This is a genomic window from Micromonospora sp. R311, assembly GCF_056780015.1.
Genome location: NZ_JBSWCE010000015.1, coordinates 1 through 57,671 on the forward strand (window position 1 = coordinate 1; position 57,671 = coordinate 57,671).

Below are 57,671 nucleotides of genomic sequence, written 5' to 3' on the forward strand. Positions count from 1 at the left end.
CGACCGACGCACCTACCAAGCAACCATCACCATCAACCTCTTGACCACACCGATCAGCCCATAACTTCACGGCGTTGTGCTAAGGGCCCCGGCTGGGCGTGGCCGTCCGACCACTTGGACGTGGGCGTGGCGCGCCCGGCCGGTGCCCACGCGTCCCGATCGAAGATCACGCAGTTAGCCGGGAAGCGCGACCACGGTCCTACTCGTGCCGCCACGCCCGGCCCGCCCCACCGCTCGGGGTCACCGCCGGCATCGGGCGGCCAGCCTCACCGCCGCGCCATCCACGAGGCACGCCAGCGCGGCCGTCAGCGCCGCCGTGGCGGTGAGCTCCGCTTGGTCGGCGGATCGCCGTACGGTCCGTGGCCTTCTCCGCCACCCGGCTTGCGGAGGTCTTGGCTCTGGCCCGTGATCGTCTGCTGCTGGACAGGGCGGAGAGGCTTACCGTCGCCTACTGAGCATCAGACGATCTTGGTGAGCGCTCACCCGCCTGCCTCGATCTCCGGCGCCGTGGACGGTGGCGGGCCGGCGGGGGTTCCCGGCCACCGGCCCGGCGGCGGCTGGCCGAGCCCAACCGGGCGGAGGGCCTGGCCGGGGGCGAATGGCGTCCGCGCGACCGGTCGCATACGGTGCCGGACGTGGACGGACGACGGAGTTCTGCCGAAGATCAGGAGCCCCGCTGGTATCCCGGTGAACGCGAGCGCGGCTACGGCGAAGCGGACTGGCGTGGGGCGGCCGAGCCCCGGTACCGGGACGACGAGTTCCGACCGCCGGAGCAGCGCGGCACCGACCCCACCCGCTACGCCGAGTCCGCCGCCCGCCTCGGCGACCCCGGCCGCTTCGGCGCCGACCCCGAAACCGGTCGCTTCGCTGCGGAGCCGGACTCCGGTCGCTTCGCTGTGGAGCCGGACTCCGGTCGCTTCGCCGCGGTCGACCACGGTCGGGGGCGCTTCGGCGCGGGCGACACCGACGGCGGCCGGTTCGGTGCGGGCGTGGTGGATGAGTCGGGGCGGTTCGCCGCGGTCGACCCGATCGAGGACGCACGGGCCGAGACCGACGGATACCGGCCGGCGCGCTCACGCCGGGCGGAACCGGACCCGGTGGAGACCTCTGGTGAGCTGCCCGGCGACCGTGCGGGGCGACGGGCCGCCCGGGAGCCGCGGGACGTCGCGAGGCCCGCCGCCGAGGCGCTGACCGGCGCCCCCGCCGATCCGACGCGGCCCGCGCCGCTGGCCGGGTACCCGATCCTGGAGCCCGCCCGGACGGAGCCGGCGCGCCCGGTGGAGGCACCCGGACGGACGGCCGAGCCGGCGCCCCCGGTGCAGACGGCCACCCCGGCCGCGGAACCGCCGCACCCGCTGGAGATGCCGACCGGCCCGATGCCGCCGGTCGGTCCGCGCGGCGAGCCGCCGGTGTACCCGCCGGTGCCCGGTCCGGGCGTGCCGGTCGGCGACGGCGTCTACCGGACCCGGCGGCCCGCGCTGGCCGCGCTCTTCGCGGTGCTGGTGGCGGTCTTCGAGATCCCCGCCCTGCGGGTGCTGCTCACCGGCGTGACGGGCGACCCGGTGTCGGCCGCCGACGTGGTCGTCGGCACCTTCCTGGTCTGCGGCCTGCCGATCTTCGCCGTCGGCCTGTACGGGCTGCGGACCGGCGGCTTGTCGCTGGCGGACGGGGGCCGGGGCTGGCTGCGCCCGCCGACGGCCTACCTGACCGTCGGCCTGGTGCTCTTCGTCGCCGCCGCGCTCGCCGCCAACTGACAGCAGGCCTCACCGTCAACCGACAGCCGCCCTCGCCGCCAACTCACAGCCGGCTGCCAGCGGCGCTCACGACCGGCTGACCGGAGCCCGGGCCGCCGGGCGGCACCGGTCGCGCCGGCGCCGCTCGCCCCGGGCGGCACCCGCCGCGCCGGGCGTCCGGCCTCGCGGCGGAGATCGACACCGTGGGCGACGGCGGTGCCGCGCGCACCCGGGGGTCGACGGACGGGGGAGGGGCGTACACTGGTCGACTGGCGACCGCCTCGCGCGGTCGACCTCGCGCGCCCTCTCCACGAGCCGTCGTGGGGCGACGGCCTCCCTGGTCCCGATCTTGGTCGGGCCCGCCATGGCCGGCGACCGGGCGCCAGGACGCCCGGCCGCCGGCCGGGCGGGACAACCAGGGACCAAGGAGTACCCCACCATGGCCGTCGTGACCATGCGTCAGCTGCTGGAGAGCGGTGTCCACTTCGGGCACCAGACCCGGCGCTGGAACCCGAAGATGAAGCGCTTCATCTTCACCGAGCGCAACGGTATCTACATCATCGACCTGCGCCAGACGCTCGACTACATCGAGAAGGCGTACGACTTCGTGCGCGGCACCGTCGCCGAGGGCGGCAGCATCCTCTTCGTCGGCACCAAGAAGCAGGCCCAGGAGGCGATCGCCGAGCAGGCGACCCGGGTCGGCCAGCCGTACGTCAACCACCGCTGGCTCGGTGGCATGCTGACCAACTTCCAGACCGTGTACAAGCGGCTGCAGCGGATGAAGGAGCTGGAGGCCCTGGGTGACCTGAGCGGCACCGCCGCCGGTTACACCAAGAAGGAGACCCTGCAGCTCTCCCGCGAGAAGGAGAAGCTGACCCGCACCCTCGGTGGTCTGCGGGACATGCAGAAGCTCCCGGCCGCGATCTGGGTGGTCGACACCAAGAAGGAGCACATCGCCGTCGACGAGGCCCGCAAGCTGGGCATCCCGGTGATCGCCGTGCTCGACACCAACTGCGACCCGGACGAGGTCGACTTCCCGATCCCGGGCAACGACGACGCGATCCGCTCGGCCGAGCTGCTGACCAAGGTCGTCGCCGCCGCCGTCGCCGACGGCCTGATCGCCCGTTCCGGCCGCCGCCGGGGCACCGACGAGAAGCCGGAGCCGGGCGTGGCCTCCGACGAGCCGCTGGCCGAGTGGGAGCGCGAGCTGCTCGAGGAGCCGAAGAAGGCCGAGGAGCAGCCGGAGCAGCCCGCCGGGGAGCCGGCCACCGCTGCCGCGGAGTGAGGCGCACCGTCGCTGCCCCGCCGTCCGTTTCGACGTATGGCGGGGCAGCGGCGGGCCCGCCGGGCACATCCGGCCCGGATCCGGGTAACCGGCACCTCTGACCATCCACACGCCGTCTCAACACCGAAGAGAGAGCCATGTCCCAATTCACCGCCGCGGACGTCAAGAAGCTCCGCGACCTCACCGGCGCCGGCATGATGGACAGCAAGAAGGCGCTGACCGAGGCCGAGGGCGACTTCGACAAGGCCATCGAGATCCTGCGCGTCAAGGGCGCCAAGGACGTCGGCAAGCGGGCCGGTCGCACGGCCGCCAACGGTCTGATCGCGCACTCCGGCAAGGCGCTGCTCGAGCTCAACTGCGAGACCGACTTCGTCGCCAAGACCGACGCCTTCATCGCGCTGGCCCAGCAGCTGGTCGAGCACGGTGAGCGCACCGGCGTCAGCAACGCCGAGGAGCTGCTGGCGAGCGAGCTGGACGGCAAGAGCGTCGCCGACCTGATCCAGGAGCAGTCCGCCAAGATCGGCGAGAAGCTGGTGCTCAACCGGTTCGCCAAGGTCGAGGGCACCACCGCCGTCTACCTGCACCGCAAGAGCCAGGACCTGCCGCCGGCCGTCGGCGTGCTGGTCGAGTACACCACCGCCGCGGCGAGCGCCGGCCGGTCGACCCCGGACGACGAGGCGTCGGACTCGGACGCCCGCGCGGTCGCCATGCAGATCGCGGCGATGCGGCCGAAGTACCTCACCCGCGACGAGGTGCCGGCCGAGGTCGTCGAGTCCGAGCGGCGCATCGCCGAGCAGACCGCCCGCGAGGAGAACAAGCCCGAGGCGGCGCTGCCGAAGATCGTCGAGGGCCGGGTGAACGCCTTCTTCAAGGACTACGTCCTGATCGAGCAGGCGTCGGTCGCCGACAACAAGAAGACGGTGAAGCAGATGCTGGCCGAGGCCGGTATCGAGGTCACCCGCTTCGTGCGGTTCGAGGTCGGCCAGGCCTGAGCCGCCTGATCGGGCGCGACGCGCGCCCGTGGGCAGGAACGTCGACGAGGAGGCCGCCGGTGTACGTGACAGGCACCGCGGCCTCCTCGTCACATAGGGTCGGCAGCGGCAGTTTCGCGGTATGCGGCGCACGGGGCGCGCGCGTGGGAAAGGGCGGGGCGGATGACGCAGATTGTGAGTGACCGGACGCTGGCGGCGGACGACCCGACGGCGCCGCCCCCCGGCCGTGCCCGGCGGGTGGTGCTGAAGCTGTCCGGCGAGGTGTTCGGCGGCGGCGCCGTCGGTGTGGACCCGGACGTCGTGCAGGCCGTCGCCCGGCAGATCGCCACCGTGGCCCGCCGCGGTGTGCAGGTCGCCGTGGTGGTCGGCGGCGGCAACTTCTTCCGCGGCGCCGAGTTGCAGAAGCGCGGCATGGACCGGGCCCGGGCCGACTACATGGGCATGCTCGGCACGGTGATGAACTGTCTCGCGCTGCAGGACTTCCTGGAGAAGGAGGGCATCGAGACCCGCGTGCAGAGCGCGATCACGATGGCCCAGGTCGCCGAGCCGTACATCCCGCTGCGCGCCATCCGGCACCTGGAGAAGGGCCGCGTGGTGATCTTCGGCGCGGGCGCCGGGATGCCCTACTTCTCCACCGACACGGTGGCCGCGCAGCGCGCGCTGGAGATCCGTGCCGACGTGGTGCTGATGAGCAAGAACGGCGTGGACGGGGTCTACACCGCCGACCCGCGGATCGACCCGACCGCCAGCAAGTTCGACTCGATCACCTTCTCCGAGGTGCTGCAGCGCAACCTCCGGGTCGCCGACGCCGCCGCGTTCAGCCTCTGCATGGAGAACGGCCTGCCGATGTTGGTCTTCGGCGCGCAGGGCGACGACACCATCATCCGTGCCGTGGCGGGCGAGAAGATCGGCACCCTGATCACCGCCTGAGCGGGCTCCGCGGCCCACCGACGGTCCTCCGACACACAGCACAGCCCACGACGAGCACAGAAGGAGGCGAGGAGACCGGTGATCGACGACACCCTCCTCGAGGCCGAGGAGAAGATGGAGCGTGCGGTCGAGCACGCCAAGGAGGAGTTCGGGGCCATCCGCACGGGCCGCGCCACTCCGGCCATGTTCTCCAAGGTCATCATCGACTACTACGGAACGCCGACGCCGCTGACCCAGATGGCGTCCGTGGCCATCCCCGAGCCGCGGATGGCCATCATCAAGCCGTACGACAACTCGCAGATCAACGCCATGGAGAAGGCGATCCGCGACTCCGACCTCGGGGTGAACCCGAACAACGAGGGCAACCAGCTGCGCATCCTGCTCCCCCAGATGACCGAGGAGCGCCGCCGCGACATGATCAAGGTGGCCCGGCACAAGGGTGAGGAGGCCAAGGTGGCGATCCGCAACATCCGCCGCCGCGGCAAGGAGGAACTCGACCGGCTCGTCAAGGACGGCGAGGTCGGCGAGGACGAGGGTCGCCGGGCCGAGAAGGAGCTGGACGACCTGACCCAGCGCTACGTGGCGGGAGTCGACGAGCTGGTCAAGCACAAGGAGACCGAGCTGCTCGAGGTCTGAGCCGTACGTCGTCACGCGAGGCCCGCCCCCGGCCCGGGGAGCGGGCCTCGTGCCGATCCGACCGCCGGCGCGGACGGGTGTGAACGCGCCCGCTCCCGGGCCGGACCGCAGGCGGGTCATCGTCCGCCGTGCCGGGGTGACCGGTGCAGTAGGCTCGGCAGGATTCCCGGCCACCTCGCGGTGAACGACGGGGATCGACCGGTCGTCGGGCCGGTCAACCGGAGGAACAGTCGCGCCTGTAGGGGATGGTTGTGCTCTTGCGTCATGTGGTGGATCTCGAGCCGGCTCCGCTCGGTGCGTGATGTCCCACCTCGACCCCTACGGAAGTGAGCCGCGCGGCTGGGACCGGCCGGACCGGCCGACCGCCCTGCCCTGGCCGGAGCCGGACATCGAACCCGGCCCCTGGGCCCGCCGCCCCGCCCCGGACCGGTACGCCGAGCCGCGCGGGCTGAACCGCCCGCCCGCCGACCCGTACCGCGGCGTCGACGGGTACCCCGGCCAGCCGTACGACGAGCGGCCGGCGGGGACGAACGGTCACCGCGACCACGACGACTACCCGACCGCCCAGCTGGAGCCGGTCCGCGCGGACCGCGACCCGGCACCCGGACCCGAGCCGGCGGCGGAGCCGCCGCGGGGCCGGCGGCAGCCGGGACGGCGCCGGGCCAGCGCCAGCCGACCGCCGTCCCAGCCGAGCCGGGCCGGGCGCAACCTGCCGGCCGCCATCGCGGTCGGCCTCGGCCTCGGCGTCGGCGCCATCGTGCTGCCGCTCTTCCTCTTCCGGCCCGCCTTCCTGGTGGTGGTCGCGGCCGCGGTCGGCATCGGCGTGTGGGAGATGGCCCGGGCGGTACGCCGCAGCGGGGCCCGCCCGCCGCTGGTGCCGCTGATCGCCGGCGGGGTGCTCACCGTCGGGCTGGCCTGGTTCGCCGGCCCCGACGCGCTCAGCCTCGGCCTGCTGGTCACCGTGCTCGGCACGATGGTCTGGCGGTTGGGCGACGGTCCCGGCGGCTACCAGCGTGACCTCACCGCGGCCACCCTGATCGCGGTCTACGTGCCGTTTCTCGGCGGGTTCGCCGCGCTGCTGGCGGCGGTGCCGGACGACGGGCACCTGCGGGTGCTGGCCACCCTGGTCGCGGTGGTGCTCTCCGACACCGGCGGGTACGCGGCCGGGGTCGCCTTCGGCAAGCACCCGATGGCGCCCACGATCAGCCCGAAGAAGTCCTGGGAGGGCTTCGCCGGATCGGTCAGCGCGGCGGCTCTCGGCAGCGCCCTGCTGCTCTGGCTGCTCTTCGAGGTCGCCCCGTGGTGGGGCGCGCTCTTCGGCCTGGCGGTCTCGGTCGCGGCGGTTCTCGGCGACCTCGCCGAATCCATGATCAAGCGGGATCTGGGCATCAAGGACATGAGCAACCTGCTGCCCGGCCACGGTGGGTTGATGGACCGGCTCGACTCGATCCTGTTCGCCCTGCCGACCGCGTACCTGCTGCTGGCGGTCTTCGCGCCGATGGTGGGCTGAGGCATGGATCACGTCCGGGTGCCGGGGTCCTCCGCGAGGCCAGGGTCGATTCGGCACCTCCGGACAGGTGCGTCCGCCTTTCGGCGTGACAGACTGGACGCGCCATGACGAGCCTGCCCCTGATCCCCGTGGACCCCGACGCACCCGGCGCGCGCCGGGCGGCCATGCCACCCCGCCACCTCGCCGACCTCGACCTCGCCGGCCGCCGCGCGCTGGTCACCGAGCTGGGGGAGCCGGCGTTCCGCGCCAAGCAGGTCTCCACCCACTACTTCGGCCGGCTGGTCCGCGACCCGGCGCAGATGACCGACCTGCCGGCCGCCACCCGGGACCGGCTGGCCGACCGGCTGCTGCCCCGGCTGCTCACCCCGGTCCGCGAGCTGGCCTGCGACGACGGCGCGACCCGCAAGGCGCTCTGGCGGCTGCACGACGGCTCGCTGGTGGAGAGCGTGCTGATGGGCTACCCGGACCGGGTCACCGTCTGCATCTCCAGCCAGGCCGGCTGCGGCATGGCCTGCCCGTTCTGCGCCACCGGCCAGGCCGGGCTGACCCGCAACCTCTCCACGGCCGAGATCGTCGACCAGGCGGTCTACCTGGCCGGGGTGGCCGCCTCCGGGGCGGTGGCCGGGTCGCCGCCGCGGCTGTCGCACGTGGTCTTCATGGGCATGGGCGAGCCGCTGGCCAACTACAACCGGGTGGTCGCGGCGATCCGCCGGCTGATCGCCCCGGCGCCCGAGGGGCTCGGGCTGTCCCAGCGGCACATCACCGTTTCCACGGTCGGGCTGGTTCCGGCCATCCGCCGACTGGCCAGCGAAGACCTCTCAGTGACCCTTGCGCTGTCGTTGCACGCCCCCGATGATGATCTGCGCGACGAACTCGTGCCGGTAAACCAGCGCTGGAAGGTAGCCGAGGTGCTGGACGCAGCGTGGGACTACGCCGCCCGAACGGGGCGTCGCGTGTCGATCGAGTACGCGATGATCAAGAACGTGAACGACCAGCCGTGGCGAGCGGACCTGCTCGGCCGGCTGCTGGCCGGCAAGCTGGCCCACGTGAACCTGATCCCGCTCAACCCGACTCCGGGCAGCCGCTGGGACGCCAGCCCGAAGCCGGTCGAGCGGGAGTTCGTCCGGCGGTTGCGCGACGCCGGGGTGTCCACCACGGTGCGGGACACCCGGGGGCGCGAGATCGACGGAGCGTGTGGGCAGCTGGCCGCCGCCGAGGACAGGGACACCGACCGGACCACGGAGACGACGGCGTGACCGGCCGTAGCGAACGAGACCAGGAGACATAGTGGCGAGTCAGGGTCAGCGTTTCCGGCGCAAGGCGCTCCGCCGGGGATACAAGGTCGACGAGGTGGACGCCTTCCTCGACCGGGTCGAGGCGACACTCGACGGTCAGCCGGTCGGCGCCCCGGTGGCCTCCCAGGAGGTCCACGACGTCGTCTTCCGGGTCCGGTTCAACGGCTATGACGAGTGGCAGGTCGACCTGCACCTGGACCGGGTGGAGCGGCAGCTCGCCGAGCTGGAGGAGCGCGCTGGCGCGGGTCGCGGTGGCGACCCCCGGATGGGCGACCGGCTCGGCCCGCCCGACCGGATGAGCCCGCCGATGCGTGACGACCGCGGCCTGTCCCCGGTCCCGCAGCCGCTGCCGCCCCGGCCGATGCCGGCGCAGGCCGGTCCGCCGCCGACCGACCGCTACGGCCGCTACGACGAGCCGACCGGCGCCTTCACCGGTGGCTACGACGCCCCGCGCGGGGGCTACGACGCACCGCGCGGCCCCGCCGGTCCCGGCCCGAACCCACCGATGGGCCCGGGCCCGATGGGGCACGGTGGCCCGCCGCCGCGCGGGCTGCCCGCCGGCCCCGGCGGTGGCTACGGCCCGGACGAGCAGCGCTTCGACGGCTTCGAGGCCGGCCGGCGGGGGCGGACCGACATGACCGCCGAGATCCGGATGCCGGAGCGGGAGCGGGACATGCGGGGCCGCGGCCCGGCCGGTCCGCCGCCGATGCCGCAGCAGCAGGGCTTCGGTGGCCCGCCGATGGCCGGCCCGCCGGCCGGTGGCCCGCCGATGGGTGGTCCGCCGATGGCCGGTCCGCCCGGCAGCGACCTCTACCGGGTCGACCAGATCCGCCGCAGCTTCCAGGTGCGCCGGTTCGGCAGCGGCTACGACCCGGACCAGGTCGACCGGTTCTTCGAGAGCCTGCTCGGCGGGATGGCCGGGCGCAACCCGATGCCGGTGAACCCGAAGGACCTCGACACGCTGCGCTTCGGCCTGGTGCAGGGCGGCTACTTCGAGGCCGAGGTGGACGCCGCGCTCAAGGACGTGCAGGACATCCTCTTCGGCCGCTGAGCACACGACGACGAAGGGCCCGCTCCCCGGTGTGGGGGCGGGCCCTCGTGCGTGTCGCGGGCGGTGCGCGCCGGCGGCGGGGTCGGTCAGGAGCGCAGGCCGTTGCGCCGCAGCACCACGTCGCCGATGACGATGAGCAGCAGCAGCGCGGCCAGGCCGATCAGCCAGATGTCCTCGACCCTGCCCTCGTGGTTGCCGCAGATCATCGCCAGCAGCGCCAGCGCGGTCAGCACCGCGCCGATCCGCCCGGACTTGCGGTGCCCGGGCTTGTGCTGGTCTGGCGACGTTACCGGCTCGCTTCCTGCCACTGTCGGTCCTTCCCTCGCGATCGGATCTCTGGTTAGTCTGGCACGCCCCGTGCCGGGCCCGGCGCAGGGTCCGACCGGATGGGAGTCAGCGCCTGCCCGGCACCGACGATCGCGACCTGCCCCAGCGGGCCGACGAGGCGTGGTACGAGCTGGGGTGGGAGGCGCTTGGGTCCGGGCCGAAGGGCCCGGTCAGGCCCGGGCGGAACGGCACTACCGGCGTCGCGGACCGGGGGCCACAGTCACTCCGGTAGCGTTTGGCGTACACCTTGATGGTCTGTTTGAGGGGGAAACTGCGGTGCGAGTGACCGGTACGGGGCACGCGAGCATGCGGATCGACACGGCCGCGGGCAGCATCCTGTGCGACCCGTGGGTCAATCCGGCCTACTTCGCCTCCTGGTTTCCATTCCCGGACAATTCCCAGCTCGACTGGGAGACCCTCGGCCAGGTCGACTACCTCTACGTCTCCCACCTGCACCGGGACCACTTCGACGCGAAGCACCTGCGGGACTTCGTGTCGAAGGACGCGACCGTGCTGCTCCCCGAGTTCCCCACCTCGGAGATGGAGGACGAGTTCCGGGAGCTGGGCTTCACCAAGTTCCTCAAGGCGCCGAACGAGCAGGTCGTGGAGCTGCCCGGCGGCTTGAAGATCATGATCCAGGCGCTCACCAGCCCGACCGACGGCCCGATCGGCGACTCCTCGCTCTGGGTCGAGTACGACGGGGTCCGGCTGCTGAACCAGAACGACGCCCGCCCCACCGACCTGAGCGTCTTCGCCGAACTGGGCCACGTGCACGCGCACCTGCTCCAGTTCTCCGGGGCGATCTGGTACCCGATGGTCTACGAGTTGCCGCAGGCCGCGAAGACCGCGTTCGGCAAGCAGAAGCGGGACCGGCAGTTCGACCGCACCTGGCGTTACATCGACGACCTGAAGGCCTCGCACGTCTTCCCGATCGCCGGCCCGCCGTGCTTCCTCGACGACGAGCTGTGGCAGTTCAACGACATCTTCGGCGACGAGGGCAACATCTTCCCCGACCAGTCGGTCTTCCTGAGCGAGTACGCCAAGGTCGGCGGCACCAACGGCGTGGTGCTGCTGCCCGGCAGCGTCGCCGAGATCACCACCGAGAGCTGCGAGACCACCCACCCGGTGCCGGTCGAGGAGTTCTTCGCGAACAAGGTCGCCCACCTGGAGGAGATGCGCGAGCGCAAGCGCCCGATCATCGAGGCCGAGAAGGCGTCCTGGCGGCACCCGGAGATCGACGTCCTCAAGGAGATGAAGCGGCGGGTCGAGCCGCTGCTGGACGAGTCGATCTACCTGGCCAAGGGGGTCGGCGGCCCGGTCCGGTTCGACCTGGTCGGCTACGACGGGGAGAGCGTCGAATCGATCGTGGTGGACTTCCCCGGCAAGCAGGTCCGGCCGTACGCGGACGAGAAGGTGCGGTACCGGTTCCGCACCGAGCGGGCGCTGATCGAGCAGCTGCTGCACAGCGGCGAGGTGGACTGGGTCAACTCGCTCTTCCTCTCCTGCCGGTTCTCCGCGGCCCGGATCGGCCAGTACAACGAGTTCGTCTACGCGTTCTTCAAGTGCCTCTCCGAGGAGCGCCTCCAGTACGCCGAGGGCTGGTACGACGAGCACGAGCGGGCCGTCGACGCCGAGGACATCACCCTCGGCGACTGGGTGGTGCAGCGGCGCTGCCCGCACCTGAAGGCGGACCTGAGCCGGTTCGGCATCATCGAGGGCGACCAGCTCACCTGCCAGCTGCACGGCTGGCGGTTCGATCTGGCCAGCGGCCGTTGCCTGACCAGCGTCGGCCACAAGGTCCGGGCGCGCCGGGTCGACGCCGAAGCTCCCGCCCCGGCCGGCGAAGCGCTCAGCTGACGCTCTCCTGCCGCAAACCCCACCCGCCCCGCCCCGACTCCGCGACCATGCAGTGGTGGTGCCGCCCTGACCGCCCCGAACCGGGGCAGGACGGGCACCACCACCTGGTGATCGGCGGGAGAGGGTGGGTGGGGTGGCGTGACGGACGCCGAGGAAGCCGAGGAGTCGGGGTACCGGTACGCCCGTGACCGGGAGATGGCCCGGGACGCGTCCCGGGTGGAGGCGTTCAGCGACGCCGTCATCGCGATCGTGTTGACGCTGATGGCGGTCGAGCTGCTCCAGTTCGGCCCGGCGCGGGCGGAGGGGAAGGGGCTGGCGGCCGCGCTCGCCCACTCGTGGCCGGCCTACCTGGCGTACGTGATCACGTTCGCGATCGTCGGTCAGGTCTGGCTGACCCACCACAACATGTGGCGGTACGTCGTCCGGGTCGACCAGATGCTGCTGGTGCTCAACCTGCTCCTGCTGCTCTTCGTCGCGGCGATCCCGTTCACCGCCGACCTGCTCGCCGACAACCTGCGCGGTACGGTGACCGACCAGCGGCTGACCGCGGCGCTCTATGTCGGCACCGTGCTGGGCGAGGCGCTCTTCTTCAACCTGAGCTGGTGGTGGGCCCGTCGCCGCCGGCTGTTGCACCCCGACATGGATCCCCGGCTGGCCCGGGCGGTCGCGCTGCGCTTCCTGCTCGGCCCGGTGCTCTACCTGGTCGCGTTCGCCTTCGTCTTCGTCGACCCGGTCCTGAGCCTGTGCCTCTACCTCCTGCTGGTCGGCGTCTACCTCGTCCGCGGCCCCGGCGACCTCCCCTCCTCCGCCCGCTGACCCACCCCCACCGGGGCGGGGGAGCGGGGGTCAGGGGGTTAGGTCGGCGAGGATGCGGTGCGCGGCGTTGTGGCCGGCGGCGCCGATGACGCTGCCGGCCGGGTGGCAGCCGGCGCTGCCGGCGTACACGCCGTCGACGCCGGTGGCGTAGGGCATCCGGTCGGTGAACGACACGGTGTTGTCGACGTGGTGGATGTGCCCGCCGGTGATGCCGAAGTGCGCCTCGATGCCGGGCGGGGTCAGCGGCACCGCGTCGGCGATCAGGTCGCCGGTGCCGGGGGCGTACCGCTCGCAGATCGCGATCAGCTGCTCGACGTACCCGGGCAGCGCCTCGTCCCAGGTGGTGCCGGCCAGCTCGTAGGGGACCGACTGGACGAAGAGCGCCGAGGAGTGGTGGCCCCGGCCGTCCGAGAGCGACGGGTCGACGGTGGTGTGCAGGTACCACTCGATGGTCGGCTCCGCCGGCAGCCGGCCCGCCTGGACGTCCGCCCACATCGCGCGCAGCGCCGCCATCGGCGCCTCCCCGCCGCCGCCGAGCAGCGAGGCCGAACCGGGCAGCAGGTGGATGGTCGAGCCGAACGGGCTCGGCGCGTCCGCGGGCAGGCAGGAGAAGCGCGGCAGGCCGGTCAGCGCCAGGTTGAGCTTGAGCGTGGTGCCGGGGCGGCGGACCGCCGCCATCCGCTCGGCCAGCGGCGCCGGGAGCGCGCCGTCGGGCAGCAGCTCCATCAGCCGGTACGGGTCGCACGCGCCGAGCACCACCCGGGCGCCCACCTCCCGCCCGTCGGCGAGGACCACCCCGCTGGCCGCGCCGCCGTCCAGGGTGATCGCGCCGACCCCGGCACCGGTCACGATCCGCGCCCCGGCGGCCCGGGCGGCCTCGGCGAAGGTCCGCGACACGGTGCCCATCCCGCCCTCGGCGATCATCCAGGTGCCGTCCGAGCCGGGCAGCCGGCACATGTTGTGCACCAGGAAGTTGTGCCCGGTGCCCGGGTCGTCCGGCCCGGCGTTCAACCCGGACAGCCCGTCGGTGACCGCGTACATCGAGACGAGCAGCTCGGAGCGGAAGTCGAAGCGGGCCAGGTAGTCGGCGACCGAGCCGCGGACCAGGTCGACGAAGACCTGCCGCAGCGGCGGGCGGACGTACCGCTCGGCGGTCTCCTCGACCGGCAGCGGCTCGGCCAGCCAGGCCGGCGCCAGGTCGGCGCGCAGCGCGGCCAGCTCGGCCTGGAGGGCGTCGTCGGCGGCCACGTCGGCGGGGGAGAAGAACTCGGCGAGCTGGGCCCGGGTGGCCGCCGTGTCGCTGCCGAACAGCAGGTAGGGCGAGCCCTCCGGGCCCGGGGTGGGTAGGAAGTAGTGCGGGTCGCGGCGCAGCACCGGGATGCGCACGTCCAGCGTGGCGAGCAGCTCCGGCGGCATCAGCCCGAGCAGGTAGGAGCCGGTGGAGTGGCGCAGCCCGGGCACCTTCGGGAAGGGGCTCTCCGTCCGGGTGGCGCCGCCGATCACCTCGGCCGCCTCCAGCACCAGCACGTCGAGACCGGCGCGGGCCAGCAGGATCGCGGACACCAGACCGTTGTGCCCGGACCCGACGATCACCACGTCGGCCCGGGTCGGCAGCTCGTCACTCATGCCGGGGGAGCCTAGTGCCCGCCGGGCCCGCCGGGCAGCCCTTCGCCTCGGCCGCCTCCGCCGGCCCGGCGCGCCGCCCCGCCCGGGTCGGGCCTACCCGGGCGCCGGGCCCGGCCGCGCGCCGCCCAACTGGGCGGTGAACGTCGCCAGCTCCAGCTCGAACAGCGCCCCGGGTTCGGTGACCGCCCAGCTCAGCTGCTGGAAGACCTCCGCCGCGACCAGCCCGTAGAGCCGGGTCCAGCCGCTCAGGAAGGTGTACGTGACCTCGATCGGGATTTCGCCGTGGCTGAGCCGCAGCGGCTCCAGCCGGTCGCCGAGGCGTTCGCGGAGCAGCTCGGCCGGCGGGGTGGGGAACGGCGACCGGTGCCAGAGGTCGATCATCGGCGCGAGGAAGACCGCCCCGAACCGGGCGCCGGGGTGGTCGGGGTCGACGCAGTCGTCGGTGAAGGCGGCCAGTCCGGGGGTGGGCGCGCCGAAGATCAGCCCGAACTCGGCGGGGTGCGCCACCGACCAGGCCCGGAACGCCCGGCACATGGCCAGCAGCTGGTCGACCGGCTCGGCCCCGGTGGCGTCGCGGGCCGCCTCCAGGCGTAGCCGCAGCTCGTCGTAGAGGTCCCCGGCGAGCGCCGCGACCAGCGCCTCCAGGCTGGGGAAGTAGCGGTAGATGGCCGGCGCCGTCATGCCCATGTCCCGGGCGATGGCCCGCAACGAGATCGCCTCGGTCCCACCGCTCACCAGCAGCCGTCGCGCCCCGTCCTTGATCTCGGCGAGGGTGGCCGTACGCAGGCGTTCCCGTCGGGTCGGTGCGGTCATCCGGCTGACTCCCTTGACCAAAGCGAACGCCGTTGCCATAGTTAACGGCGTTCACTCAAATGAGCGATGGTCACAGTTTAGCCGTCGCCGGAGGGGGAGGCCATGTTCGCGTGGTGGGGTCGAGCGGTGGTGCGGCTGCGCTGGGTCGTGCTCGCCGCCGCCGTGCTGCTGGTCGCGGTCGGCTCGACCTGGGGGGCCGGGGTCTTCGGGCAGCTCACCGGGGGCGGGTACGACGATCCGGCCAGCGAGTCCAGCCGGGCCCACGAGCGGATCACCGACGAGCTGGGGCCGCAGGGGGCGGACGTGATCCTGCTCTGGTCCAGCGACTCGGTGACCGCCGACCAGCCGGCCTTCCGTGACCCGGTCGCCGCGACCGTCGCCCGGCTGCGCGGGCACCCGGCGGTCGCCAGCGTCACCACCTGGTACGACACCCGGGCCCCCGCGCTGCTCGCCACCGACCGGCGGGCCACCTACGCGCTGGTCCAGCTCCGGGCCGTCGACGAGGACGGCAAGATCGCGGCGTACGAGGAGCTGCGGCCGGCGCTGGAGACGCCGGGCGTAGGGACCGGGACGGGCGGCAACGTGCCGTTCCTGCACGAGGCGAACCGGCAGACCACCGAGGACATCACCCGGGCGGAGCTGCTCGCCATGCCGGTGCTGCTGGTGCTGCTCGTGCTCATCTTCGGCGGCCTGGTCGCCGCGGCCACCCCGCTGCTGATCGGCGGGCTGGCCATCCTCGGCGGGTTCGTCGCGGTCCGGCTGGTCAACCTGTTCACCGACGTCTCGATCTTCGCGATCAACATCATCACGCTGATCGGCCTGGGCATGGGCGTCGACTACGCGCTCTTCGTGGTCAGCCGGTTCCGCGAGGAGCTGGCCGCCGGCCACGACACCGCCACCGCGATCCGGCGCACCATGGCCACCGCCGGCCGTACCGTGCTGGTCTCCGGGCTCACCATCGCGCTCGCCATGGCCAGTCTGCTGATCTTCCCGCAGGCGTTCCTGCGCTCGATGGGGCTCGGCGGGATGGCCGCGGTGCTGGTCGCCATGCTCGCCGCGCTGACCGTGCTGCCGGCCCTGCTCGCGGTGCTCGGGCCGCGGATCGACGCGCTGCGCGTACCGCTGCCGTGGCGGCGGGGTGGGCGGCCGGCGGCGGGCGGCGGCGCCTGGGCCCGGATCGCGCGCAGCGTGATGCGCCGGCCGGTGCGCTACCTGGTCGGGGTCGTGGTGCTGCTCGGCGTGCTGGCCGTGCCGTCGGTGCGGATGGAGTTCGGCGGCTTCGACGAGCGGGTGCTGCCCGCGGACGCCGCGCCGCGGGCGGTCTCCGAGCGGATCGCCGCGGAGTTCCCGGGCGGCACGGTCGCGCCGATCGACGTGCTGGTCTCCGGCGCGCCGGCCGAGGCGGTGCGTCCCTTCGCCGACCGGGTGGCGCGGCTGCCCGGGGTGAACGGGGTGCGGGTGGCCGCGAACCGGGGCGACGCGACGCTGCTGACGGTGAGCTACCCGGGCGAGCCGACCGGCGACGTCGCCCAGGAGCTGGTCCGGAAGCTGCGCGAGCTGCCCGCGCCGGACGGGGCCGAGGTGCTGGTCGGCGGCCGCCCTGGGGCCGACCGGGGCCTGCTGGACAGCCTCGCCGACCGCCTGCCGTGGATGGCGCTGCTGATGGCCGCGGCCACCCTGCTGCTGCTCTTCCTCGCCTTCGGCTCGGTGGTGCTGCCGGTCAAGGCGGTCCTGATGAACCTGGTCTCGATCGGGGCGTCGTTCGGCGTGGTGGTCTGGATCTTCCAGGACGGCCACTTCGCCGACCTGCTCGGCTTCACCCCGACCGGGTTCATCGAGCCGAGCAACCCGATCCTCATGCTCGCGGTCCTCTTCGGCCTGGCCACCGACTACGAGGTGTTTCTGCTCTCCCGGGTCCGCGAGGCGTGGGACCGGAGCGGGGACAACACCGCCTCGGTGGCCGCCGGGTTGCAGCACACCGGCCGGATCATCACCGCGGCCGCGCTGCTGCTGATCATCGTGGTGGCCGGCTTCGCCACCGGCGGCATGGCGTACATCAAGCTGATCGGGGTCGGCATGATCGTGGCGATCGTGGTCGACGCCACGCTGGTGCGGGCGCTGCTGGTGCCGGCGACCATGCGGCTGCTCGGGCGGTGGAACTGGTGGGCACCCGGCCCGCTCGGCCGGGTCTACCGCCGGTACGGCCTCCGGGAGGGCGCCGAGCCGGAGCCGGCGGACCGTCACCCCGCGTTCACCGGGTAGAGACTTCCATCGATGCTCTGTCGGCTCTAGCGTCGACGGGGCATCGACCATCTCCGGGAGGTCTCCGATGGACCGTCGTACCGTCCTGCGCGCCACCGTCGCCGGCGGCGCCGCCGCCTTCTCCGGCAGCCTCTGGGCCGGCGCCGCGCTGGCCGCCCCCGCCCAGCCCGGCCCCGGCCCGTACGGGGAACTGCTCGCCGCCGACGGCAACGGCATCCAGTTGCCCGCCGGCTTCACCAGCCGGGTCATCGCCCGCTCCGGGCAGCGGGTCGCCGGCACCTCGTACCTCTGGCACTGGGCGCCCGACGGTGGCGCCTGCTTCCCGGCCGGCACCGGCTGGATCTACGTCTCCAACTCGGAGGTCCCGCTGGTCGGCGGGGCGTCGGCGGTGCGCTTCGCCGGTGACGGTTCGATCGCGGCGGCGTACCGCATCCTCGGTGGCACCAACGTCAACTGCGCCGGCGGCGCCACCCCGTGGGGCACCTGGCTCTCCTGCGAGGAGGTGCCGCTCGGCCGGGTCTTCGAGACCTGGCCGGACGGCGGCCGGGCCGCCGAGGAGCGCACCCGGATGGGCCGGTTCACCCACGAGGCGGCGGCCTGCGACCCGGACCGCCGGGTGGTCTACCTGACCGAGGACGAGGGCGACGGCTGCTTCTACCGCTTCGTCCCGGACACCTGGGGCGACCTGCGCACCGGCCGGTTGCAGGTGCTCTGCGCGCCCGCCGACGCCACCGCCGGCCCGGTGACCTGGCGGGACGTGCCGGACCGGGACGGCTTCCCGGTCCCGACCCGCTGGCAGGTCGGCGCGGCGAAGCACTTCGACGGCGGCGAGGGCTGCTGGTACGCCGACGGGACCTGTTGGTTCACCACCAAGGGCGACAACCGGGTCTGGGCGTACGACGCGGTCGGCCAGCGCCTCGACCTGGCGTACGACGATTCGCTGGTGCCGGCCGGCGCGGCGCCCCTGACCGGGGTGGACAACATCACCGGCAGCGCCGGCGGGGATCTCTACGTGGCCGAGGACGGCGGCAACATGGAGATCAACATGATCACCCCGGCCGGCGTGGTCACCCCGTTCCTGCGGCTGCACGGCCACCCGGAGTCGGAGCTCACCGGCCCCGCCTTCTCGCCCGACGGCTCCCGCCTCTACTTCTCGTCCCAGCGCGGCACCACCGGCGACCGCACCGGCTCCGCCGGCGTCACCTACGAGATCACCGGCCCGTTCCGCCCCTAGCCCGTTGGGGCGGCAGCGTTGATCATGAGGTTGGCGGCGCGGCGAGCGTCTCCCGACGCCGCAACCTCATGATCGACGCGTTCCGTGCGCGGCGCGGCGGGCACGCCAGTGGGCGAGGGCGAGGGTGGCGGAGTAGCCGGCCAGCACGATGACGTGGAAGAGGTAGAGCCAGAGCAGCACCGCGACGCCGGCGCCGATCTCGTCGAAGCCGCCGAACGGCGCACCCAGGTCGATCGGGAGCGACGCGAAGAGCACGAACCCGTGCAGGAAACCGGAGAGGTTCGCCGCGGTGAACGAGCCGACGCCCAGCGCGGAGAGCCAGTCCGGTGACGCCGGCCCGACCACCCGGAACACCCAGAGCAGCACCGGGGTGAGCACCAGCCAGACACCCAGGAAGGACAGCACCACCCCGAGCGCGCCGAGCCAGCCGCCCTGGCGGACCAGCCCGGTGGTGGTCGGCAGCGCCAGCAGGATCGACAGCAGCAGGGCCGGGGCCGGGGCGAGCAGCGGCAGCAGCAGCAGCCGGCCCCGCCAGCCGACCAGCGACTCGTCGTTGTCCGGGGTGGCCACCGAGACGAACGCCCGGCGCAGCCCCTCGCCGTAGAGCGACGCCGGCAGCAGCGAGGCCAGCGCCAGCCACGGCGTCAGTTCCACCCCGGCGTCGACCAGGGCGGCCACCGCGTGCGGCGCGCCGATCTCGGTCGGCAGCGCCCGCACGGCGTACGAGGTCAGCCGGCGGACCCGCTCGGCGCCCGCCACCAGCGCGGTCAACCAGATCGCCAGCAGGGCGACGGGGAGCACGGCGATCGCCCCGTAGAAGGTGATGGCGGCGGCGTGCAGGGAGAGGTCCCGGCCGCGCAGCGGACGGAACGCCGCAGCCGTGATCCGCTTCGCCCGCCGCCAGCCGCGCCCCATCGTGGTCCCATTCCCCCTCGCGACGGCCGGCACTCATTAAGATCGCCGCCCATGACCGTTCTCACCACGGAGCGCCTGATCCTGCGGGACTGGACCGAGGACCCGGCGGACCTGGACCGGATCTGGGACATCTACTCCCGCCCGGAGATCACCCGCTGGCTGGCCGCGTCCGGGCTGCCGCTGACCGACCCGGCGCAGGCCGCCGACCGGCTGCGGATCTGGCGTGAGCGGCACGCCGACCACGGTGGTCGGTACGGCACCTGGGCGATCGAGGTGCGCGACACCGGCTCGGTCGCCGGCACGCTGATCCTCAAGCCGCTGCCCGGCGCGGACGGGGTGACCCCCACCGGCGACATCGAGGTGGGTTGGCACCTGCACCCCGACTCCTGGGGGCGCGGGTACGCCACCGAGGCCGCCCGGGCGGTGCTGGCCCGCGAGTTCGCCGCCGGCAGCCGGCAGGTGTACGCCGTGGTCGCGCCCGGCAACGACCCGTCGATGGCGGTGTGCCGCCGGCTCGGCATGACCCACCTCGGCCGCCGCACCGACTGGTACGGCGGCGAGCTGCTGGAGACCTTCGTGCTGACCGCCCCGGTCTGAGGACCGGCTCGCAGGATCACCCGACCCGCCGGGGGGCAGCGCCTGGGCGGGGACGGCCGTATCGTCTTCGGCCGTGATGATCAGTTTCGAGACGCAGCCGGACCGACGCCTGCTGACGCACGCGCTGCGCCGCACGCTGCGCCGGGGCCTGTTCCCGTTCACGCTCTGCGGTTTCGTCCTGCTCCTGCCGGCGGCGGTCGCCGCGCTCGACGACGAGCCGGTGGTGGCGGTGGGTTTGCTGGTGGGGGCGGTCGTCCTCTGGCTCCTGCCGCCGCTGGTGGTGCGCAGTGCGGTCCAGGCGAGTTGGAAGACCTACGGCATCCCGATCGCTTGGCGCTTCACCGACGAGGGAGTGCGGATGGATTCGGCGCTGATGGAGAGCCTGCTCCGCTGGGAGGCGCTGGAATCGGTCGAACCGATCGCCGGCCAGTTGCTCCTCAAGATCAACCGTCAGCAGGTCGTCCCGGTCCCCATCGCTGGGCTGGCCCCGCCCGACCGCGACACGCTCGCCGACTTCCTGCGTGGCCGAGGCCTGCTGTCCGCCGGCACCGGGCTCACTGCCTGACGGTTTCGGCCTGACCCGGCCGGCCCGGGTGCGGTGCTGACTGTGGGTCCGTGGACCGCGTCGCCGTGGACACGGGGCACCGCCCCACGACCCGCACCTCAAGGCCGGCGGGCGACTCCGACAGTTCCTGCCCTCCGTCGCGTCCGCGGAGGTCAGACATCCGACAATTGATGTGACGGGCGGTGGGAAATGGGGAACCGCCGCCCCGCCGCGTGCCGCCTGACCTGCGTGAACAGCTGCCGTGCAGTGATCGTCGTCCCTTGCGCGGGCCGGCTCGCAGACGGTTCGCGGTGCCGCGGCCCCCTCGCCGTATGCCAGTGTTGATGCCTGATCAACCTCAGCGTCGTGATGAAACCGGCCGGGCGTCGGAGGAAACGTGATGGAAGACGAGAACAGGCCGAGCCGTGGCCGCCGGCTGTGGTCCCTCTTCGCTTGGCTCGGTGCGGCCGGCGCCGTTGCCGGCATCCTCAGTCTGGTGGTCCAGCTGATCGACCGCGACGGGCCCGTCACGTCACCGACGACGCAGGTGAGCGGCGCGGCCGGCGTGCCCACCGCCACAGCCAACGGTGACGAGCAGTTCGTGCAGGCAGGGCAGTGCGTACGCAACGTCGGCAGCGCGGAGAGTCCGGTTTTCGAGATCGCCGACTGCGGCCCCGGGACCCAGCGGGTCGTGGCCCGGGTCGAGCGGGCGATCACCGACGAGGCGCAGGCCAGGGCGGTGTGCGAGCGGGAGGCCGCCGACTTCACCGAGTTCCACTACTCGAACTGGGAGAAGCGCTCCGACTACGTCGACGTGGTGTTCTGCCTCGGCCCCGCCTGACCTGCCCGGCCAGGCGGCCGTCGCTGACGGGATCCGCGTCGCCGGACCCGGCCGAGCTGCTGGGCGAGGAGGCGTCGGCGCAGGAGCAGGCCACCGGGGAAGGCTGAGGCTCCCGCCGGGGGCGCAGTGGGGCTGGGGAAGAATGGCCCCGTGACCTCCCCCCGAGAACTGGTCCTGCTCGGCTCCACCGGCTCGATCGGTACCCAGGCCATCGACATCGTGCGGCGCAACCCGGACCGGTTCCGGGTGGTCGCGCTCGGCGCCGGCGGCGGCAACGTCGACCTGCTCGCCGCCCAGGCGCTGGAGCTGGGTGTCGACGCGGTCGGGGTGGCGAAGGCGTCCGCGGCGCAGGACCTCCAGCTCGCCTTCTACGCCGAGGCGAGCCGCCGGGGCTGGGCCACCGGCGACTTCAAGCTTCCGAAGATCGTCGCCGGGCCGGACGCGATGACCGAGCTGGCGCAGTGCCCCTGCGACATCGTGCTCAACGGCGTGGTCGGTTCGCTGGGGCTGGCGCCGACGCTGGCCGCGCTGCGCGCCGGGCGTACCCTCGCGCTGGCCAACAAGGAGTCGCTGGTGGCCGGCGGCTCCCTGGTCAGGGCGGCGGTGACCCGGCCGGAGCAGATCGTCCCGGTGGACTCCGAGCACTCGGCGCTGGCCCAGTGCCTGCGCGGCGGGAGCCGGGGCGAGGTGCGCCGGCTGATCGTCACCGCCAGCGGCGGCCCGTTCCGGGGGAAGCGGCGCGACGAGCTGACCGAGGTCACACCGGAGCAGGCGCTGGCCCACCCGACCTGGAACATGGGCCCGGTCGTCACGATCAACTCCGCGACCATGGTGAACAAGGCGCTGGAGGTGATCGAGGCGCACGAGCTGTTCGACGTGCCGTACGCCGACATCACCGTGATGGTGCACCCGCAGTCGGTGATCCACTCGATGGTCGAGTTCGTGGACGGGTCCACCCTCGCCCAGGCCAGCCCGCCGGACATGCGGCTGCCGATCGCGCTGGGTATCGGCTGGCCGGACCGGGTGCCCGACTCCGCCGCCGCGGTCGACTGGACGGCCAGCCACACCTGGGAGTTCGCCCCGCTGGACGACGCGGCGTTCCCGGCGGTCGCGCTGGCCAAGGCCGCCGGCCAGGCCGGGCGCTGCCGCCCGGCGATCTACAACGCGGCGAACGAGGAGTGCGTGGCCGCGTTCGTGGCCGGCCGGCTGCCGTTCCTCGGCATCGTCGACACCCTCGAGCGGGTGCTCGAGGAGGCTCCCGACTTCGCCGAACCAGGTACCGTCGAGGACGTGCTCGCCGCCGAGTCGTGGGCGCGCGCGCACGCGCAGGAGATCATCGAGGGATCGGTGGAAGGAGCTTGATGGCAAACGTGCTCGGGGTGGCGCTCTTTGCCGTGTTCATCCTCGTCTCGGTGAGCCTGCACGAAGCGGGGCACATGCTGACCGCCAAGAGGTTCGGCATGAAGGTCACCCGCTACTTCGTCGGCTTCGGCCCGACCCTCTGGTCCTTCAAGCGGGGTGAGACGGAGTACGGGCTGAAGGGCATCCCGCTCGGCGGCTTCTGCAAGATCGTGGGCATGACGCCGCAGGACGACGACGTGGACCCGGCGGACGAGCCGCGAGCCATGTGGCGGTACCCGGTCTGGAAGCGGACGATCGTGATGTCCGCGGGCTCCGTCGTTCACTTCGCCCTGGCCCTGGGCGCGCTCTGGATCATGTCGGTCTCCGTCGGCCTGCCCAACCCCGACTTCCCGAGCACCGAGGCCGAGGTTCGCAAGGAACCGGCCGTCATTCGGCTCTCCGACTGCGTGGTGCCGGAGAATGCGCTGCGCGCCTGCACCGCCGCCGACGCGGCCAGCCCGGCCGCCCAGGCGCAGCTGCGCGACGGCGACCGGATCACCGCGGTCAACGGCGCGCCGATCAACAACTACGGCGACCTGCTCACCACCCTGCGCACCCTCAGGCCGGGCGAGACGGCGAAGATCGCGTACGTCCGGGACGGCCAGCCGGGAGGCACGGAGGCGGTGCTGGCGAAGACCCAGCGCCCGCCGCTGGACGACCCGAAGGGCGCCGTCGCCGACGTGGCCGCGCTCGGCGTCGGCCTCATCCCCAGCACCCCGACCCGAGTGTCGTACGGGCCGGTCGGCGCGGTCGGCGCCACCGCCGACTTCACCGGCGACATGGCGGTGCAGACGGCGCACGCCATGCAGCGCATCCCGCAGAAGGTCCCCGCCCTGTGGACCGCGATCACCGGCGGGGAGCGGGACATGGACACCCCGATCAGCGTGGTCGGCGCCAGCCGGCTCGGCGGCGAGTTCGTGGCGAACGACGCCTGGTACGGGTTCTTCATGCTGTTCGTGTCGTTGAACTTCTTCATCGGTGTGTTCAACCTGCTGCCGCTGCTGCCGCTGGACGGCGGGCACATCGCCATCGCCTGGTTCGAGCGGGCCCGCTCCTGGGTGTACGCCCGGATCGGCCGGCCCGACCCGGGCCGGGTCGACTATTTCAAGCTCATGCCCTTCACGTACGCGGTGATCCTGATCGGTGGCGCGTTCACGCTGCTGACCATCACGGCGGACGTCGTCAACCCGATCACGCTCTTCTCAAGGTGAGTGCCTGAAGTGACCGCTGTCAGTCTCGGTATCCCCGCCGTACCGCCCCCGCCGCTCGCGCCGCGCCGGGCCAGCCGCCAGATCATGGTCGGCTCGGTGCCGGTCGGCGGTGGCGCGCCGGTCTCCGTGCAGTCGATGACCACCACCCTCACCGCCGACGTCAACGCCACGCTCCAGCAGATCGCCGAGCTGACCGCGTCCGGCTGCCAGATCGTCCGGGTCGCCGTGCCCAGCCAGGACGACGTCGAGGCGCTGCCGGCGATCGCGAAGAAGTCGCAGATCCCGGTCATCGCCGACATCCACTTCCAGCCGAAGTACGTCTTCGCCGCGATCGACGCCGGCTGCGCCGCGGTGCGGGTGAACCCGGGCAACATCCGGCAGTTCGACGACAAGGTCAAGGAGATCGCCAGGGCAGCCGGCGACGCCGGGGTGCCGATCCGGATCGGCGTGAACGCCGGCTCGCTGGACAAGCGGCTGCTCGCCAAGTACGGCAAGGCCACCGCCGAGGCGCTGGTCGAGTCGGCGCTCTGGGAGTGCTCGCTCTTCGAGGAGCACGGCTTCCGGGACATCAAGATCTCGGTGAAGCACAACGACCCGGTGGTGATGATCCGGGCGTACCGGCTGCTCGCCGAGAAGTGCGACTACCCGCTGCACCTGGGTGTCACCGAGGCCGGCCCGGCCTTCCAGGGCACCATCAAGTCGGCGGTCGCCTTCGGGGCGCTGCTGGCCGAGGGGATCGGCGACACCATCCGGGTCTCGCTCTCCGCCCCGCCGGTCGAGGAGATCAAGGTCGGCGCGGCGATCCTGGAGTCGCTGGGCCTGCGCGAGCGCGGCCTGGAGATCGTCTCCTGCCCGTCCTGCGGCCGGGCCCAGGTGGACGTCTACAAGCTCGCCGAGGAGGTCACCGCCGGCCTGGAGGGGCTGCCGGTGCCGCTGCGGGTGGCCGTGATGGGCTGCGTGGTGAACGGCCCCGGCGAGGCCCGCGAGGCCGACCTCGGCGTCGCCTCCGGCAACGGCAAGGGTCAGATCTTCGTCAAGGGGCAGGTGGTCAAGACCGTGCCCGAGGCGCAGATCGTGGAGACGCTGATCGAAGAGGCGCTGCGCATCGCCGAGGAGATGGGCGCCGAGCTGCCCGAGGAGCTGCGCGGCATGGTCCCCGGCCCCACCGTCACGGTGCACTGACCGGTCCGGCGCCCGCCGGACCCCCGAACCCGACGGAAAGAGTGGTCATCCCCCGTGGATGACCACTCTTTCCGCGTCCCGGCGGCCCGGTCCCGGTGCCCAGGGCGGGCGACCGGTCGGCGGCGCGATCCGCCTGCTGCCCGGGGGCAGGTCACGCCGATTCGGCGAGGATGGCGTACAGCTTGCGCCGGGTCTCGTCGAGCACCTGCGCCGCCCGCTCCCGCTGGTCGTCGGTGCCGGTCATCATCACCTGGCGCAGGGCGTGCATCGCCTGCGCGCCGGCGTCCCGGATGTCGTGCCAGCTGTCGACGGTGCCCTGGGCGAACTCCGCCCACGGCGGGGTCTGCGCCGCCTCGGTCGCCTCCGCCCGGCCGGCGTCGGTCAGCGCGAACCGCTTCCGCCCACCGCCGGTCTCGTCGGTGGCGGCCACGATCATGCCCTCGTCCTCCAGCAGTTGGAGGGTCGGGTAGACCGAGCCCGGGCTCGGCCGCCACGCGCCGCCGGTGCGGGAGTCGATCTCCTGGATCATCTCGTAGCCGTGCATCGGCCGCTCGACGAGCAGCGCCAGGACGGCGTGACGGACGTTGGGCCGGCGTCCCCGGCCCCGACCGCGGCCACCCCAACCGCCGCCCCGGCCCCCGCCGTGGCCGGGCGGGAAGCCGCCCCAACCGCCGTGGCCGGGCGGGCCGGGCGGGAATCCGAAGCCGCGCATCCGCGCCCCGTGCAGCTCGTGCAGCCTGCGGTGAAGTCCCATCCTCACCACTCTCCCTCGTAACTGTCGCTGATGCATCAACGATATATCGACAATGTGTCGACGACAAGGTAATGGCGGAGCCAGCTACAAACCGTACGTACGTCTTGTTAGGGTTGCGGGGTGCGACTGCTTCCCGACCCGGGCCCGGCCCGGATCCTCACCCTCGGCACCCTGGTCCGGACCGTCGGCCGCGGCCTCTGGCTGGTGGCCAGCGCGCTCTTCCTCACCCGCTCGGTCGGGCTCACCGCCACCGAGGTCGGGCTCGGCCTGACGGTCTCGGCGCTGGTCGGCCTGCTGGCCAGCGCCCCGACCGGCTACCTCGCCGACCGGCTCGGCCCGCGCGGCACCCAGATCGCCGCGCTGGTGGCCGGCGGTGCGCTGACCGCCGGCCTGGTGACCGTCCGGTCGTTCCCGGCGTTCCTGGCCGTGGGCGCCGCCACCGCCCTCGCGGACGCGGCGGACCGGGGCGCCCGGGGCGCGCTGATCGCCGGCTCCGTCCCGGCCGAGCAGCGGGTACGCACCCGTGCCTACCTGCGCGCCACCACCAACGTCGGGATCTCGCTCGGGGCGGTGCTGGCCGGGTTCGCCATCGCCGTGGACACCCGCGCCGGCTACCTGGCACTCATCCTGACCGCGGCGGCGACCTACCTGGCCGCCGCCGCGGTGTTCACCCGGCTGCCGGTGATCGCCCCGGCCCCCGCCCCGGCGCACGGCCCGCGGCTGATCGCGCTGCGGGACCGCCCGTTCCTGGCGTTCACCGTGCTCGACGGGCTGATGTCGATGCACTTCGGCCTGCTCAACATCGCCCTGCCGCTCTGGATCGCCGGGCACACCCGGGCCCCGGCCTGGGTGATCTCCGGGCTGATGCTGGTCAACACCGGCATGGTGGTGCTGTTCCAGGTGCGCGCCGCCCGGGGCACCGAGAGCCTGGTCGGGGCCGGTCGGGCGGCCCGGCGCGCGGGGGTCGCCATCGCCGCCGCCTGCGTCCTGTTCGCCGCCGCGGGCGACCTGCCGACCGGCGCCGCGATCGGCCTGCTGGCCTGTGGGGCGCTGGCGCACGTGATCGGCGAACTCTGGCACTCCGCCGCCGGGTGGGGCATCTCGTTCGGGCTGGCGCCCGAGCACGCCCACGGGCAGTACCAGGGCGCCTACAGCATGGGCTACGAGCTGGGCAAGATGCTCGCGCCGGTGGTGGTGACCACCATGGCGATCGGCTGGGGCGTGCCGGGGTGGTTGCTGCTCGGCGGGCTGTTCCTGCTGCTCGGGGCGCTGGTGCCGGTGGTGGTCCGGTGGGCCGCCCGGACCCGGGTCCCGCCGCCTGCCGCCCACCCGGTGACCGTGGGCTAGTGCGGTGTCCACCAACGTTCACCGGGTGTCCGGTGGTGTTGTGGATCCTCACCCTGAAAGCTGAGCGACTCCCCACGGGGTGGTGGGGCGGGCCTCCGCGGGCCAACTGATCCGCGCGCCGTCCGGGGTGGGCGGCGGGGGTCACGTCGGGACTGGCCGGCGCCGGGTAGGTGCCGGCCGGCTCGACGGTGCGTGATCACCTCCGGCACTGGAGTGGCTGCGGTGGGGGTGGTGGGTCCGCCGCCCGGGGTGCGGGTGGCGATGGTGGCGGCCGCGACGAGGTCACGGTGCCCGGAGAACGCGCAGTGTGGGCAGGACAGGGTCCGGCCGCGGGGTTTCGGCACGCGTCGGTGGCAGGCGGGGCAGGTGGAGGAGGTGCCGCGTTCATCGACGAGGCGGACGGTGATGCCCGCTTCGGTGGCCTTGTCGGTGAGGATCTGGATGAGCCGGCCGATCTGCCACTGCCGTAGCCGCAGGTTGTGCCGCCGCCCGGCAGCGATGTCGAGCACGCCGCGAGGGTCGCCGACGTGCAGCACCCCGACCCGCTGCTGCTGGGCCCAGGCGATGACGGTTCGGGCGGCTTCGTGCTGGGCCTGGCGGACCCGCCGCCGGTGCCGGCCCTCCACCTGCCGCGCCCGACGCCGATACTTGCGCCACCGGCGCGAGCCCCGCTGACCCGGCTTCGGGGCCCGGCGGGCCACCGCCCGGCGGCGCGCCTTGGTGTCGGTCAGGTGCATGCGGTGCTCGGCGCGGATCGCCCGCCCCGACACCAACAGCCCCTCACCGTCGAGGCCGGCCACCGCGTACGGGTGGATGATCCCCAGATCCACCCCGGCCACCCGGCCCGGATCCGGCTCCTCACCAGGCGGATAGGTGACGACGGGGACTTCGGCGGTGACGTCGAGAAACAGCCGCCCACCCTCGCACAGCAGGGTGATCGACCGGACCTGCTCCACCGGATACGGCAGGTCCCGTGCCAGCCGGACCCACAACGGCCGGCTGCCTAGCCGGACTCGTCACTCAGCCGGCGAGCCGGGGGCCGGTCATGGCAGGCTGATAGGCGTGCTGACGGTGCCGGTACGGCAACTGGGGGAATCGGAGCGCCGCGCGGTCGAGCGACTGCTCGACCTGGACCCGTTCGCGGGCGCGCAGGTCGCCGAGCGGGTCGCCGCGCGCGGCCTGGCCTGGTGGCGCGCCGAAGGCCGGGTGCTGGGCTACGGCCCCCGCCGCAACCTGGAGTCGGTCTGCTGGCTGGGCGGCAACCTCACCCCGGTGCTCGCCACCGAACCGGCCGTGGCCGCCTACGCCGACCTGCTCGCCGGCGAGGAGCGGCTCTGCTCGTCGATCGTGGGCCGCGCCGACGCCGTGCTCGGGCTCTGGGACCGCCTCGCCGCGGCCTGGGGCCCCGCCCGGGACGTACGCCCCAACCAGCCGCTGCTGGCCACGGACGCGCTGCCGGTGGTGCCGGCCGACCCGGAGGTGCGGCGGGTGCGCAGCGGGGAGATCGACCGCCTCTTTCCGGCGGCGGTGGCGATGTACACCGAGGAGGTCGGCGTCTCGCCGCTCGCCGACGACGGCGGGCGCACCTACCGGCGGCGGGTCGCCGACCTGGTCCGGGCCGGTCGGGCGTACGCCCGCTTCGTCGACGGTCAGGTGGTCTTCAAGGCCGAGCTGGCGGTGGTCACCCGCCGGACCGCCCAGGTGCAGGGGGTCTGGGTGGCCCCGGAGTGGCGCGGCCGGGGGATCGCCACCGCGGCGATGGCGGCCGTGGTACGCGACGCGCTGCTGCGGGCGGCGCCCACGGTCAGCCTCTACGTCAACGACTTCAACCTGCCGGCCCGCCGGGTCTACGAACGCTGCGGCTTTCGCCCGGTCGGCACGCTGGCCACCGTGCTCTTCTGACCCGCCGCCGGTGCTGGACAGCGCTCATGGCGCTGCTCGGCATCGTCCGCCGGGTCGCGTCGACCTGACCGCGCCACCGGCCGACCGCCGCGGCGGTCACCCGGAGTGGTGACACCGATCCTCCCCGGCGGATAAATCCGTTGAACCGGCCCGGCGGAGCACGCAGGCTGGAACCTCCCCCACCGATGCCGGAGGACCTTCCATGCGCCTGCTCCGAGATCTGTGGGCCACCTCGCCGCGCCGGATGGCGATCGTGACCTGCCTGATCGTGCTCGGCGCGGGTGGCCAGGCGGCCGCGTCCGCGCTGGCCGGGCCGGTGCTGGTGCACCGCTCGGGCGGGTTCTTCGCCGCGCTGGCGGTGGGCCTGGTCGCCGCCGTGCTCAGCGACCTCGCGGTGAGCCTGCTGATGGCCGGGCTGACCGCGGACTGGTCCGCGCAGGTGCGCCGCCGGCTGTGCCGGGTGGCGCTCGGGCAGGACCTGCCCACCCTGGAGACCACCCCGGTCGGTGAGCTGCTCGACCGGATCGACGGCGACGTCTACCAGGTGGCCGCTTCGCTGCGTAACCACGGTGTGCGGATCGCGCAGGGGCTGGCCGTGGGCCTGCTCTCGGCGGTCGTCGCGCTCGCCGTCTGGTGGCCGGTCGGGGTCGGCATGCTGCTGCTCACCGCCGTGCTGGCGGTCGCGCTGCGCCGCCCGACCGCCCGGATCGGCCCGGCCCGGATGGCCGAGGAGGAGGCCTGGTCCGACCTGGCCGCGGTGATGGAGGAGGCGATCCACGGGCAGGACGACGTCCGTACCAGCCTGGCCCGGCCGTACGTGCTGCGCCTCTACGCCCGGCGGGCGGCCGAGGTGCTGTCCCGGGGGGTCCGGGTGTGGCGGATGTCGGCCAAGGTCACCACGGTGGCCGCGGGGGTCACCCGGGGTGGGATCGCCGCGGTGGTGCTCGGCGGGGCGTGGGCGCTGGCCACCGGCCGGGTCGACGGGGCCCGGCTGACCGCGGTGTGGCTGCTCGCGCTGGGCTTCGGGCTGACCGTCGAGCACGTCGCGCGGATGGTGCCGGAACTCCAGTACGCCCTCGGCGCGTGGGCCCGCGTCCAACTGCTGGAGAACTCCCGGCAGGAGCCCACCGGCGGGGTGGCGCCGACCGACGGTGACCTGCTGATCCGCGACCTCACCTTCCGCTACCCGTCCACCGACCCGGACGGCGAGCGCGGGCCCGCGCTGCGCGGGGTCGACCTGACCTTCGTCCGGGGCCGCTCGTACGCCCTGGTCGGGCGGACCGGTTCGGGCAAGTCGACCCTGGCCAAGGTGCTCACCCGGGCGGTCGACCTGCCCCGGCGCACGGTCTTCCTGGCCGGCCGGGACCTGCTCGACCTCGACCTCGACGAGCTGCGCCGGTGGATCGCCGTGGTGCCGCAGCGCACCGAGATCCTCGCCGGCACGCTCGCCGAGAACGTCGCGCTCTTCGACCCGGACCTGCTCGACGACGCCGCCCGGGCGCTGCACGAACTCGGCCTGGCCGGCTGGATCGCCGAGCTGCCGGACGGGCTGGACACCCGGCTCGGCGAAGGCGGGCACGTGCTCTCGGCCGGGCAGGAGCAGCTGGTCGCGTTCGCCCGGATCCTGGTCCGGAACCCGCACGTGGTGATCCTGGACGAGGCCACTGCCCGGCTCGATCCGGTCACCGAGGCCCGGGTGCAGCAGGCCACCGAACGGCTGCTGCGCGACCGGATCGGCATCGTCATCGCTCACCGGCTCTCCTCGGTGCGGCGCTGCGACGAGGTGGTGGTGATGGCCGACGGCGCGGTGGTCGAGGCCGGGCCGCTGCGCGAGTCGGAGCGGTTCGCCGAGCTGCTCGCGACCAGCCACTCCACCGCGTACGCGCAGGTGGGGTCGGGGGTGCGGGCCGGCGGGGGCACCGACCTGCTGATCGTGCCGGAATCGCCGGGCGGCTGGGCGCCGACCGAGGCGGAGCGGGCGCCGGAGCCGGCCCGCGCGGTGGCCCCGCCGAAGGCCGAGCCGCTGCCGCTGCCGCCACCGGCCCCGGCGCGGACGCTGCGGGAGATCTTCCGGCTCTGTTGCAACGACGCCCGCTACGGTCTCGTGGCGGTCGCGATCTTCGTCGCGATCATGGTGCTCGGCCTGGACGGGCCGCTGCTGCCCTGGCTCTGGGCCGACCTGGTGGACGGCCTGGGCGACCCCTACAAGCCCGCGCTCGGGATCGTCGCCGCGCTGCTGGCGACCATGCCGATGCACTACGCCACCAACGTCTGGTTTCCGCACTGGTGGGTGCGGCAGATGCTGCGGATCAGCCTGCGCCTGGTGCACGGCCAGACCGGGCCGCGCCGGGTCAGCGGGCACACCCCGGCCGAGGTGGTGGCCCAGGGCGGCGACACCGAGCGGGTGGTGCAGCTCGCCGACAACCTGCTCGACCAGTTCATCTCGCTGGTGCTGCTGGTGGCGATGACCGCGATCACCGGCAGCATCGTTCCGGCGCTGTTCTTCCTCGGCACGATGGTGGTCTCCGGGCTGGCCGCGACGCTGTTCGGGCCGCTGCTGGAGCGCTCCGCCCGGGCCACCGTGGCGGCGCGGGCGGCGTTCGCGACCGCGCTGGTCTCCACGCTCTCCGCGGCCCGTACGGTGAAGCTGGCCGGGGCCACCCGACCGGTGCTGACCCACCTCGCCGACCTGGACGTGGTGCGCAGCGACCGGCAGCGTCGGGAGATCTCCGTGCAGGTCTGGGCCCGGTCCACCCCGTCGCTGGTCAGCGGGTTGCTGCCGATCGGCGCCTGGGCGCTCTTGCTGGCCGGTGAGCTCTCCGCCGGGGCGGCCCTGGTCGCGGTCGCCACGCTCGGCGCGGCCCGATGGTTCGCCTGGACCACCGCGTCCCTGGTCTCCCAGTACCCGTCGGCACGGGTGTGGACCCGGCGGACGGTGGCGATGACCGGGGTGGCGGCGTACTCGGCGGGGGTGCCGGGGGTGGACCTGGGCGCGGGCACGGCCCCCGCCCCGGCGGTGCCGCCACGGCACCCGCTGCGCCGGCTGGAGCTGACCGGCTTCGGCGTGCGGCACGAGGACGGCACGGTGGCGGTGCGCGACGTGGACCTGACCGTCGAGCGTGGCCAGTTGGTGCTGGTCGTCGGCCCGGTCGGGTCGGGCAAGTCGTCGCTGCTGCGGGCGCTGGCCGGGATCGTGCACCACACCGGCCGGCTGACCTGGAACGGCGAGCCGGTCACCGAGCCGGAGCTGTTCCTGCGCCCCAACCAGGTGGGCTACGTGGGCCAGCTGCCCCGGGTGCTCTCCGGCACGGTGGCCGACAACATCACCCTGGGCCACCCGGTCGACGCGGTGGGCGCCGTGGCGACCGCCCAGCTGGAGCACGACCTGACCGCCGCCGGTGGCGGGCTGGGGCTGCTGATCGGGCACAAGGGGACCCGGCTCTCCGGCGGGCAGTTGCAGCGGCTGGCGCTGGCCCGGGCGCTGGCGCCGCGGACCGAGCTGCTGGTCGCCGACGACGTCTCCTCCGCGCTGGACGTGACCACCGAGCTGGCGCTCTGGCGGGCGCTGCGCGAGCACGGGGTCACCGTGATCGGCTCGACGTCCAAACGGGCGGCCCTGGTCCGCGCCGACCACGTGGTGGTGCTCCAGGCCGGCACGGTCGCCGCCCAGGGCCCCTGGCGCGACCTCGAACCCCACTGGTCCCACCTGGCCGGCTAACCCCCACCCCGTGCCCTCCCGCGCCCTCCCGCCCCGCCCCAGCTCGTTGATCATGAGGTTGACGGTGACGAAACGGACATAACGCCCCGCTAACCTCATGATCAACGCAGCGAAGGCGGGCGGGGTGGGGGTGGTGGGGTGGGTGGGGTGGTGGGGTGGGGTCAGGTGGCGCGGAGGTACTGGGCGGGCCAGGTGGGGGTGGCGCCGAGCTTGGCGGCGGCGCGGTGCGGCCAGTACGGGTCGCGCAGCAGCTCCCGGCCGAGCAGCACCAGGTCGGCCTCGCCGGCCGCGACGATCCGCTCGGCCTGCTCCGGCTCGACGATCAGCCCGACCGCGCCGGTGGCGACGCCCGCCTCCCGGCGCACCCGGGCGGCCAGCGGCACCTGGTAGCCGGGGCCGACGGGGATGGTCGCGCCGACGGCTGCCCCGCCGGAGGAGCAGTCGACCAGGTCCACGCCCGCGCCGGCGAGTTCCCCGGCCAGCACCACGCTGTCCTCGACGGTCCAGCCACCGGGCAACCAGTCGGTGGCCGAGATGCGGGCCAGCACCGGGACGTCCTCGCCGACCGCGGCGCGGACCGCGCGGGCCACCTCCAGGGTCAGCCGCATCCGGCCGGCCCGGTCGCCGCCGTAGTCGTCGCGGCGGTGGTTGGTCAGCGGGGAGAGGAACTCGTGCAGCAGGTAGCCGTGTGCGGCGTGGATCTCCACCGCCGCGAAGCCGGCGTCCACCGCCCGGCCGGCCGCGGTGGAGAACGCCTCGACCACGCCGGCGATCCCGTCCGCGTCCAGCGCGGTCGGCACCCGGTAGTCCGGCTGGAACGGCTCGGCACCCGGGCCGACCGGGCTCCAGCCGCCCTCGGCGTCGGGCACCCCGCCCCGCCGCGCTGCCCACGGCCGGTACGTCGACGCCTTGAACCCGGCGTGCGCGAGCTGCACCGCCGGCACCGCGCCGTGCGCGGCGAGGAACGCGGTCACCGGCCGCCAGGCGTCGACGTGCGCGCCCGACCAGAGCCCGGTGTCCTGGGGGCTGATCCGCCCCTCCGGCAGCACCGCGGTCGCCTCGGTCAGCACCAGCCCGACGCCGCCGGCCGCGCGGGCACCCAGGTGCACCAGGTGCCAGTCGGTCGGCAGGCCGTCCGGCCCGGCGGTGTACTGGCACATCGGCGCCAGGGCGATCCGGTTGGGCAGCGTCACCGCGCGCAGGGCCAACGGCGAGAACAGCACACTCATGGCGACATCCTCTCCGGACGCCGGCGCGGACCCCCGGGCCGGGGGTCCGCGCCGGGTGTCGGGCTCAGGCCGGGACGGGGCTGGGCTGGTCGGTGCGGGCCGGCCGGGCGTCCGCGTCCGCCGGGCCGACCGAGCGCCGGCCGGCGGAGTCGTACGCGGTGCGGTCGAGGGTGCCCTCCCGGGCGGCGACGATGGTCGGCACCAGCGCCTGCCCGGCCACGTTGGTGGCGGTGCGGATCATGTCCAGGATCGGGTCGATCGCCAGCAGCAGGCCGGCGCCGGCCAGCGGCAGGCCCAGCGTGCTCAGGGTCAGGGTGAGCATGACGATCGCGCCGGTCAGGCCGGCGGTGGCCGCCGAACCGACCACCGAGACGAAGGCGATCAGCAGGTAGTCGGTGACGCCGAGGTCCACGCCGAAGACCTGGGCGACGAAGATCGCCGCGAGCGCCGGGTAGATCGCGGCGCAGCCGTCCATCTTCGTGGTGGCGCCGAACGGCACCGCGAACGAGGCGTACTCGCGGGGCACGCCGAGCCGCTCGACGGAGCGCTGGGTCACCGGCATGGTGCCCACCGAGGAGCGGGAGACGAAGGCCAGCTCGATGGCCGGCCACGCGCCGGCGAAGAAGCGCACCGGGTTGAGCCGGCCGACCGCCGCCAGCAGCAGCGGGTAGACCACGAAGAGCACGATCGCGCAACCGACGTAGACGGCGGTGGTGAACCGCGCCAGCGGGGCCACCAGGTCCCAGCCGTACGCGGCGACGGCGTTGCCGATCAGGCCGAGGGTGCCGATCGGGGCGAGTCGGATCACCCACCACAGCGCCTTCTGAACGATCTCCAGCAGCGAGCGGTTGAGCGCCACGAAGGGCTCGGCGGCCTCGCCGACCAGCAGCGCGGCGGCACCGACGACCAGGGCGAGGAAGACGATCTGGAGCACGTTGCCCTCGAAGAACGCGCCGACCGGGTTGGTCGGCACGATGCCGGTGAGGAAGTCGGTCCAGGAGCCGGTCCTCTTCGGCGCGGTGGCGCCGGCGACGTCCAGCGTGACGCCCCGGCCGGGGTCGGTGAGCAGGCCGAGCCCGATGCCGACGCTCACCGCGATCAACGCGGTGACGCCGAACCAGAGCAGAGTCTTCAGCGCCAGCCGGGCGGCGTTGGCCACGCCGCGCAGGCTGACCACGCTGACCACGATCGCGGTGAAGACCAGCGGCGGCACGGCCAGCTTCAGCAGCTGGACGAAGAGGCCGCCGACGGTGTCGAGGGTGCTGGCCAGCCAGCTCAGGTCGTTGGCGCGGGCGAGGAAGCCGAGCGCCACGCCGAGCACGAGGCCGAGCAGGATCTGCACGGAAAAGGGGATCTTGCGCAGGGCGGAAGACATGCGGATGCGTCCAAGGGGTCTGGGGTCGGTCAGGGCAGCGTCAGGAGAGCGGCTGCGCCGGACAGACGCCGCTGGCCTGCAGTCGGAGGTCGACGTACAGGCGCACGGTCAGGTGCCAGACATTGGTCATCGCCCGCCGAGGCTACTCTTCGCCGCTCCGGCGCCGGAAGGAGCGGCGGACGTGACGGTCCTTACACGGTGTTCACGACCGGTTGATCCGTGCGTCCCGATCGGCGGCCAGCCCGAGCGTGGTGGCGGTGACCAGGCCCCAGCCGGCCACCACCGCGAGCAGCAGCCGCTCCAGCGCGCCGACCAGCCCGCCCCGCCCGACCAGCAGGATCGCCAGTCCGATCGCGGTGGCCAGCGGCAGCGCCAGCGCCGCGCCCAGGCCGGCGATCCGGCGCAGCGCCGCTGGCGCGCCGGGGGTGGCCAGCAGCGCCACCATCGCGAAGACCACGGTGGCGGTCGCCGCGATGCTCGCGCCCCCGTGCACCAGGTCCGCCACGGTCGCCCGCTCGAACGGCGGCAGCGGGCAGCCCGCGCTGCACGGCACCGCGCCGGAGAGCACCGTGCAGACCCCGCCGGCGGCGAGCAGCCCGGCCGCGGTGCGCAGCGCCGGTGGCAGCGCCGCGGCCAGCAGCAGCAGCGCCGCGGCCAGGGCGAAGACCCCGATCCGGTACGTCCGGGCGTGCCCGGTGCCGGCGATGCCGGCCTCGCTGACGTACCCGGCCAGACCCGGGTTGGGACCGGCGAGCACGGCGACCGTCACCGCGAGCGAGCCGGCGAGGGTGCAACCGGCGGCGGCCGCCGCGACGGCGGCCCGGTACCCGCTCCCGCCCGGGCCCGCCCGGCCCGGTTCAGCCACGCCCGTGCGGGGTGGTCCAGCCGGACAGGTCGGGGCCGAGTGGCACGATCCGGGTGGGATTGATCGTTTCGTGGGTGCCGTAGTAGTGCCGCTTGATGTGGTCGAAGTCCACCGTCTCGCCGAAGCCGGGGGTCTGGAACAGGTCCCGGGCGTACGCCCAGAGCACCGGCATCTCGGTCAGCTTGTGCCGGTTGCACGCGAAGTGGCCGTGGTACGCCACGTCGAAGCGGACCAGCGTGGTGAAGAGCCGCACGTCCGCCTCGGTGATCGTGTCACCCATCAGGTAGCGGCGCGTGGAGAGTCGCTCCGACAGCGCGTCCAGCCGGGCGAAGAGCGCCGGGAACGCCTCGTCGTAGGCCTCCTGCGAGGTGGCGAAGCCGCAGCGGTAGACGCCGTTGTTCACGTCCCGGTGGATCTCCGCCATCAGCGTGTCCAGCTCCGGCCGGAGCTCCACCGGGTAGAGGTCGGGCGCGTCGGGGGCGTGGAACCGCCGCCACTCGGTGGCGAGATCCAGGGTGAGCCGCGGGTAGTCGTTGGTGACCACCCGCCCGGTGACCGTGTCGACCAGCGCCGGCACGGTCACCCGGCCGGCGTACTCCGGGTCGGTGGCCAGGTACGCCTCGGAGAGGTACCCGATGCCCAGCGCCGGGTCGAACCCGTCCGGGTCGAGGCTGAACCGCCAGCCCCGTTCGTCCCGGATCGGGTCGACGGTGCCCAGCGAGATGACGTCCTCGAGGCCGAGCAGGCCGCGCACGATCCGGGCCCGGTGCGCCCAGGGGCAGGCCCGACACCAGATCAGCCGGTAGCGGCCGGCCTCCAGCGGCCACCGCCCCTGCTCGTCCGGCCCGCCGCCGGGCGGGGACGTCGAGTGCGGGGTGACCCGGTCGGTGAACCGGTTGGGCTGCCGGACGAACTCGCCGCCGCCGCTGGTCTCTGCGCTGAACTGGGCGCGGGTCATGCCGTCAACCTATCGGCGCGGGGCGCGGATATCCTGGCGGCCGGGCGTACCCCCGCGACCCGGTGGACGCTCCCGTCCCACCCTTCCCACCCCGAAGGACTCGCGATGACCGTGGCATACCTGGTGGCCGGTGTCCGCACCCCGATCGGCCGGTACGGCGGCGCCCTGGCCGGCGTACGCCCCGACGACCTGGCCGCGCACGTGATCCGCGAGCTGGTCGCCCGGCACCCGTCGGTGGACTGGGCGCGGGTGGACGACGTGATCCTGGGCTGCGCCAACCAGGCCGGCGAGGACAACCGCAACGTGGCCCGGATGGCGGCGCTGCTCGGCGGGCTGCCCGAGGAGGTGCCCGGCAGCACGGTGAACCGGCTCTGCGGCTCCGGCCTGGACGCGCTCGCCACCGCCGCCCGGTCCGTGGTCGCCGGCGAGGCCGAGCTGGTGGTGGCCGGCGGGGTGGAGAGCATGAGCCGGGCCCCGTTCGTCATGCCGAAGGCCACCTCGGCGTTCTCCCGCACGGCGGAGGTCTACGACACCACCATCGGCTGGCGGCTGGTCAACCCGCTGATGAAGCGGCACTGGGGCATCGACTCGATGCCGGAGACGGCGGAGAACGTCGCCGCCGAGTACGGCGTCGACCGGGCCGCGCAGGACGCGTTCGCGTACCGGTCGCAGCAGCGGGCCGCCAAGGCGCAGGCCGACGGCCGGTTCGCCGAGGAGATCGTGCCGGTGACCGTGCCGGAGGGCCGCAAGGGCACCCGGCTGGTCGAGGTGGACGAGCACCCGCGGGAGACCTCGCTGGAGAAGCTCGCCGCGCTGCCCACCCCGTTCTGCGAGGGCGGCACGGTGACCGCCGGCAACTCCTCCGGGGTCAACGACGGCGCGGTGGCGCTGCTGGTCGCCGGCGAGGCGGCGGTGGCCCGGTACGGCCTCACCCCGCTGGCCCGGGTCAGCGGAGCCGCCGCGGCCGGTGTGCCCCCCCGGATCATGGGCGTCGGCCCGGTGCCGGCCACCCGGAAGCTGCTGGACCGGCTCGGCGTCGGCCTCGACGCGGTCGACGTGATCGAGCTGAACGAGGCGTTCGCCGCGCAGTCCGTCGCGGTGCTGCGCGAGTTGGGCCTGCCGGAGGACGCCGAGCACGTCAACCCCAACGGCGGGGCGATCGCGCTCGGCCACCCGCTCGGCGCCAGCGGCGCCCGGCTGGCGCTGACCGCCGCGCTGGAACTGCGCCGCCGGGGCGGCCGGCGGGCGCTGGCCACCATGTGCGTCGGCGTCGGGCAGGGCATCTCGCTGCTGCTGGAGTCGGTGGGCTGACCCGCGCGGGCCGCGACGCCCGATCCGGCATCGGCACACCCGGCCGCGCCGCGACGCCGGGGCCGGTGGCGGCCGGCCCGCTCCGGGCAGCCGTCGGAGATCGGTCCCGGTCGCTCAGCTGACCTCCCCGAGAGGGGACAGCCAGGCCTATTGTGGTCAGCACCACACGATCCGCGGGTCGGTCGGTGGCGCCGCCGGTGCTCGCACGCGCCCGGCGACACCGGTTCCCTCCCGCACCGCGGCGACGACTTGGGGTGCAGCAGTGCAGATGCCGGACGGACCTCCCGTCGAGATCGACCTCTCCCGGCCGAGCGCGGCCCGGGTCTACGACTACTTCCTGGGCGGGGCGCACAACTTCGAGATCGACCGGCAGCTCGCCGAGCAGATCGCCAGCATGACCCCGAACCTGGCGGCCACCATGCGCGCCGGCCGGGAGTTCCTCCGCCGGGCCGTCCGGGCCCTGCTCGACGCCGGCATCGACCAGTTCCTCGACATCGGCTCCGGCATCCCGACCGTCGGCAACGTGCACGAGGTGGCCCAGTCGGCCAACCCGCAGGCGCGGGTGGTCTACGTCGACATCGACCCGGTCGCGGTGGCGCACAGCCGCGAGCTGCTCGCCGGCAACGACCTGACCGGGGTGATCCACGCCGACCTGCGCGAGCCGGAGCGGATCCTCGCCGAGGCCCGGGAGCTGAAGCTGCTCGACTTCAGCCGGCCGATGGGCATCCTGCTGGCCGGGGTGGTGCACTTCGTCCCGGACGCCGACCGGCCGGGCGAGATCCTGGCCACCCTCCGTGCCGCCGCCGCGCCGGGCAGCCACCTGGTGCTGTCCCACTCCACCTTCGAGGACCAGCCGCAGGAGATGCTCGACGCGCAGCGGCTCTCGGCGCGTACCGACACCGAGATCACCCTGCGCTCCCGGGCCGAGATCACCGGCTTCTTCGGTGACTGGACCATCCTGGAGCCCGGCGTGGTGCACATGCCGCTCTGGCGGCCCGACTCACCGTCCGACGTGGACGACCACCCGGAGCGGTTCGGCGCCTTCGGCGGCGTCGCCCGGTACGACCAGCCCGCCGGCTGAGCCATGGCCGCCGTCCCGGACCCCGACGGGGACGACATCAGCCGGACCGGCGCCCAGGGGTACGCGGCCGACTGGGCCCGGGCGGTGCGCCGGCTCGGGTTCGTGCCGATGAGCGCGGCGGAGACCGAGCGGCTGCTGCTCCTGCACACCGTGCGGCTGGCGCAGGCCCTGCTCGCCGAGGCGTTCACCGCCCGGCCGGCCGAGGAGGTCGGCCGGGCGCTGGTCGAGGCGCACCTGACCGAACCCCGCATGCTCGACTGGTCGGTGCGGTCGCTCGGGGAGCGGTTCCTCGCCGAGGTGGTGCCGGCCCGGGCACACCCCGAGGCGGCGGCCGGGCGGATTGCGGGCCTGCAGGGCGGGCTCGCCGAGGGGTTCGCCCGGGCGCTGCGCGACCGCACCTTCAGCCAGCAGGAGCGGATCGCGCGGTCGGCCTGGCAGGCCCGGGACGAGGTGGAGCAGGCCCTGCGGGACAGCGAGGCCCGGTTCCGGGCGGTCTTCACCGGCGCGGCGATCGGGATCGGCATCGCCGGGGTGGACGGGCGGATCATCGAGGTCAACCAGGCGTTCGCCGACATGCTCGGCTACTCCGTCGACGAGCTGCGGCAGCTCAACGTGGCGTCGCTGTTCCACGCCGACGACGCCGCCGGCATGTGGGAGCTCTACCAGGAGCTGGTCGAGGGCAAGCAGGACGCCGCCCGGGTGGAGAAGCGCTACCACCGCAAGGACGGCAGCGCGGTCTGGACCGACCTGGCGGTGTCGCTGATCCGGCACGACGACGGCCGGCCCCGGTTCACCGTGGCGATGATCGAGGACATCACCGAGCGGTACGAGCTCCAGCAGCGGCTGCGCTTCCAGGCGCTGCACGACCCGCTCACCGGCCTGCCGAACCGGACGCTGTTCTTCGAGACGTTGGGTCGGATCCTCGGCGCCGCGGCGCCCGAGCACCGGATCGGGATCTGCTTCCTCGACCTGGACGGTTTCAAGGCGATCAACGACAGCCTCGGTCACGACCTCGGCGACCGCCTGCTGATCGTGATCGCCCGGCGGCTGGCCGAGTGCGTGGCCAGCCGGGGGCACCTGGTGGCCCGGATGGGCGGTGACGAGTTCGTCATCCTGGTCGACGACGGCGACGGGATGGACGACGCGGTGGCGGTCGCCGAGGCCGCGCTGGCCGCGGTCGCCGCCCCGGTGCACGTCGGCGACCAGCAGTTGGCCGTCTCGGCCAGCGTCGGCATCGTGGAGTGCCCGGTCGGCGGCACCAACGCCTCGGAGTTGATGAAGGCCGCCGACACCACGCTGTACTGGGCCAAGGCCGAGGGGCGGGGCCGGTGGGCGGTCTACGATCCGGAGCGCAGCGCCCGGGACATCGCCCGGTCCGCGCTGGTCGCCGGGCTGCCCGCCGCGCTGGACCGGGGCGAGTTCGTGCTCCGGTACCAACCCATCGTCTCGCTGCTGGAGGGCTCGATGCTCGCCGTGGAGGCGCTGGTCCGGTGGGAGCACCCGGAGCTGGGCCTGATCGGCCCGGACCGGTTCATCGGGCTGGCCGAGGAGACCGGGCTGATCGTCCGGCTCGGCGAGTGGGTGCTCCGGCAGGCCTGCCGGGACGCCGAGCGGTGGCGGCGCCAGTTCCCGGACGCGCGGCTGGTGGTGAGCGTCAACCTGGCCGCCCGGCAGGCCGACGATCCGGCCATCGTGGACACCGTCGCGGACGTGCTGGCCACCACCGGGCTGCCGGCGGAGCTGCTGCAACTGGAGCTGACGGAGAGCGCCGTGATGGGCACCGCGGGGGAGCCGCTGCGCTCGCTGCACCGGCTCGCCGCGCTCGGCGTACGGTTGGCCATCGACGACTTCGGCACCGGCTACTCCAACCTGGCGTACCTGCGCCGGCTGCCGATCCACTGCGTCAAGCTGGCCGGGCCGTTCGTGGAGGGGATCCGCGGCGACGCCGCCGAGGCGGCCGCCGACCACCGGGACGAGCGGATCGTCGACGCCCTGGTCCGGTTGGCGCACGCGCTGGAGCTGTGGGTCACCGCCGAGGCGGTGGAGACCCCGGTGCAGGCCGAGCGGCTGCGGGCGCTGCGCTGCGACACCGGGCAGGGCCGGTACTTCGGCCCGCCGATGCCGGCCGACCAGATCACCGCCCGGCTCCGCGGCGGGGAGGCGGCGGCATGAGCGAGCGTCAGCGAGCGAATCAGGGGTGCGGTGCGGTGGTGCCTCATGGCGGCACGGAGCGAAGCGGAGTGCCGGCATGAGCGAGCGTCAGCGAGCGAATCATCGGTGCGGTGCGGTGGTGCCTCATGGCGGCACGGAGCGAAGCGGAGTGCCGGCATGAGCCTGACGGATTCGCAGGCGGCGGTCTCGGTGCTCGCCGCGTTGGCCATCCTGGCTGGGCTGGCCGGGGTGGTGGTGCCCGGGCTGCCGGCGCTGCCGCTCTGCTGGGGCGGGGTGCTGGTCTGGGCGCTCTTCGGCGGGGCCGGTGCCGGCCGCTGGGCGGTGCTCGCCGCCGCCACCCTGGTGGCCCTGGGCGGAGTCGTGGTCAAGTACGCCTGGCCGGGGCGGAACCTGAAGCGCACCGGTGTGCCCACCTCGTCGCTGCTCGCCGGCGGGCTGCTGGGGCTGGTCGGCTTCTTCGTCGTCCCGGTGGTCGGGCTGGTGCTCGGCTTCATCGGTGGGGTGTGGGCGGCGGAGCGGCTGCGGCTGGGCGACTCCCGGCTGGCCTGGCCGGCGACGAAGCAGGCGGTGGCGGCGGCCGGCCTGTCGATGCTGGTGGAGTTCCTCGCCGGCCTGGTCATCGCCGCGCTCTGGGTCGCCGGGCTGCTGTTGACCTGAGGGATGGCGGCGGCGCGGGGCGGGCGTCGGGTACGGCGCACCGCCGTACGAGTGAGAGAGAGGTGACGTGCCCCGCGCCGCCGCGGTGCCGGGGCGGTCCGAGCGCCCGGCGCCGGCCCGTCGCGATCGGGCCTGGTCACGACGTCAAGGATGCGGCCGGGACGCCGGTCCGGCAAGGCAATTAGCCCGGCGGGCGGTGACATTCCCACGCCTAATGTATTGACCGCCTTGATCGTCGGGGCGAGACTTTGCGCACTCGCACCGAGGACCGCCTCGAGGAGGTGTGCAGTGGCCACGACGCCCGCGCCGACCGCCGAGCAACCGATGGACGACGACGCCCGACGACTCGCCGAACTCGGTTACAAGCAGGAGTTGCGCCGCAAGTGGAGCGGCTTCTCCAACTTCGCCATCTCGTTCTCGATCATCTCCATCCTGGCCGGCTGCTTCACCACCTTCGGTCAGGCGTGGAACAACGGCGGGCCGGTCGCGGTCTCCTGGGGCTGGCCGCTCATCTCGCTGTTCATCCTGATCATCGGCTTCTGCCTGGCCGAGCTGGTCAGCGCCTACCCGACCGCCGGCGGGATCTACTGGTGGGCGGCGCGGATGGGCAAGCCGGTGCACGGCTGGTTCACCGGCTGGCTCAACCTGATCGGGCTGGTCGCGGTCACCGCGTCGGTCGACTACGGGTGCGCGACCTTCCTCAACCTCACCCTGTCGGCGCTCTTCGACGGCTGGGCCGGGACGCTGCGCCAGACGTTCGGGCTCTTCGTGGTCATCCTGGTGCTGCACGGCCTGATCAACATTCTCGGCCACCGGATCATCGACGTGCTGCAGAACGTCTCGGTCTGGTGGCACGTGGCCGGCGCGGCCGCGGTGGTGGCCATCCTGGTCCTCGTCCCGGACGACCACCAGAGCTTCCAGTTCGTCTTCACCGAGCGGTTCAACAACTCCGGCTTCGGCGACGGGGACACCGGCGGGCTGACCTTCTGGTTCTACGTGCTGCCGCTGGGCTTCCTGCTCACCCAGTACACGATCACCGGCTTCGACGCCTGCGCGCACGTCTCCGAGGAGACCCGGGGCGCCTCCCAGGCCGCCGCCCGCGGCCTCTGGCAGTCGATCTTCTATTCGGCGGTCGGCGGCTGGATCCTGCTGCTGGCCTTCCTCTTCGCCGCCACGGACGTCGAGGCGGTCAACGCGGCGGACGGCTTCTCCGGCGCGATCTTCGAGTCCGCGCTGACCCCGTTCTTCTTCAAGACGGTCATCATCATCTCCACCATCGGGCAGTTCTTCTGCGGGATGAGCTGCGTGACCTCGATGAGCCGGATGGCGTACGCGTTCAGCCGGGACCGGGCCGTGCCGGGCTGGCGGCTCTGGTCCCGGGTGGACCGCAACGGCACTCCGGTGAACGCGATCATCGGCGCCACCCTGGCCGGCCTGCTGCTCACCCTGCCCGCCCTCTACCAGAGCCCGGACGGCATTCCGGTCGCCTTCTACGCGGTGGTGTCGGTCGCGGTGATCGGGCTCTACCTGTCGTTCATCATCCCCATCTTCCTGCGGCTGCGGATGGGCGACCGGTTCACCCCGGGGCCGTGGACGCTCGGCCGCAGGTACAAGCTCCTCGGCTGGATCGCGGTGATCGAGATCGCGGTGATCTCGATCTACTTCGTGCTGCCGATCGTCCCCGCCGGGGTGCCCGGCAACCCGGACTTCACCTGGTCGGCGGTGAACTACGCGCCGCTCGCGGTGGGCGGGGTGCTGCTGCTGGTCGCGCTCTGGTGGTACGCCTCGGCCCGGCGGTGGTTCACCGGTCCGGTGCGTACCGTCGACCTGCCCGCGCCCCGGGCGGCGGCGGACGGCGACCGGGCCGACGAGCTGGCGTGATTCCACTCCCCGGCGGCGGTTTGCCGGTGCCCCGCCGCCGGGCATTGACGGTGATCACGTCTTGCCGGTAGACCTTGGTGATGGAGGCCCGCGGATGAGGAGAGCACCGCTCACACTGGAACAGCTGCGGGTCGCCGTCGCCGAGCGCGAGATCGACACGGTGGTGCTGGCCCTGGTCGACATGCAGGGCCGGTTGCAGGGCAAGCGGTTCCACGCGCCGTACTTCCTGGACCAGGTGGTCGCGCACGGCAGCGAGGGCTGCAACTACCTGCTCGCCGTCGACGTCGACATGAACACCGTCGACGGGTACGCCATGTCGGGCTGGGAGCGCGGCTACGGCGACTTCGCCCTGCTGCCCGACTTCGAGACGCTGCGCCGGGTGCCCTGGCAGCCCGGCACCGCCCTGCTGCTGGCCGACCTGGCCTGGCTGGACGGCGCCGGCCCGGTGGTCGCCTCGCCACGGCAGATCCTGCGCCGGCAGGTGGAGCGGCTGGCCGGGCACGGGCTGACCGCGTACGCCGGCACCGAGCTGGAGTTCGTGCTGTTCCGCGACTCGTACGAGGAGGCCTGGCGGCGCGGCTACCGGGAACTGACCCCCGCCAACCAGTACAACGTGGACTACTCGCTGCTCGGCACCGCCCGGGTGGAGCCGCTGCTGCGGCGCATCCGGCGCGAGATGGCCGGCGCCGGGCTGAGCCCGGAGAGCGCCAAGGGCGAGTGCAACCTCGGCCAGCACGAGATCGCCTTCCGCTACGACGAGGCGGTGGCCTGCGCCGACCACCACGTCATCTACAAGAACGGGGCCAAGGAGATCGCCGCCCAGGAGGGCATGTCGATCACCTTCATGGCCAAGCCGAACGCCCGCGAGGGCAACTCCTGCCACATCCACTTCTCGCTGCGCGACGCCACCGGCCGCTCGGCGATGCTCGGCGACGGGCCGGCGCACCTGTCGGCGACCGGCCAGCGGGTGCTGGCCGGGCTGCTGGCCAGCATGCGGGAGTTCAGCCTCTTCTTCGCCCCGAACGTCAACTCCTACAAGCGCTACCAGCCCGGCTCGTTCGCCCCGACCGCGCTGCGGTGGGGCACCGACAACCGCACCTGCGCACTGCGGCTGGTCGGCCACGGCCAGGGCATGCGGGTGGAGAACCGGGTGCCCGGCGCGGACGTCAACCCGTACCTGGCCATCGCGGCGCTGGTCGCCGGCGCGGTGCACGGCATCGAGCGGGAGCTGCCGCTGGGCGAGGAGTGCACCGGCAACGCGTACGACGACCGGGCCGCCGAGCGGGTCCCGGGCACGCTGCGCGACGCCCTCGCCCTCTGGGAAGCGTCCCCTCTCGCCACCGAGGCGTTCGGCGCCGAGGTGGTCGCCCACTACGCCAACCAGGCCCGCGTCGAGCTGGCCGCCTTCGACGCCGCCGTCACCGACTGGGAGCTCTTCCGTGGCTTCGAACGCCTCTGACCCGCGGCGGCTCCCCGCGATCGTGCACTCTCCGCCGCCCCTGGCTCGTGGTGATGAGCGGCTTTTGCCGGGGCGGCAACCGCACCATCGGCGAGAGGGAGGGCGGGGGGCGTGACGAGCGTGGTGGATCCGGCCACCGGGGACGTGGTGGGGGAGGTGGCGGGGGCCTCGGCGGGCGAGGTCGACGCGGCGATCGGGCGGGCGGCGGAGGCGTACGAGCGGTGGCGGGGGGTCGCGCCGGGGGACCGGGCGCGGCTACTGCGGCGGTTCGCGGCCGTGGTGGACGCGCACCTGGAGGAGCTGGCGCGGCTGGAGGTGCGCAACTCGGGGCACACCATCGGCAACGCCCGGTGGGAGGCGGGCAACGTCCGGGACGTGCTCGACTACTACGCCGGCGCGCCGGAACGGCTCACCGGCCGGCAGATCCCGGTGCCGGGCGGCCTGGACGTCACCTTCCACGAACCGCTCGGGGTGGTCGGGGTGATCGTGCCGTGGAACTTCCCGATGCCGATCGCCGCCTGGGGTTTCGCGCCCGCGCTGGCGGCCGGCAACACGGTGGTGCTCAAACCGGCCGAGCTGACCCCGCTGACCGCGCTGCGCCTGGCCGAACTGGCCCGCGAGGCGGGGCTGCCCGAGGACGTGTTCACCGTGCTGCCCGGGGCGGGCCCGGTGGTCGGCGAGCGGTTCGTCACCCACCCCGCCGTCCGCAAGGTCTGCTTCACCGGCTCCACCGAGGTCGGCACCCGGATCATGGCCGGCTGCGCGGCGCAGGTGAAGCGGGTCACCCTGGAGCTGGGTGGCAAGAGCGCCAACCTGGTCTTCGCCGACGCCGACCTGGAGCGGGCCGCGGCGACCGCGCCGTACGCGGTCTTCGACAACGCCGGGCAGGACTGCTGCGCCCGGTCCCGGATCCTGGTCCAGCGGCCGGTGTACGACCGGTTCCTCGAACTGCTCGAACCGGCGGTGCGCGCCCTGCGGGTCGAGGACCCGGCCCGGGAGACCGCCGAGATGGGACCGCTGATCTCCGCCGCCCAGCGCGACCGGGTCGCCGGCTACGTCGACGACGCGCGGGTGGCCTTCACCGGCTCCTGCCCGGCGGGCGCCGGCTGGTGGTACCCGCCGACCGTGCTGCTCGCCGACACGCCCGCCGACCGGCACTGGCGGGAGGAGATCTTCGGCCCGGTGGTCTCGGTGCTGCCGTTCGACGACGAGGCCGAGGCGGTCCGGCTCGCCAACGACACCGAGTACGGCCTCTCCGGTTCGATCTGGACCCGGGACGTGGGCCGGGCGGTGCGGGTGGCGCGGGCGGTGGAGTCGGGCAACCTCAGCGTCAACTCGCACTCCTCGGTGCGGTACTGGACCCCGTTCGGCGGGATGAAGCGCTCCGGGCTGGGCCGGGAACTCGGCCCGGACGCGCTGCACGCCTTCACCGACGTCAAGAACGTGTTCATCGCGACGGACGGCTGAGCCGGTGGACGCCGGCCGAGCAGATGGGGGAGGACCAGTGCAGGGTCGGTTGCAGGACCGGGTGGCCGTGGTCACCGGGGCGGGCAGTGGGATCGGGCTGGCCACGGCACGGCGGTTCGCCGCCGAGAGGGCCCGGGTGGTCTGCGTCGACATCGACGCCGAGGCGGGCAAGCGGGTGGCGGACGAGATCCGCGGCGAGTTCGTCGCGGCGGACGTCGCCGACGAGGCGGCCGTCCGGGACCTGTTCGACGGGGTGGCCGCGCGGCACGGCCGGGTGGACATCGCCTTCAACAACGCCGGCATCTCCCCGCCCGAGGACGACTCCATCCTGACCACCGGGATCGAGGCCTGGGAACGGGTGCTGCGGGTCAACACCACCAGCGTCTACCTCTGCTGCAAGTACGCCATCCCGCACATGCGCCGGCAGGGCAGGGGTTCGATCATCAACACCGCCTCGTTCGTGGCGCTGATGGGGGCGGCCACCTCGCAGATCGCGTACACCGCGAGCAAGGGCGGGGTGCTGGCGATGACCCGGGAGCTGGGCGTGCAGTTCGCCCGGGAGGGCATCCGGGTCAACGCGCTCTGTCCCGGCCCGGTCGCCACCCCGCTGCTGCGGGAACTCTTCGCCGCCGACCCGGAGCGGGCCGCCCGCCGGCTGGTGCACGTGCCGATGGGCCGGTTCGGCGAACCCGAGGAGATCGCCGCCGCGGTGGCCTTCCTGGCCAGCGACGACGCCTCCTTCATGACCGCCGCCCAGTTCGTCGTCGACGGCGGCATCACCGGCGCGTACGTGACGCCGCTGTGACCCGGCCGCTGATCGGCGTCACCGCGTACGTCGAGCCGGCCGGCTGGGGGGTGTGGCGGGACGTCCCTGCGGTGCTGGTGCCCGAGGCGTACGTCCGGGCGGTGACCGCGGCCGGTGGCCGGGCGGTGGTGCTGCCGCCGGACGACCTGGACGCCGACGTGGTGCGGGTGCTCGACGGGCTGGTGCTGGCCGGCGGCGCCGACGTCGACCCGGCCCGGTACGGCCAGCCACCCGCGCCCCGGACGGAGAGCCGGCCGGGGCGGGACGCCGGTGAGCTGATCCTGCTTGACGCCGCGCTCGACGCCCGGCTGCCGGTGCTCGGCGTCTGCCGGGGGATGCAACTGCTCGTGGTGGCCTGCGGCGGCGCGCTGCACCAGCACCTGCCCGACCTGGTAGGCCACGAGGGGCACCGCCCCGCCGCCGGGGTCTACGGGGCGCACGGCGTGCGGTTCACCCCCGGCAGCCTCGCGGCGCGGGTGATGGCCGGCGTGGACCGGGTCGACTCGTACCACCACCAGGCGGTCGCCGACCCGGGGCGGCTGGTCGTCACCGGTTGGTCGGACGACGGGGTCGTGGAGGCGGTCGAGGACCCGGACCGCCCCTTCGTGCTGGGCGTGCAGTGGCACCCGGAGAACGCCGTCGACCCCCGTCCGCTCACCGCGCTGGTCCGGGCCGCCGGAAGCCGGACCGCCGCGCCCCGGTGACCGGATGGCGCCGGTGGTGCCGGGTGCGCGATGTGGACGGTCGCGAAGTGTTACCGAGGTCACATTCCGGTTCGGGCGGTTGCTCCGCCGCTCGGGGTAAGTCCCATCAACGGGACCGAACCTGCTGGCGCGGGGGCTCCCGGCAACCGGAGCGGCGGACCGCCGGCGTCCGGGCCGGGGTGGTGCGACACGGCCGGCGGGCTGTGGTCCCGGTAACCAGCGTCCACCGGGCGCCATGCGTTACGTTGCTGCTCCGCCGGGGTACAAGGCGGGGCACGGTCGGTCGATCAACCGGCCGGGGCGGGGACGGCCGGAGCGGGAGGTTGCATGAGCTCGGCCCTGGGGGGCGCGGACGGGGAGCACGCCCTCGACGGTGCCGACGAAGACCTTCCCCCACTGCTCGCCGCCGCCTTCGCCAGCGGCGGCGAGATGGGCGAGCGGCTGCGCGCCGTCGACTGGCCCACCAGCCCGGTCGGCCACCCGCGCGCCTGGCCGTCGGCGCTGACCAGCGCGGTCAGCATGATGCTCGCCTCCAGCGCGCAGATCGTGATGTTCTGGGGCGAGGAGCGGCTGGCCTTCTACAACGACGCCTACCGCCCGACCATCGGCGGCAAGCACCCCGAGGCGCTCTGCCAGCCGGCCCGGCACCACTGGGAGGAGACCTGGGAGGTGCTGGGACCGCTGCTCGACGGGGTCCGGCGGACCGGCCGGTCCTACCGCGGCGAGGACCACCAGTTCCTCCTCGACCGGCACGGCTTCCTCGAGGAGACCTACTTCAACGTCTCCTACGACCCGATCCGCGGCGCCGACGGCACGGTCGACGGCATCTTCTGCATCGTCAACGAGACGACCGGCCGGGTGCTCGGCGAGCGCCGGCTGCGCGCCCTGGCCGAGCTGGGCTCTGAGCTGGCCGAGGTGGACGGCATGGCCGAACTCGGCCGGGTCGCCGTCGGCGTACTCGACCGGCACCGCGCCGACCTGCCCTTCGCCCTGCTCTACCTGCGCGACGGCGCCGGCGAGTTCTCCCTCGCCGGCTGCGCCGGGGTGGCCCCCGCCGCGGTGACGGTGCCGCCGTCGGCGGTGCTCACCCGCCTCGACGCCGACGGCGCCGGCGCCGTCGAGGTCGCCGACCTGCTCGACGTGGTACCGGCCGGCGCCGCCGGACAGGCGCTGCTGCTCCCGGTCACCGCCGCCCACGAGACCGTCGGCGCCGTGGTGCTCGGCGTCGCGCGCCGACTCCCACTCACCGACGACTACCGCAACTTCGTCGACCTGGTCGCCGCGCAGCTGTCCCGGGCGGTCGGCCGCCAGCTGGCGCACGAGCAGGAGCGCGCCCGGGCCGCGCAGCTGGCCGCCCTCGACCGGGCCAAGACGAACTTCTTCGCCAACGTCAGCCACGAGTTCCGCACGCCGCTGACCCTGGTGCTCGGCCCGCTGGAGGACCTGCTCGCCGACCCGGCGCTGCCCGGGGCGTATGCCGACCGGCTCGCCGTGATGCACCGCAACGCGATGCGGCTGCTCAAGCTCGTCAACACCGTGCTCGACTTCTCCCGGCTGGAGTCGGGCCGGCTCACCGCCCACTACCAGCCCACCGACCTGGCCAGCTACACCGCCCGGCTGGCCAGCACGTTCCGCTCGGCGACCGAGCGGGCCGGCCTGCGCCTGGTGGTGGACTGCCCGCCGCTGCCCGCGCCGGTCTTCGTGGACCGGGAGATGTGGGAGAAGATCGTCCTCAACCTGGTCTCGAACGCGGTGAAGTTCACCTTCCACGGCGAGATCCGGGTGCGGGTCCGCGCGGTCGACGGGGCCGCCCGGCTCGAGGTCAGCGACACCGGCGTCGGCATCGTGCCGGACGAGCTGCCGCACGTCTTCGAGCGGTTCCACCGGGTGCCCGGGGTGCGCTCGCGGACCCACGAGGGCACCGGGATCGGGCTCGCGCTGGTCCGCGAGCTGGCCGAGATGCACGGTGGCCGGGTGACGGCCAGCAGCCGGGTCGACGCGGGCAGCACGTTCACGGTGACCATCCCGTTCGGCGTCCGGCACCTGCCGGAGGACCGGGTGGCCGACGCGGACACCCGCCCGCACGCCGAGCCGCGGCACGCCGACCTCTACGTCGCGGAGACCGCGCTCTGGACCGGTCCGGTCCCGGAGCCGGCCCCCGCCGGCCCGCGCACCGGGCCCGCCGCGGGCCGGATCCTGCTCGCCGACGACAACGCCGACCTGCGCGAACACGTCACCCGGCTGCTCTCCCCGACCTGGGAGGTGGTCGCGGTCCCCGACGGGGCGGAGGCCCTGCGGCGGGCCGTGGAAAGGCCTTTCGACCTGGTGCTGACCGACGTGATGATGCCCCGGCTGGACGGCTTCGGGCTGGTCGCGGCGCTGCGTGCCGACCCGCGGACCCGGTACCTGCCGATCGTGCTGCTCTCCGCCCGGGCCGGGTCCGCCGAGGCGGTCGCCGGCCTCTCGGTCGGCGCCGACGACTACCTCACCAAACCCTTCTCCGGTCAGGAACTGGTCGCCCGGGTCCGGGCCAACGTGGAGCTGGGGCAGCTCCGCGGGCAGATCATCCGGCGACTGCGGGGGCTGGCCGACGCCGCGGTGGCGGTGAACGGCGCCCGCTCCACCGCCGAGGTGCTCCAGGTCGCCGCGCGGCACGCGCTGAACCTGGCCGAGGCGGCCCGGGTGGTGGTGTCGGCCGGCGAGGTCCGGTACGAGGCCGACGGGGGCGGGACCACCTCGACCGAGCCCTCGTTCGTGCTGGGCCTCACCGGGACCGCCGGCGAGGCGCTCGGCGAGCTGCTGGTCTGGCGCGCGGCCGGGGACGGCGCGGACACCGACGAGGCGGCGCTCACCCAGCTGGCCCGGCTGGTCGGGGTGCGGCTGGAGAACGCCCAGCTCTACGAGGCCGAGCACCGCATCGCCACCACGCTGCAGCACAGCCTGCTGCCCCGGTCACTGCCGCAGCTGCCCGGCGCCGTGGTCGCCAGTCGCTACCTGCCCGGCACCGCCGACGTGGAGGTCGGCGGCGACTGGTACGACGTCGTCGCGCTGGGCGACGACGAGCTGGTGCTGGCGATCGGCGACGTGGTCGGCAAGGGGGTCCGGGCCGCCGCCGCGATGGGCCAGCTGCGCAACGCGCTGCGCGCGTACGTGCTGGAGGGCTTCGACCCCGGCGAGTCGCTGACCCGGCTCAACCGGCTCGTCGGCAGCACCGAGGGGCGCTCGTTCGCCACCGTGGTCTGCCTCTGGTTCAGTCCCCGGACCGGTCGGCTGCGGTACGCCAGCGCCGGTCACCCGTCCCCGCTGCTGATCCGAGGAGACCACGTGGCGTTCCTGCACGACCGGGCGCTCGGACCCCCGGTCGGCGCGATCCGGGACACGTCCTACCGGACGGTGGAGGGCGAGCTGACCGCCGGCAGCCGGCTGCTGCTCTACACCGACGGCCTGATCGAGGACCGGCAGCTCGGCATCGACGAGGCGCTGGCCCGGCTGCGCGGCGACGCGGCCGGGCGCGGCGAGCACGTGGCCGACCTGGTCGACGCGGTGGTGTGCCGGGTCGCCGGGCGGCCCCGCCGGGACGACGTCGCGGTGCTCGCGCTGGAGGCCACCGACCTCAACCGGTTCGCGCTGCGGCTGCCGGCCGACCCGACCCGGCTGAGCGTGCTGCGCAAGCGGCTGGAGGACTTCCTGGTCGCCCACCGGGTCGGCGAGACGGACCTGTTCGACCTGACGGTGGCGGTCTCCGAGGCCGCGGCCAACGCCATCGAGCACCCGGTCGACCCGACCGACCCGACGATCAGCGTCGAGGTGACCATCGAGGACCGCACCGTGGTGGCCACCGTCCGGGACAGCGGCCGGTGGCGGGAGCCGACCGGATCCGGCTTCCGGGGGCGCGGGCTGTCGCTGATCAGGGCGCTGGGCGAGCTGACCGTCAGCCGTACCGCCGGCGGCACGGAGCTGACACTGCGCCGGCGGTTGCAGGACTGACCCGGGCGGGCCCGGCCGGCGCGCGGCGGGCGCGGTCGTCAGGCCGGGCGGAACCAGCTCTGGTCGCCCAGGCCGGCGATCTCCAGCACCCGGCCGACCTGCCGGGACGGCAGCACGGTGAGCGTGCCGGGGAACCGCTGGGCGAGCCGCACCAGCGCGTGGATCGCCGCCGAGTCGAAGAAGGTCACCGCGCGCAGGTCGAGGGTGATCCGCTCGGCGGGCTCGCGCAGCGCGGTCTGCACCATCGTGTCGGCGGTGGCCATGTCGACCTCGCCGGCGACCACGACGCGGAGGTGATCGCCGTCGATCTCGGCGCTCGCCGAGAAGACGGGAGGTGTGCCCCCTTGATCCACGCGAACACGATGGCACAGGCGGCCTGGCTGGGCAACCGTCGCCACGGGGTGGGCAGTGGCGCGGCTCACCACACCCGCGGCGATAGGCTTGCGTCATGACCGTCCGTGCGCCGCTGACCCCAGGCACGCTCTCCCCGTGGCGGCAGGTGCCCGCCCACATCCCCCGCCCGGAGTACGTGGGCAAGAAGCGTCCGCAGGAGTGGCGTGGCTCGCACGTGCAGACGCCGGAGACCATCGAGAAGATGCGGATCGCCGGCCGGCTCGCCGCGCAGGCCACCCAGCTCGCCGGGGAGCACTGCAAGCCGGGGGTCACCACCGACGAGATCGACCGGGTGGTGCACGAGTTCCTCTGCGACCACGGGGCCTACCCCTCGACGCTGGGCTACAAGGGCTTCCCGAAGTCCTGCTGCACCAGCCTCAACGAGGTGATCTGTCACGGCATCCCGGACTCGACGGTCCTGCAGGACGGCGACATCATCAACGTCGACGTCACCGCCTACCTCAACGGGGTGCACGGCGACACCGACGCCACCTTCTGCGTGGGCGAGGTGAGCGAGGAGGCCCGGCTGCTGGTCGAGCGGACCCACGAGGCGATGATGCGGGGCATCCGGGCGGTCGCCCCGGGCCGCCAGATCAACGTGATCGGCCGGGTCATCGAGTCGTACGCGAAGCGCTTCGGTTACGGGGTGGTCCGCGACTTCACCGGCCACGGCATCGGCGAGTCCTTCCACAGCGGCCTCTACGTGCCGCACTACGACAGCCCGCGCCCCACCGACCTGATGGAGCCCGGGATGACCTTCACCATCGAGCCGATGATCACCCTCGGCACCTACCAGTACGACATGTGGGACGACGGCTGGACGGTGGTCACCAAGGACCGCCGCTGGACGGCCCAGTTCGAGCACACCATCGTGGTGACCGAGGACGGCCACGAGATCCTCACGCTGCCGTGACCGAGACTCCGGCGGCGCTGCGCGAGGCGCACCACGCGGACGTCTCCGGCGGCTGGCTGCGCCCGGCGGTGTTCGGCGCGATGGACGGGCTGGTCACCAACATCGCCCTGATCGCGGGCGTCGGCGGCGGCGGGGTGTCGCCGCGCAGCATCGTGCTGACCGGCACCGCCGGCCTGGTGGCCGGCGCCATCTCGATGGGGCTGGGCGAGTACACCAGCGTCCGCTCCGCCAACGAGCAGGTCGCCGCCGAGGTGGCCAAGGAGCGGCGGGAGCTGGAACGCCACCCCGAGGCGGAGGCCCGCGAGCTGGCCGACGCCTGGGTGGCCCGGGGGCTGCCGCGCGACCTCGCCATGCAGGTCGCGGAGGCGGTCCGGCGCAACCCGGAGGAGGCGCTGCGGATGCACGTCCGGGAGGAGTTGGGCGTCGACCCGGACGACCAGCCCAGCCCCTGGGCGGCGGCGATCTCGTCGTTCCTGTTCTTCTCGGCCGGCGCCCTGGTGCCGCTGCTGACCTACCTGCTCGGGTTCACCAACCTCTGGCTGGCGCTCGGGGTGGGCGGGCTCGGGCTCTTCGCGGCCGGGGCGGTGGTCGCCCGGTTCACCAACCGGCCCTGGTGGTCCAGCGGCCTGCGCCAGCTGCTGCTGGGCGCCGCCGCCGCCGCGGCCACCTATTTGATCGGCGCCCTGATCGGCGTCCAGGGCGGCATCGGCTGACCCGGTGGCGCGGGCCCTTGGCCGGCCCGGCGTGCTCGGCCCGCCGCGCTCCCGGTCGGGGTCAGCCGTCGAGGAGGTCGTCGACGGTGCCGTCGACCGGGCGGCCGCGGGCGGCGAGTTCCGCCGCCTGCCGGGCCAGCACCGCGCCCACCTCGGTCATGTCCGCGCCGGCCAGGCCGGTACGCCGCACCGCGTCGCCGGGGTCGCGGAAGTAGGTGCGGCTGAGCAGGCCGCTGACGCTCGCCGCCGCCAGCCGCGCCTCGCCCAGCATCAGCAGCGCCTGGTCCGTCTCGTACCACTCGGCGAGCCGGGCGGCCCGGGCGTGCGCCGCGCTGCCCCGGTACCACGCCCGCCGGGCGGCGGTGCTGAACTCGGCGGGGCGGGCCCGGGCCAGCCGGCCCAGGTGCTCGTCGCGGAGCGTGCGCAGCCAGCCGGTCGGGTCGTGCAGCGGCCGGGTGGTGACGAACCGGTCGGCGGTCAGCGGCCACAGCGACGAGATCGTGCGGGCCCGGGTCAGGTAGTCGTCCGCGCCGGCCACCGTGAGATCGACCAGCACGCCGTCCACCCGGCGGGTGGCCGGGGGCGGCCCGGCGCCCGGCCGGTAGGTCACCACCAGCAGGCCGAGCTCGCCGTCCCCGCCGCCGTCGTCGTCGCCGTGGGCGAGCGGGCCGTGCACCGCCACCGCGAGCACGTCGGCCGGGAACCGCCGCCGGGCGGCGTCGGCCACCCGCTCGGCCACCGCCCACCGTGGATCGTCCAGGTACGCGTCCGTCCCGGCGTTCGCGGCGCTCGCGTCCACGCCGATCACCCCTGCCTCGTGCGGAGTGCCGCCCGTCGCCCGGGCGCCGTCACCACCCTAGCCAGGCGCCCCCGGGGTGGCGGGCGCGCCGCGCCCGGCGGGCACCAGCCGGAAGACGGGGATCTCCCGGCCACCGGCCCGCTGGACGTACGTCCGGTACGCCGGCCACTCGGTCACCAGCAGCTGCCAGAGCCGCTCCCGTTCGGCGCCGGTGGCCACCTCGGCGCGCACCGGGATCCGGCGGCCCTTGACGGCCACCTCGGCGGCCGGGTCGGCGAGCAGGTTCAGCGCCCATCCGGGCTGGTGCGGCTGGCCCCAGTTCGACCCGGTCACCACGTACGCGTCGCCGTCCGGCACGTAGAGCAGCGGGTTGCTGCGCGGCTTGCCGGAGCGGCGGCCGGTGGTGGTGATGACCAGCGACGGGACGAGCCCGAGCGCGACCACCCGCCCCCGGGTGAGCCGCCCGACCAACCGGTCGGCGGGGACGAGCAGACGGGCGGCGGCGCCGAACCAGCGGTGGTGGCCGAGTCGGCGGGTGAGGGATCCCAGCACGGGCACGGTGCCCAGTGTGCCGGCTGGCGGCCGTCCGCGGCACCCCCCGGGTCCGGCAGGGCGCGGTTCAGTCCAGCCGGCGCTCGATCGGCAGCCGGGACCGGGTGAACAGGCCCGCGCCGAGCATCGCGACCAGCGGCACCAGCACCAGGACGCCGAGGACGGTCCACGGGACGACCACCGGATACGGCTCCGACACGGGCCAGCTCGCGGCGTACCGCCGGTTGGTCGCGGTCAGGATGATCAGGGCGGTGCCGAGCCCGGCGACGATGCCGAGCGCCGAGCCGAGCACGGCGATCACGCCGGCCTGGCAGAGCGACAGCAGGCGGCGTACCCCCGGACCGGCCCCCACCGCCGCCAGGGTGGACAGGTCCGCCCGGCCCTCGGCCGCCGCGAGCCCGGTGGCGATGCCCGCGGCGCCCACCGTGATCACCCCGGACGCGGCCGCCAGCAGGAGCAGCAGCGGACGCGCCGCGCTCTCCTCGCGGCCCCGCTCGATCTCCACCGGTAGCCGGAGCGGGCGCAGCGCGGCGAGGAAGCGGTCCTGCCGGCGCTGGTCCGGCACCCCGTCGACCGCCCATCCGATGGACCGGGTGACCAGTCCGAGACGGTCGGCCGCCGGCGCCGAGAGCAGCAGCCGGTCGGCGCTGATGCCGGTGCGCAGCGCGTGACCGGGCAGGCTGGCGGTGGCCGGCGGCGGGGCGTCCGGGTCGTCGCCGAAGTGGCTGACCCGCACCCGCACCCGGCCGTCGACCAGGTAGCGCGGATCGGTGACCACCACCCCGCCGGCCCGCAGCACGGCGGTGGCGGCGGCCGCGTCCGCCGGCTCGGCGCCGGTGAGGATCGGCAGGGCGCTCCCGTCGTCCACCACCACCTGGAAGTATCCGCCGTAGCGGTCGTCGATCCCGTCCCGGCAACGGGCGTCGGCCCGGGCCCGCCGGCGATCCGCGGCGGAGAGGCCGTCGCCGGGCGACCACGGGCAGACCCGCTCCGCGGGCAGCATCGGGCTCACCGCGCAGCCGCCGCCGTCCGCCGTGCAGTCGGCCGTGGCCAACGGCGCGATGTCACCGGTGCCGAGCTGGGCGCGGGCCGCCGCGGCGACCCGCGCCCGAATCGCGGTGCCGTCCGGGCCGAGCGGGTGCGGGTGACCGACCACGGCGTTGCCGTACGGCAGGTTCGGCTCGTACATCCGGTCGGCGCGGGCCTCGTCGCTGGCCAGGTAGACGCCGAGGGCGACGCTGCCGGCGACCGCCGCCATCACCGCGGAGATGGCCGGCGCGGTCGAGGACCGGTTGCGGCTGGCGTCGCGCAGCGCGATCCGGGGAGCCAGCGGCAGCGCCCGGCCGATCCGGGCGAGCGACCCGACCAGCGTGGGGGTGGCGAAGACCAGCCCCAACTCGCCGAGCACCAACCCGGCGAGGGTCACGGTGGGGCTGCTCGCGGCCGCGCCGGCCGCGGCCACCGCCGCGCCGCCGGCCGCCAGCACCAGCCCGACGGTCAGCCACCGCCGCCGGTGGGCCGGGACGGTGCGCCGCCCGGCCAGCCCGGCGACCACGTCCTGCCGGGCGGCC

47 protein-coding genes (1 of these 47 running past the window's edge) are annotated in these 57,671 nt (G+C 74.0%); 33 read left to right on the top strand and 14 right to left on the bottom strand.

All coding sequences use genetic code 11. The features are described from left to right. The first annotated feature begins 626 nt into the window (after positions 1 to 626). The 8 genes from AC1WTP_RS14580 (at position 627) to AC1WTP_RS14615 (ending at position 9,432) form a co-directional block, all read left to right on the top strand. Positions 627 to 1,754: a hypothetical protein gene (locus tag AC1WTP_RS14580; protein ID WP_481649788.1), complete on the top strand. Its 1,128-nt coding sequence runs from the start codon at positions 627 to 629 to the stop codon at positions 1,752 to 1,754. A gap of 418 nt (positions 1,755 to 2,172) precedes the next feature. Further along, positions 2,173 to 3,018 carry a 30S ribosomal protein S2 gene (rpsB, locus tag AC1WTP_RS14585; protein WP_481649789.1) on the top strand — a complete coding sequence of 282 codons (846 nt, stop codon included), beginning with the start codon at positions 2,173 to 2,175 and terminating at the stop codon, positions 3,016 to 3,018. A 137-nt stretch (positions 3,019 to 3,155) separates the two neighbouring features. After that, complete coding sequence (gene tsf / locus AC1WTP_RS14590) at positions 3,156 to 4,010, top strand: translation elongation factor Ts (protein WP_481649790.1); 855 nt, start codon at positions 3,156 to 3,158, stop codon at positions 4,008 to 4,010. Between the two features lie 162 nt (positions 4,011 to 4,172). Beyond that, on the top strand, positions 4,173 to 4,940 hold the full coding sequence (gene pyrH, locus AC1WTP_RS14595; protein ID WP_481649791.1) for a UMP kinase: 768 nt from the start codon (positions 4,173 to 4,175) through the stop codon (positions 4,938 to 4,940). Between the two features lie 78 nt (positions 4,941 to 5,018). Then, positions 5,019 to 5,576, top strand: a complete 558-nt coding sequence (frr, locus tag AC1WTP_RS14600; RefSeq protein WP_167187970.1) for a ribosome recycling factor — start codon at positions 5,019 to 5,021, stop codon at positions 5,574 to 5,576. Between the two features lie 301 nt (positions 5,577 to 5,877). After that, positions 5,878 to 7,086 carry a phosphatidate cytidylyltransferase gene (locus AC1WTP_RS14605; RefSeq protein ID WP_481649914.1) on the top strand — a complete coding sequence of 403 codons (1,209 nt, stop codon included), beginning with the start codon at positions 5,878 to 5,880 and terminating at the stop codon, positions 7,084 to 7,086. A 104-nt stretch (positions 7,087 to 7,190) separates the two neighbouring features. Continuing rightward, positions 7,191 to 8,342, top strand: coding sequence for a dual-specificity RNA methyltransferase RlmN (rlmN, locus tag AC1WTP_RS14610; RefSeq protein ID WP_481649792.1), 1,152 nt, complete (start codon positions 7,191 to 7,193; stop codon positions 8,340 to 8,342). A gap of 31 nt (positions 8,343 to 8,373) precedes the next feature. After that, positions 8,374 to 9,432 (top strand): DivIVA domain-containing protein, encoded by a 1,059-nt coding sequence (locus AC1WTP_RS14615; protein ID WP_481649793.1) that lies wholly within the window; start codon positions 8,374 to 8,376, stop codon positions 9,430 to 9,432. An 86-nt stretch (positions 9,433 to 9,518) separates the two neighbouring features. On the opposite strand, the gene AC1WTP_RS14620 is transcribed toward AC1WTP_RS14615, so the two are convergent. Then, positions 9,519 to 9,740 carry a DUF2631 domain-containing protein gene (locus AC1WTP_RS14620; protein ID WP_481649794.1) on the bottom strand — a complete coding sequence of 74 codons (222 nt, stop codon included), beginning with the start codon at positions 9,738 to 9,740 and terminating at the stop codon, positions 9,519 to 9,521. A gap of 295 nt (positions 9,741 to 10,035) precedes the next feature. On the opposite strand from AC1WTP_RS14620, the gene AC1WTP_RS14625 reads away from it, so the two are divergent. Both AC1WTP_RS14625 and AC1WTP_RS14630 read left to right on the top strand, forming a co-directional pair. Further along, positions 10,036 to 11,616, top strand: coding sequence for a Rieske 2Fe-2S domain-containing protein (locus tag AC1WTP_RS14625; RefSeq protein WP_481649795.1), 1,581 nt, complete (start codon positions 10,036 to 10,038; stop codon positions 11,614 to 11,616). A gap of 195 nt (positions 11,617 to 11,811) precedes the next feature. Next, positions 11,812 to 12,432 carry a TMEM175 family protein gene (locus AC1WTP_RS14630; RefSeq protein WP_481649915.1) on the top strand — a complete coding sequence of 207 codons (621 nt, stop codon included), beginning with the start codon at positions 11,812 to 11,814 and terminating at the stop codon, positions 12,430 to 12,432. 30 nt (positions 12,433 to 12,462) lie between these two features. Here AC1WTP_RS14630 and AC1WTP_RS14635 read toward each other — a convergent pair whose 3' ends face one another. Beyond that, positions 12,463 to 14,058 (bottom strand): phytoene desaturase family protein, encoded by a 1,596-nt coding sequence (locus tag AC1WTP_RS14635; protein ID WP_481649796.1) that lies wholly within the window; start codon positions 14,056 to 14,058, stop codon positions 12,463 to 12,465. A gap of 93 nt (positions 14,059 to 14,151) precedes the next feature. Continuing rightward, positions 14,152 to 14,871, bottom strand: coding sequence for a TetR/AcrR family transcriptional regulator (locus tag AC1WTP_RS14640; protein ID WP_481649797.1), 720 nt, complete (start codon positions 14,869 to 14,871; stop codon positions 14,152 to 14,154). A gap of 102 nt (positions 14,872 to 14,973) precedes the next feature. On the opposite strand from AC1WTP_RS14640, the gene AC1WTP_RS14645 reads away from it, so the two are divergent. Further along, positions 14,974 to 17,133: an MMPL family transporter gene (locus tag AC1WTP_RS14645; protein ID WP_481649798.1), complete on the top strand. Its 2,160-nt coding sequence runs from the start codon at positions 14,974 to 14,976 to the stop codon at positions 17,131 to 17,133. Positions 17,134 to 17,200: 67 nt separating this feature from the next. Beyond that, complete coding sequence (locus AC1WTP_RS14650; protein WP_481649799.1) at positions 17,201 to 18,367, top strand: alkaline phosphatase PhoX; 1,167 nt, start codon at positions 17,201 to 17,203, stop codon at positions 18,365 to 18,367. A 66-nt stretch (positions 18,368 to 18,433) separates the two neighbouring features. On the opposite strand, the gene AC1WTP_RS14655 is transcribed toward AC1WTP_RS14650, so the two are convergent. After that, a complete protein-coding gene (locus AC1WTP_RS14655; protein ID WP_481649800.1) occupies positions 18,434 to 19,282 on the bottom strand; it encodes a YhjD/YihY/BrkB family envelope integrity protein in 849 nt (282 codons plus the stop codon). 51 nt (positions 19,283 to 19,333) lie between these two features. On the opposite strand from AC1WTP_RS14655, the gene AC1WTP_RS14660 reads away from it, so the two are divergent. The 6 genes from AC1WTP_RS14660 to ispG all read left to right on the top strand — a co-directional run bounded on the left by AC1WTP_RS14660 (position 19,334) and on the right by ispG (position 25,058). After that, on the top strand, positions 19,334 to 19,879 hold the full coding sequence (locus tag AC1WTP_RS14660) for a GNAT family N-acetyltransferase (protein ID WP_481649801.1): 546 nt from the start codon (positions 19,334 to 19,336) through the stop codon (positions 19,877 to 19,879). A gap of 73 nt (positions 19,880 to 19,952) precedes the next feature. Further along, a complete protein-coding gene (locus tag AC1WTP_RS14665) occupies positions 19,953 to 20,444 on the top strand; it encodes a YcxB family protein (RefSeq protein WP_481649802.1) in 492 nt (163 codons plus the stop codon). A 379-nt stretch (positions 20,445 to 20,823) separates the two neighbouring features. After that, the gene (locus AC1WTP_RS14670; RefSeq protein ID WP_481649803.1) at positions 20,824 to 21,264 is read left to right on the top strand and encodes an LppU/SCO3897 family protein; all 441 of its coding nucleotides are present in this window, start codon (positions 20,824 to 20,826) and stop codon (positions 21,262 to 21,264) included. A gap of 150 nt (positions 21,265 to 21,414) precedes the next feature. Beyond that, positions 21,415 to 22,626, top strand: a complete 1,212-nt coding sequence (dxr, locus tag AC1WTP_RS14675; protein ID WP_481649804.1) for a 1-deoxy-D-xylulose-5-phosphate reductoisomerase — start codon at positions 21,415 to 21,417, stop codon at positions 22,624 to 22,626. Further along, the gene (locus tag AC1WTP_RS14680) at positions 22,626 to 23,876 is read left to right on the top strand and encodes a M50 family metallopeptidase (RefSeq protein WP_481649805.1); all 1,251 of its coding nucleotides are present in this window, start codon (positions 22,626 to 22,628) and stop codon (positions 23,874 to 23,876) included. The genes dxr and AC1WTP_RS14680 overlap by 1 nt, the downstream gene beginning before the upstream one ends. 9 nt (positions 23,877 to 23,885) lie before the next feature. After that, a complete protein-coding gene (gene ispG, locus AC1WTP_RS14685) occupies positions 23,886 to 25,058 on the top strand; it encodes a flavodoxin-dependent (E)-4-hydroxy-3-methylbut-2-enyl-diphosphate synthase (RefSeq protein WP_481649806.1) in 1,173 nt (390 codons plus the stop codon). Between the two features lie 151 nt (positions 25,059 to 25,209). Here ispG and AC1WTP_RS14690 read toward each other — a convergent pair whose 3' ends face one another. Then, positions 25,210 to 25,812: a PadR family transcriptional regulator gene (locus AC1WTP_RS14690; protein ID WP_481649807.1), complete on the bottom strand. Its 603-nt coding sequence runs from the start codon at positions 25,810 to 25,812 to the stop codon at positions 25,210 to 25,212. Positions 25,813 to 25,932: 120 nt separating this feature from the next. Between AC1WTP_RS14690 and AC1WTP_RS14695 the strand changes: the two genes are divergently transcribed. After that, a complete protein-coding gene (locus AC1WTP_RS14695; protein ID WP_481649808.1) occupies positions 25,933 to 27,159 on the top strand; it encodes an MFS transporter in 1,227 nt (408 codons plus the stop codon). Here the strand turns inward: AC1WTP_RS14695 and AC1WTP_RS14700 are convergent. Beyond that, complete coding sequence (locus AC1WTP_RS14700; RefSeq protein ID WP_481649809.1) at positions 27,156 to 28,151, bottom strand: RNA-guided endonuclease InsQ/TnpB family protein; 996 nt, start codon at positions 28,149 to 28,151, stop codon at positions 27,156 to 27,158. The two genes, AC1WTP_RS14695 and AC1WTP_RS14700, sit on opposite strands and share 4 nt — an antisense overlap. Before the next feature lie 70 nt (positions 28,152 to 28,221). Here AC1WTP_RS14700 and AC1WTP_RS14705 point away from each other — a divergent pair, with 70 nt between their 5' ends. Both AC1WTP_RS14705 and AC1WTP_RS14710 read left to right on the top strand, forming a co-directional pair. Next, on the top strand, positions 28,222 to 29,061 hold the full coding sequence (locus AC1WTP_RS14705; protein WP_447135601.1) for a GNAT family N-acetyltransferase: 840 nt from the start codon (positions 28,222 to 28,224) through the stop codon (positions 29,059 to 29,061). A gap of 202 nt (positions 29,062 to 29,263) precedes the next feature. Next, the gene (locus tag AC1WTP_RS14710; RefSeq protein WP_481649810.1) at positions 29,264 to 32,779 is read left to right on the top strand and encodes an ATP-binding cassette domain-containing protein; all 3,516 of its coding nucleotides are present in this window, start codon (positions 29,264 to 29,266) and stop codon (positions 32,777 to 32,779) included. A gap of 161 nt (positions 32,780 to 32,940) precedes the next feature. Here the strand turns inward: AC1WTP_RS14710 and AC1WTP_RS14715 are convergent, their stop codons facing one another. The 4 genes from AC1WTP_RS14715 to AC1WTP_RS14730 all read right to left on the bottom strand — a co-directional run bounded on the left by AC1WTP_RS14715 (position 32,941) and on the right by AC1WTP_RS14730 (position 37,206). Beyond that, entirely contained in the window at positions 32,941 to 34,008 is a 1,068-nt protein-coding gene (locus tag AC1WTP_RS14715) for an NADH:flavin oxidoreductase/NADH oxidase (RefSeq protein WP_481649811.1), read from the bottom strand. 64 nt (positions 34,009 to 34,072) lie between these two features. Further along, entirely contained in the window at positions 34,073 to 35,371 is a 1,299-nt protein-coding gene (locus AC1WTP_RS14720; protein WP_481649916.1) for a dicarboxylate/amino acid:cation symporter, read from the bottom strand. Positions 35,372 to 35,585: 214 nt separating this feature from the next. Next, positions 35,586 to 36,248, bottom strand: coding sequence for a DUF998 domain-containing protein (locus AC1WTP_RS14725; protein WP_481649812.1), 663 nt, complete (start codon positions 36,246 to 36,248; stop codon positions 35,586 to 35,588). Continuing rightward, the gene (locus AC1WTP_RS14730) at positions 36,241 to 37,206 is read right to left on the bottom strand and encodes a glutathione S-transferase family protein (protein WP_481649813.1); all 966 of its coding nucleotides are present in this window, start codon (positions 37,204 to 37,206) and stop codon (positions 36,241 to 36,243) included. The genes AC1WTP_RS14725 and AC1WTP_RS14730 overlap by 8 nt, the downstream gene beginning before the upstream one ends. A gap of 105 nt (positions 37,207 to 37,311) precedes the next feature. Here AC1WTP_RS14730 and pcaF point away from each other — a divergent pair, with 105 nt between their 5' ends. The 10 genes from pcaF to AC1WTP_RS14780 all read left to right on the top strand — a co-directional run bounded on the left by pcaF (position 37,312) and on the right by AC1WTP_RS14780 (position 52,730). After that, a complete protein-coding gene (pcaF, locus tag AC1WTP_RS14735) occupies positions 37,312 to 38,517 on the top strand; it encodes a 3-oxoadipyl-CoA thiolase (RefSeq protein WP_481649814.1) in 1,206 nt (401 codons plus the stop codon). Positions 38,518 to 38,779: 262 nt separating this feature from the next. Next, complete coding sequence (locus AC1WTP_RS14740) at positions 38,780 to 39,598, top strand: SAM-dependent methyltransferase (protein WP_481649815.1); 819 nt, start codon at positions 38,780 to 38,782, stop codon at positions 39,596 to 39,598. A 3-nt stretch (positions 39,599 to 39,601) separates the two neighbouring features. Next, positions 39,602 to 41,770, top strand: coding sequence for a putative bifunctional diguanylate cyclase/phosphodiesterase (locus AC1WTP_RS14745; RefSeq protein ID WP_481649816.1), 2,169 nt, complete (start codon positions 39,602 to 39,604; stop codon positions 41,768 to 41,770). A 156-nt stretch (positions 41,771 to 41,926) separates the two neighbouring features. Next, positions 41,927 to 42,427: a DUF456 domain-containing protein gene (locus AC1WTP_RS14750; protein WP_481649817.1), complete on the top strand. Its 501-nt coding sequence runs from the start codon at positions 41,927 to 41,929 to the stop codon at positions 42,425 to 42,427. Positions 42,428 to 42,715: 288 nt separating this feature from the next. Further along, the gene (locus tag AC1WTP_RS14755) at positions 42,716 to 44,308 is read left to right on the top strand and encodes an amino acid permease (protein WP_481649818.1); all 1,593 of its coding nucleotides are present in this window, start codon (positions 42,716 to 42,718) and stop codon (positions 44,306 to 44,308) included. A 94-nt stretch (positions 44,309 to 44,402) separates the two neighbouring features. After that, a complete protein-coding gene (locus AC1WTP_RS14760; RefSeq protein ID WP_481649819.1) occupies positions 44,403 to 45,767 on the top strand; it encodes a glutamine synthetase family protein in 1,365 nt (454 codons plus the stop codon). Positions 45,768 to 45,878: 111 nt separating this feature from the next. Continuing rightward, entirely contained in the window at positions 45,879 to 47,234 is a 1,356-nt protein-coding gene (locus AC1WTP_RS14765) for an aldehyde dehydrogenase family protein (protein ID WP_481649820.1), read from the top strand. 37 nt (positions 47,235 to 47,271) lie between these two features. Further along, complete coding sequence (locus tag AC1WTP_RS14770) at positions 47,272 to 48,039, top strand: 3-oxoacyl-ACP reductase (RefSeq protein WP_481649821.1); 768 nt, start codon at positions 47,272 to 47,274, stop codon at positions 48,037 to 48,039. After that, entirely contained in the window at positions 48,036 to 48,743 is a 708-nt protein-coding gene (locus tag AC1WTP_RS14775) for a gamma-glutamyl-gamma-aminobutyrate hydrolase family protein (RefSeq protein ID WP_481649822.1), read from the top strand. Before AC1WTP_RS14770 ends, AC1WTP_RS14775 begins: the two co-directional genes overlap by 4 nt. A gap of 327 nt (positions 48,744 to 49,070) precedes the next feature. Then, complete coding sequence (locus tag AC1WTP_RS14780) at positions 49,071 to 52,730, top strand: SpoIIE family protein phosphatase (protein WP_481649823.1); 3,660 nt, start codon at positions 49,071 to 49,073, stop codon at positions 52,728 to 52,730. Between the two features lie 38 nt (positions 52,731 to 52,768). Here AC1WTP_RS14780 and AC1WTP_RS14785 read toward each other — a convergent pair whose 3' ends face one another. After that, complete coding sequence (locus AC1WTP_RS14785; protein WP_481649824.1) at positions 52,769 to 53,083, bottom strand: STAS domain-containing protein; 315 nt, start codon at positions 53,081 to 53,083, stop codon at positions 52,769 to 52,771. A gap of 95 nt (positions 53,084 to 53,178) precedes the next feature. Between AC1WTP_RS14785 and map the strand changes: the two genes are divergently transcribed. Continuing rightward, positions 53,179 to 54,036, top strand: a complete 858-nt coding sequence (map, locus tag AC1WTP_RS14790; RefSeq protein WP_447135585.1) for a type I methionyl aminopeptidase — start codon at positions 53,179 to 53,181, stop codon at positions 54,034 to 54,036. Then, entirely contained in the window at positions 54,033 to 54,749 is a 717-nt protein-coding gene (locus AC1WTP_RS14795) for a VIT1/CCC1 transporter family protein (protein ID WP_481649825.1), read from the top strand. The genes map and AC1WTP_RS14795 overlap by 4 nt, the downstream gene beginning before the upstream one ends. 61 nt (positions 54,750 to 54,810) lie before the next feature. On the opposite strand, the gene AC1WTP_RS14800 is transcribed toward AC1WTP_RS14795, so the two are convergent. From AC1WTP_RS14800 to AC1WTP_RS14810, 3 genes are all read right to left on the bottom strand, one after another. Then, positions 54,811 to 55,548, bottom strand: coding sequence for a nucleotidyltransferase domain-containing protein (locus AC1WTP_RS14800; protein ID WP_481649826.1), 738 nt, complete (start codon positions 55,546 to 55,548; stop codon positions 54,811 to 54,813). A 57-nt stretch (positions 55,549 to 55,605) separates the two neighbouring features. Continuing rightward, entirely contained in the window at positions 55,606 to 56,106 is a 501-nt protein-coding gene (locus AC1WTP_RS14805; RefSeq protein ID WP_481649827.1) for a nitroreductase/quinone reductase family protein, read from the bottom strand. Between the two features lie 61 nt (positions 56,107 to 56,167). After that, positions 56,168 to 57,671: the 3' portion of an FtsX-like permease family protein gene (locus tag AC1WTP_RS14810; RefSeq protein ID WP_481649828.1), read on the bottom strand. Its footprint extends 1,217 nt past the window's final position; only the last 1,504 of its 2,721 coding nucleotides appear in the window; its start codon lies beyond the right edge, outside the window; it ends in the stop codon at positions 56,168 to 56,170.

What these genes read in the sequence shown, in the direction of transcription:
- AC1WTP_RS14745 (WP_481649816.1), top strand. Translation starts at nt 39,602, where the DNA reads ATGGCCGCCGTCCCGGACCCCGACGGGGACGACATCAGCCGGACCGGC.
- AC1WTP_RS14660 (WP_481649801.1), top strand. Translation starts at nt 19,334, where the DNA reads ATGACCGTTCTCACCACGGAGCGCCTGATCCTGCGGGACTGGACCGAG.
- pcaF (WP_481649814.1), top strand. Translation starts at nt 37,312, where the DNA reads ATGACCGTGGCATACCTGGTGGCCGGTGTCCGCACCCCGATCGGCCGG.
- AC1WTP_RS14630 (WP_481649915.1), top strand. Translation starts at nt 11,812, where the DNA reads ATGGCCCGGGACGCGTCCCGGGTGGAGGCGTTCAGCGACGCCGTCATC.
- pyrH (WP_481649791.1), top strand. Translation starts at nt 4,173, where the DNA reads ATGACGCAGATTGTGAGTGACCGGACGCTGGCGGCGGACGACCCGACG.
- AC1WTP_RS14670 (WP_481649803.1), top strand. Translation starts at nt 20,824, where the DNA reads ATGGAAGACGAGAACAGGCCGAGCCGTGGCCGCCGGCTGTGGTCCCTC.
- rpsB (WP_481649789.1), top strand. Translation starts at nt 2,173, where the DNA reads ATGGCCGTCGTGACCATGCGTCAGCTGCTGGAGAGCGGTGTCCACTTC.
- tsf (WP_481649790.1), top strand. Translation starts at nt 3,156, where the DNA reads ATGTCCCAATTCACCGCCGCGGACGTCAAGAAGCTCCGCGACCTCACC.
- AC1WTP_RS14710 (WP_481649810.1), top strand. Translation starts at nt 29,264, where the DNA reads ATGCGCCTGCTCCGAGATCTGTGGGCCACCTCGCCGCGCCGGATGGCG.
- AC1WTP_RS14635 (WP_481649796.1), bottom strand. Translation starts at nt 14,058, where the DNA reads ATGAGTGACGAGCTGCCGACCCGGGCCGACGTGGTGATCGTCGGGTCC.
- AC1WTP_RS14715 (WP_481649811.1), bottom strand. Translation starts at nt 34,008, where the DNA reads ATGAGTGTGCTGTTCTCGCCGTTGGCCCTGCGCGCGGTGACGCTGCCC.
- AC1WTP_RS14605 (WP_481649914.1), top strand. Translation starts at nt 5,878, where the DNA reads ATGTCCCACCTCGACCCCTACGGAAGTGAGCCGCGCGGCTGGGACCGG.
- AC1WTP_RS14640 (WP_481649797.1), bottom strand. Translation starts at nt 14,871, where the DNA reads ATGACCGCACCGACCCGACGGGAACGCCTGCGTACGGCCACCCTCGCC.
- AC1WTP_RS14780 (WP_481649823.1), top strand. Translation starts at nt 49,071, where the DNA reads ATGAGCTCGGCCCTGGGGGGCGCGGACGGGGAGCACGCCCTCGACGGT.
- map (WP_447135585.1), top strand. Translation starts at nt 53,179, where the DNA reads ATGACCGTCCGTGCGCCGCTGACCCCAGGCACGCTCTCCCCGTGGCGG.
- AC1WTP_RS14730 (WP_481649813.1), bottom strand. Translation starts at nt 37,206, where the DNA reads ATGACCCGCGCCCAGTTCAGCGCAGAGACCAGCGGCGGCGGCGAGTTC.
- AC1WTP_RS14760 (WP_481649819.1), top strand. Translation starts at nt 44,403, where the DNA reads ATGAGGAGAGCACCGCTCACACTGGAACAGCTGCGGGTCGCCGTCGCC.
- AC1WTP_RS14680 (WP_481649805.1), top strand. Translation starts at nt 22,626, where the DNA reads ATGGCAAACGTGCTCGGGGTGGCGCTCTTTGCCGTGTTCATCCTCGTC.
- AC1WTP_RS14750 (WP_481649817.1), top strand. Translation starts at nt 41,927, where the DNA reads ATGAGCCTGACGGATTCGCAGGCGGCGGTCTCGGTGCTCGCCGCGTTG.
- AC1WTP_RS14655 (WP_481649800.1), bottom strand. Translation starts at nt 19,282, where the DNA reads ATGGGGCGCGGCTGGCGGCGGGCGAAGCGGATCACGGCTGCGGCGTTC.
- AC1WTP_RS14690 (WP_481649807.1), bottom strand. Translation starts at nt 25,812, where the DNA reads ATGGGACTTCACCGCAGGCTGCACGAGCTGCACGGGGCGCGGATGCGC.
- AC1WTP_RS14645 (WP_481649798.1), top strand. Translation starts at nt 14,974, where the DNA reads ATGTTCGCGTGGTGGGGTCGAGCGGTGGTGCGGCTGCGCTGGGTCGTG.
- AC1WTP_RS14650 (WP_481649799.1), top strand. Translation starts at nt 17,201, where the DNA reads ATGGACCGTCGTACCGTCCTGCGCGCCACCGTCGCCGGCGGCGCCGCC.
- rlmN (WP_481649792.1), top strand. Translation starts at nt 7,191, where the DNA reads ATGACGAGCCTGCCCCTGATCCCCGTGGACCCCGACGCACCCGGCGCG.